Consider the following 57,122-nt stretch of genomic DNA (forward strand, 5'->3'; position numbering starts at 1 on the left):
TGACGGGGAAGGTGCGCCTGGAGCACGCCAAATCGGGCTATTTCCATCGATTGGCGCCCTAAACGGGAAGTAAACGAGCGCGACCGCTGCTGCCAGAAGCAGTGGACGTAATCATCGCGGCGAATTTCAACAGGCTGCTAGATATGTGAATAGCGTTCGCACCATCGTCACCAGTGAGGTACAGGCGCAGCGCGTAGAGCAGATCGGGGGTGCGGTCGCCTGAGGGTTTCTGGATGTTGATTTTCACACGGGAGAAGAGCTTGATGTTGGACAGCCCATAGCCCTCACAGGACTGCGGATCACACATCACAAGTGGATAGCGCAGCACTTCGTCCAATGGAATGCGTTTATGAACCAGCAGAGGGTGCCGTGCCGGCATTACAACCACCAGTGGATCGCTCCATGCCGCTTCGGCCACAATGCCATCTCCAACGTCGGCCGACTGCGCGAAGCCGACATCGTATAGTTCGTCGTTCAACCCCCGGATTTGCTGCGATAGCGGAATCTCGAACAGGCGGATCTCGATATCTGGATCGTCCTGTCGACACTGGGCAAGCAAGGCGCTCAAGCGTGGCGGGGTGATCCCGTCGGACAAGGCAACTCGCAGTTGGTCCTGATAGCCAGCGGCAACAGCTCTGATACTGTTGCTTGCCTGTTCAAGAGCAGAAAATACGCGCGGAACATGCTCCAGAAATACCTGGCCTGCACGGGTCAATCGCGTACTGCGCGTTGTTCGGTCGAAAAGGCGAACACCCAGATCTTCCTCCAGCTCCTTGATGGCGCGTGAAAGCGGGGACTGCTCAATGTGTAGCCGCTCGGCTGCACGAGCGAAGTGAAGCTCCTCAGCAACGGCGATGAAACATCGAAGATGACGCAAGTCCATTTTTTAGCACCAACTCAATCAACACCTCCTTTCTTAACCTTCAGGTTTATATTCACGCTCTTTATAGGCGAGCAACCGAAGTGCGTTGAACACTACTACCAAAGTTGAACCTTCATGGGCTGCGACGGCGGGACCAATTCCCAGACCGAGAATCGTTGCCGGGACCAGAATCGCCACAACGCCAAGACTGATGAAGAGGTTCTGGCGGATGATCTTCCGGGTGCGTCGACTGAGTTCGACCGCAAACGGCAGGTGCGAAAGATCGTCCGCCATCAAGGCAACGTCGGCAGTCTCCAACGCCACGTCCGAGCCGGCCGCCCCCATGGCGATGCCGACTGTCGCATGGGCCATGGCGGGCGCATCATTCACACCATCTCCCACCATCGCGACCTCAGTGGTGTCGCGCAGCTTTTTGATGGCCTCTACCTTGTCCTCCGGCATCAGATCACCCCATGCCTCGTCCAAGCCAACGTGCTTGGCGACGGCATCGGCGACGCGTTGGTTGTCGCCAGAAATCATGATCATGCGATTGATACCGATGGCACGCAGGCGTTCGAGCGCCGGCCGCGCCGTTGCGCGTGGCGTATCCATCAAACCGATGACCCCGAGATCACGACCTGCGCGGCGTACCGCCATGGTGGTGCGCCCCTCGATGCGGAGCCGTTCGACCGCCTCGGCGACCGGCTCCGTCAAGGCGGGTATCCTGTCGCTGCCGAACATTTCCGCCTTGCCGATTTCCACGGCATGTCCCTCGATCTCGGCGATCACCCCTTTGCCGGTGAGGCTACGAAGCCCGGATGCAACGGGAAGCGTCGTGCTGCCAAGGCGCTCCACGCCATCCTGTGCGATGGCCCGCGCCAAGGGATGATCGCTCAGCGCTTCGACGGCAACTGCCGTGGCCAGTAGCTCGGTCTCGTTGACGCCCGGTGCTGGCAGGACATCGGTGATACGTGGCCGTCCTTCGGTCAAGGTGCCGGTCTTGTCGAAGGCCAGGGCATCAAGCGAACCGAGCTTCTCAAGCGGGGCTCCACCTTTTATCAGTACACCGCCACGAGCAGCGCGCGCGACGCCAGACAAGATGGCGCTCGGCGTTGCTATGGCGAGCGCACACGGGCTGGCCGCTACCAGTACGGCCATGGCGCGGTAGAAACTGTCCCGGAACGGCTCGTCTACTACAACCCAGGCGAACAAGAGCAGGAAGGATGTAGCCAGTACGGCCGGCACGAAGACGCGTTCGAAGCGGTCAGTGAGTCGCTGCGTGGGAGATTGCCGCGTCTCGGCTTCGCTGACCATTTTGACCACGCGGGCCAGCGCGCTTTCCGAGGCAAGTTTGGTCACGGCGATGTCTATCGCGCCGGCACCGTTAATGGTGCCGGCAAACACGCGATGCGCCGCGTCCAAAAGATCAGGCCGGATATTGGCCTGCGCCGGGTCGGGAACCGGGCGTTTATCGACGGGCACGCTTTCTCCAGTGACCGGGGCCTGGTTGATGCTGGTTTCGCCGGACACCACGAAACCGTCGGCTGGCAAACGTTCGTTGGGCCGCACGAGCACCAAGTCACCCAGAACCAGTTCCTGCACGCCTATTTCCCTGACCTCGCCGTCGCGGCGGACACGGGCGGTCTCCGGCGCGAGTTCGGCCAGGGCTTCAATCGCCCGCTTGGCCCGGCCCATGGCGTAGTGCTCCAGCGAATGGCCCAGGCTGAACAGGAACAACAGCAGGGCGCCTTCGGCCCAAGCACCGAGCGCTGCCGCACCAGCGGCGGCGACCAGCATCAGCGTGTCGATCTCGAAGCGTTTGAGCTTCAGGTTCTGAACCGCTTCTCTGACGGTATAGAAACCACCAAAGAAGTAGGCACCGAGATAGTTGGCGACGGCGAACCAATCTGTGACGGGCGCCCACTTGTCCAACGCGAAGCCGGTGGCAAGAAGTCCTCCGCACAGCAGGGAGAATATCAGTTCACTGTTTTCGCCAAAGATACCGGCGTGACGGTGAGCATCCCCGTCACCCTCCGGGTGTTGATCGCTGCCCCTTTCATGCGGAAGGGCTTTGGGCTTTCGGTTGACACCAACTTCCGCGAGCGCGTCACGAATGTCATTCTCTGAGATTCTTTCCCTATCTAATTCCACTCGCACCACACCCCCAATACTGACTTCTGCTTCCAATACGCCTGGCATGGAGAGAAGTCGTTTGGTCAAGGTGCGCGCAAGCCGCTGGTGTGTGACACCCTCGACCTGCCAGATCAGATGGCCGTATTGCTGGGTAATGCGTGCACCGGCAGCTTCAACGAGTTCGCGGATACGCGCGAGCGATAGCTCGTCGGAGGCATAATGAATGCATACCTCATGCGTCTGATTGTTGGTGCCGCTGCGGATATGAACGTTTTCCACCCCCTGTTGTGCTCGCAACTCAACGAGAAGACGCTGTACACAGGCGTCAGCATCGTGCGCAATATCTGGCAGCAGAATGGGAAGATCGATCTGTAGTTTTTTTGTCATGGCTTCTCTCCCAATCGCATTTTTCCACTGCCTCCGGGAATTCTGACAAGGACATATTTCTTGCTCTCTATGTTCGCCCTCTGGCTGGAAGACGGTAGTCGGTGCTGTATTTGATCGAATTGTCTTTTGGTAACTGCCATATAGACATCGCCGTTCATGTGCCTCAGTCGAGCACTCACTTGCTCGATGGACACCAGCTCTGCCATCCCCCTTGAGTAGTAGCGTGCGGAAAACGGCCTGCTATCGATGTACCAAAAATTGGCATTCGCGCCGGACGCATCCTGCACGTATCGCACTAATTCTCTTTCGGTATTGATCAGATTCGGCTGCAGCACGGCTGTCAGCGACGCAACCAGCGTCACGGTTGGCACCAGCGAAGCGAGTGTTGCAGTCACATATCGAGGGGGCACTGAAAACGACTTCAGTTGTCCCTCTTGCCAGGCAGACAACGCCCTCCCCATCAGAATCGAAAACGCTGGGATAGCGGGCAATACATAGGTCCATAGCAGATTGCTGGCAAAAGTGAAAAGTAATAATGCGAAAACCGACCATCCCAGCAGGTACGCGGTGAAAGGGTCAGCCAGGGCCCTTCTCAATAACTGACGACCGCCACGGCTGCCTGCTACGAACAACAGAGCTGCGAACGCTAGGATCCCCCATGGAAAGGTCGCCACGAGCCAAAAAGCCCAGATGCTGCCATAGGGCCGTATATGTGCCGTCCCGTAGAGGTCACCCTGCCAACCTGGATCGAGGTAACGCAGAACATGCTCGCCGAGCAGGAAATAGTTAAGGAAGCCCGGTGTTTTTAGCTCAGCCAGCACATACCACGGGAGGACCAGCGCTATAACAAGCGCTATTCCACAGAGCCAGGACTTTCCAGAAATACGAGACCACTGACATTGGCGGCAGATGAGCCAGCCTGTGGCGATCGATCCCACCACAAGCACACCAGCCAATGGCCCTTTGGCGAGAAGACCGATTGCCAAGCCTACGAATCCCAAAGCTCGCCAATACCATTGACCCAACACAAATCCAGCCATGCAGAGTGTGGTACCCAGTGCCAAGAAGGGATCTGTCAGAACTGCAATACCGGCTATGTAGGGCAACGCACAGGATGCGTAAACGATAACCGCCCAAAACGCTGCTCGTAGGCCCGCATACCTGCGAGCCACTGTGTGGATGACTGCAAGGATGGCGAGAAATGCTAGCAATGAGGGAAAGCGTACGGCCCATTCATCCAGACCAAACAATCGAATTGATAGCGCCTGTACCCAGAAAGAGAGAGGCGGCTTTCCCCAGAAAGGCACGCCAGGCTCGAACCAAGGTGTTATCCAGTCGCCACTTTCCGCCATCATTCTGGCAATTTCGGCGTACCGAGGTTCAGATGTTCCCGAAAACGGGATCAACACCATACCGAAAAGTTGTAGCGCAAGTATAAGAAAGAACAACCATATAAAACGGCGTTCGTACCATGGATGGCTCATCATTCCTCTCTCCTCGACAGAGCTGCATCATCATGTGGTAATTCACAGACCTCCTCGACCAAGTAAATCGGACGCTGCTTTGATTCCAGATAAATACGCCCTACATACTCACCAACCAAGCCGATCGAAAGCAGCTGGATACCACCGATAAAAGTCATCACCGCCATAAGCGAGGGATATCCGGAAACGTCCGACCCGATGATCAGTGTTTTGGCGACGATCAACGCACCGTACATGGCGCTTCCCAATGCGGTCAGCAAGCCCAGAAAGGTCACGCAGCGAAGTGGAGACACTGAAAAGGAAGTGAGCCCCTCCATTGCCAGACGCATCAGTCCAACGAAATTCCATTTACTGTCTCCGGCAGCGCGGGGGTCTCGGTCGAACGATATGATCTTCGTTGGCAAACCGATCCAGGCGAATAGTCCTTTCATGTAGCGGTTTCTTTCGCGCAGGCGCCCCAGGGCGTCAATGGCGCGACGACTCATCAGCCTGAAATCGCCAACATCCTCGGGAATGGTCACATCGCTCAATCGACATAGCAGTCGATAGAACATGTAGGCACAGAAGCGTTTCAGGGCACCTTCCCCATTCCTGGAACGACGCCGCATCAGGACGATATCCATCCCGCTGCGCCAAGCCTCAACCATGAGCGGAATGAGTTCAGGTGGATCCTGAAGGTCGGCGTCCATGATGATCACGGCGTGCCCTAGCGCATGGTCCAGGCCGGCTGTTGTCGCGGCCTCCTTGCCAAAATTCCGACTGAGCTTTACCAAACGAACCCACGGATAGGTGTAGGCCAACCCGGCAAGGTACCTATGGCTGTCGTCAGTACTGCCATCATCGACAAAGACGATCTCGTACTGGAAATCCAGTGAGTCGAGGGCCTTATGCAGTCGCTCGTACAAGCGGGGAAGAACGGGCTTCTCATTGAAGACCGGAATGACAACGGATAGGACGGGGCCGTTCGATGGAAGACGAGAAAGGTTCACGAGAAAACCCTCCTCTGAACCTGAAAGTTCATCAGGCAAACCAGCGAGGTCGTCATCAGCTGAGCGTAGGCGATGTTTACTCCGGCCCATTGATACAAAATCCCGAGCAGTATCAGGTTAGCGACCCAAGAACCGACCACGGATGCCAAATAGAGGAGCACGACACGTTCATGCGACTTGACGCAACGAAACACATAGCCTTTCTGCAGCCAGTAGTTCGTTAACGCTCCGGCCGCAGCGCCCACGGAACTTGCCCATAAGGCGGGGATATCCCAGGCCATCAGGCCCGACATCGCGCTCCAATGCACGGCTGTGGAAATTCCGCCCGCCACCAGAAAATGAGGAAATCTGGACCAGAGTCGTTGCCAGCCTTCTCGACATCTTGATGTTTGAGCGGGATAAGAAACCGGATGTAGTTTGCTCGTCATGCTCTGCCGCTCCCCGTTTCTTCCGGCTTCACCGCACGAGCAGCGAAGGTGGGCAGCACCATCAAGGTCAACACGGTGGCGGTGATCAATCCCCCGATAACGACGGTGGCGAGCGGCTTCTGTACTTCGGCCCCGGACCCTGTCGCTATCGCCATGGGGATGAAGCCGACGATGGCCACCAGTGCCGTCGTCAGCACGGCGCGAAGGCGGCTCGACGCGCCAGCGGCAGCGGCCTCCAGAGGCAGGTCACCAGCCGTCAGACGCTCACGAATCGCCTGCATCAGCACCAAGCCATTGAGCGTGGCCACACCCGACACCGCGATGAAGCCCACGGCTGCCGATACGGAGAACGGCATACCACGCAGCAGCAGTGCCAATGCGCCACCCACCAAAGCCAAGGGCACGCAGACAAAGACAAGCGCGGCTTCACGGATGGTGCCCAACGCCATGTACAGCAGACTTCCGATCAGCAGAAACACGACCGGAACCACCATCATCAAGCGCGCCTCGGCACGCTGCAGATTCTCGAACTGGCCGCCCCAGGTCAGATAGACACCTGCGGGAAGCGGCACATCTGCCACGGCGGTCTGAGCCTCCTGCACGAACCCACCCAGATCCCGACCGCGTACATTGGACTGCACCACGATGCGGCGACTGCCATTGTTGCGACTGATCTGGTTGGGCCCTTCGCGTACGTCGATACGCGCCACCGACGACAAAGGCACCACGGTGCCATCAGCTGCAACGATGGGCAGGGCCGCCAGTTGCGCAGGATCATTTCGGGCGACTTCTTCCAGCCGAATCACGACGTCGAAGCGGCGGTCGCCCTCGAAGATCTTGCCAGCGGATGTTCCACCGATACCGGTGGCCACGGCCTCACTGACATCGGCGGCGCTCAATCCATACTGGGCTGCGGCCGCGTGATCGATCTGGACCGTGAGCGTAGGCAGTCCAGAGACCTGCTCCACACGCACGTCCGCAGCCCCCGGGATGCCGCGTAGCTTGAGCGCGATCTGATCCGCCGTTCTCTGCAGGATGTCGAAGTCGTCACCAAAAACCATGACAGCCAGGTCGGTCCTCACGCCTGAAATCAGTTCGTTGAAACGCAGTTCGATGGGTTGACTGAATTCGAATGCGTTACCGATCTGATCACTCACCAGCGATTCGAAGCGCTGGATCAGTGCTTCCTTGTCCAGTGATCCATCCGGCCACTCGGCGCGGGGATGGAGCACGATGACACTGTCCGAAATGTTGGTGGGCATCGGGTCGATGGCCGCTTCGGCGGTGCCCGTGCGCGAGAAGATGGTTTTGACTTCCGGCTCATTCGCCAAAGCCCTCTCCAAGGCAAGCTGCATCGACAGCGATTGCTCCAGGGAAGTCGAAGGCACCCGCAGCGCCTGCATGGCCAGGTTGCCTTCATCGAGCGTCGGCATGAACTCTCGTCCCAATGAAACGAAAGCCGTCAATCCGATCGCCAGCATGAGAACAGCACCGGCGAATACCGCTCGCGGCCGCATCACCACTCGGCGAATGACCGGTTCAACCTTGGCACGCACGAAGCGGATAAGACGGGTTTCGTGCTCGCCATCATCCGAACGGCCATGCTCGTCACCCTGCATTTTGGGCTCACGCACGAACAGGGCGGCCATTGCCGGTACGAAGGTGAACGAAAAAATGAATGCGCCGACCAGCGCCAGCATGAGCGTTGCCGCCATGGGCTGGAAGGTCTTACCTTCCACGCCCTCCAGGGTGAGGATGGGGGCAAATACCAGCAGGATGATGACCTGACCGAATGCGGCTGGGCGAACCATCTTGCGCGCAGCCTGAGCGGCCACGTTCAACCGCTCGACCGGCGACAGGACGCGACCCAGTTCGGCACGTCTCTGACCGAGCATGAGCAAGGTTGCTTCGATCACGATCACGGCACCATCGACAAGAATGCCGAAATCGAGTGCGCCAAGACTCATCAGGTTGCCGCTGATCCCGAAGCGGTTCATGCCGATGACCGCGAACAGAAAGGACAATGGGATGATCAGTGCGGTGATGGCGGCCGCACGTAGGTTGCCCAGCAGCAAGAACAGCACGGCGATGACCAGCAATGCGCCTTCGGTCAAATTCTTCGCCACCGTCTTGATCGTTGCATTGACCAGTTCGCTGCGGTTCAGTACAGGCTCGGCGACAATGTCTGGCGGCAGCGAGCGGTTGACTTCGACAAGGCGCTCCGCTGCTGCCTGTGCGACCGTGCGGCTGTTGCCGCCGGCGATCATCAAGGCTGTGCCGAGTACCGCTTCGTGACCATTGCGCGTCGCCGCGCCCAAGCGCGGTGCGCGGCCCAAACCTACGCTCGCCACATCGGCGACGCGGATGACGAGGCCGTCGCGCCGGGTGATCGGCGCCTGCGCCAGATCGTCAACGGTTAGCGCGAGCGCATCGGCACGGACGATCAAACCTTCACCCGCACGCTGAATGAAACCTGCGCCTGCCTGAATGTTGGAGCGTTCAAGTGCTAGCACGAGATCGCCAAGCCCAAGCCCATAGGCCGCCAGTTGCTCGGCGTTGGGCCTGACCGCGTACTCCTTGACGTAACCTCCGATCGTATCGACGCCGGCAAGCCCTGGTGCTGAGCGCATCAGCGGCGCGATGATCCAGTCCTGGACCGTTCTGAGGTAGGTGGCGCGCTCTTCGGCCGTCGTGAGCCGCTCGCCTTCCGGCGTCAGATAGATTTCGTTCGCCTGCCAGCCTGGCTCGCCGGGGGAAGCGGTTTTATCCGGGTCGAATGGGGTGAAATCCACCGTCCACATCAGGACTTCGCCGAGTCCCGTAGTGACAGGTGACATCATCGGTGTCACCCCTTCCGGCAGATCTTCCTCTACCTCACGCATGCGCTCGCCCACTTGCTGACGCGCGAAGTAAATGTCGGTCTGGTCAGTGAAGATGGCGGTGACCTGTGAAAACCCATTGCGCGATATGGAGCGCGTGCTGGTCAACCCCGGTATCCCGGCGAGTGCGGTTTCGAGCGGATAGGTCACTTGGCGCTCGATTTGCGCGGGCGCCAGCGCAGGTGCGACGGTATTGATCTGCACCTGACGATTGGTAATGTCCGGAACGGCATCGATGGGAAGCCTGCTGAGCTGAAACAACCCGTAGGCCATGACGAGCGTCGCGGCGAACACCACAGCCCAGCGAAACTGAACTGATTTCTCAATAATCATTTTGAACATGGGCTTCGCCTCAGTGACCGTGCTCGGCCTCGCCCTTGGCGAGTTCGGCTTTCAACAGAAAGGCATTGGTGCCAGCAATGCGTTCATTACCGGACAGGCCATTGAGGATTTCAATGAACCCACCCGCACGCCGACCGACAAGCACCGGCGTAGCGCGAAAGCCGCTGTCCTCAACCACGAATACGACGGATTGCCCTTCCACCGTTTGCACGGCATCGGCAGGTACGGTGAGTCCGGCTTCCTGTGTGTCCGTCACGACAATGGCCGTTATCGGTGAACCGGCTGGCGGCAGATCGCCGGCAGTTGATCGCGCTCGGATAACCGTTGCACCACTTTGTTCGCGGGCATTGGCGGCAACGCCGACCACGACAGCGTCAAAGTTGCGGGATGTTCCCGTCACTTGGATGCGGGTTTCCGTGGTGACTGCAGATGCCAGCGCCGGAGGCGCGTTGAACACCAGTTCCACCCGGGCCGGGTCTGCGATTTCCGCCACAGCGCCGCCGGCCGCCACAACCCCACCGGGGGTGATATTCACGGCGCTGACGATGCCGGCAATCGGGCTGTTGATGGTGAGCCGCCCCGAGGTATCAGGTGATCCACTGGCGGCGACTTGCGCCTGCGCTGCCCTCGCCGCTGCGTCGGCGGCAAGAGACCGTGCCCGGGATGCCTCCATCTCCTGGCGGGCGACGATGCCTTGCGCAACGAGATTCAGGTCCCGTTGATAGACAAGTCGCGCTGCCTCCGCCTCTGCCACCGCGGCATCGGCGTTGGCACGCAATGTGGCGGCTTCGCCGCTGACGATGATCGCCAGCGATTGGCCCACCTCTACTGAGGCACCGGTAGCAACGAGAATCTGTTCAACCCGGCCGCTGGTGACCGCGGCGACAATGGCCTTGGCGTCAACCGCCGGTTCAACGCGGCCTGACAGTCGATATTCATTCCCTCCGCCACGGCTGACGTTGACGATACCGATGCCCGACGCCTTGATCTGCTGTTCCGTCAGTGCGACGACACCTTCTTCTGTCGACTCTCCCTCGTGTTCGTCGTGGTCATCGTGTCCTCCATCTTCTTCATGACCCTCGTCATGAAAGGCATGATCACCATCCTCGGCCTGCGCTTCATGCTCCGCATGCGGCACGAATTGGGCGACGCCGAAGCCAAGCCCTAGGGCGATCAGTAAAGCTGCTCCAATGAGGAGCCGGTTTTTGGTTGAGTTCATGAATGCTTCCTCAGAATGGAGCGCGGTCATCAAGGCCTGCGAGTTCAACTTCCGCGCGGACGCGCGCTAACCGCGCATTGACGGCCGTATTACGTGCACTGATCAGAGCCGATCGGATACTGCGCAGCTCCAGTTGCGAGATACGCCCGGCGTCGAACCCCGCACGCGCGAGTTGGTAGGCTTCCTCCGCCGAAGCAACGCCTTTGTCGGCAGCACGTATGCGGGTAATGGACGCATCAAGACGGGCTTGGGCAGCACTGCGATTCGCCTGGGTTTGCAGCTTTGCCGTGGTCAACCTGGCTGCTGCGGCACGTTCCTCTGCACGGGCAGCACTGATCGCGCCCTTGTTTCTGTCGAACAAGGGGAGAGATACATTGATGCCGAAGGTGAATGCCTCCGTGTCGTATTCCTGGAACCTCCGCACACCAAGCGACGCGCTTACCGCAGGACGCGCACGCAACCGCTCGACACTCACCGATTTACTCGCGGCCTCCAGTTCTGCCTCGGCAATCTGAACGGTGAGAGGATTGCCCATGGCCTGAAAGGAGGCATCAGGGGAGCGGTTCAATAGACTGGGTTCGATGGCGGTCACTGGCTGGACCAGCATCGCGGCAGCAGTCAGTCTGGCAAATGCGGCATCGCGGTTTGCCCGCGCTTCGTCCACTGCAGCACGGGCAGATTCAACTTCGCTGTTCGCCTGGATGCCGCGCAGTGAGGGTTCCCGACCTTCTTCGATCAGCAGCATGACTGCGTTCGCGTCCGCTTCCGTCAGTTCCAGCGCCTCGACAGCCAGTTCATATTGCAGGGAAGCCGCTTCCGCTTCGGAATAGATCAGCGCAAGACTGCCAGCGACCGTCCACTGTGTTTGATCACGCCGCAGCGCCGCGACCTTAGCTTCCGCCTGTGCGGCACCGATACGTGCGCCTCGCTGGCCCCACAGCTCCAATGGCTGATTGATGGAGAATGTTGATTCCGCAGCGTCGTAGCCGGAAAAGGGACCGCGACCGTAAACGTTTTCGGTTTCCACGGAGACAGAGGGATTGGGCAAAGCCCGCGCCTGTTGCGCGCGCGCATTGGCAGCGTCGAGCAACGCCTCCGCTTCAACCGTGATGGGGATGCGATCGAGGCTCTCGATCAATGCTTCATAGGGCGGAGCCGGCTCGGCCCGAGAAGGTAATGCGAATAAGACCGCTGTAACAGCCACAGCAAAGCCAACCGCCCACTGCGGTCGACTGAACGACGTGAACATGAGGAAACTCCCAAAGCTGAATGAGTTGACGAAACGGCCGCACGAAGGGTGCAGCCGGGAGTCGTCAGGCTTTGGGTGGGCGCATCAACCCGTCAGGAGTGCGAGACGCAAGGGCATCACTGGCTGGCCACTGATGCGCCGAATTGAGGGACTCGGTTTTGGGGGCCGTGCCCGGGGGAATGTGAGCGTAGATATGGTGACAATGCCCATGGCTACAGGCGTCATGACCACTGTCTGAGTCGGAACCATTGCTCTGGCTATCCACACTCTCATCGTGAGAATCCGCCATGACATAGTGAGCATCTACGCTCTCGGATGCACACAGAAACATGTCAGCCACAGATATGGCAACGAACGTTGCAAGCAGCAACGCCACCACCATGAGCCTATGTCTGATAAAAGTATGCATAATTTCGTCATGTTACCAAGAACCGGGGAAAAGCGGCAACACATTTCAGCGCCCAGCATCGCCACCGTACCGAGGGGACCGACTCGCCTTATGAAACTGTGGGGCCACGTTGCCTCCCGATTTCCCAGGTCACATGTCCCGCACGGACAGTCGCTGCGAGGGTGCTACCTAGCCGTTGCTCAATCACCGCCTTCCAGGGCACCAGGCTGAAACCCTTGCCATCATCGAGCATCGCAAAACGCCCGCTGGCCAGCATCACGCTGCGACGGTAGACGCCGCTGACGCGCTCGCCGTCACTGACTGTATGGGGCTCCAGGCCGGTTTCAGCGGCGATGATCCTGCCGCACGTCAAGATCACCGAACTACTACTGGAGGTGGACGAATGGACGGGCTTCACCCGGCACTTCACGCACCTGAAATCGGGCGACCTGGCCAAGGACAAGAATCTGTTGCTGACCACGATCCTGGCCGACGCGATCAACCTGGGCCTGACCAAGATGGCGGAGTCCTGCCCCGGCACGACCTACGCCAAGCTGGCTTGGCTGCAAGCCTGGCACATCCGCGACGAAACCTACGGGGCAGCGCTGGCCGATCTGGTCAACGCGCAGTTCCGGCATCCCTTCGCCGAGCATTGGGGCGACGGCACCACATCATCGTCGGACGGCCAGAACTTCCGCACGGGCAGCAAGGCCGAGAGCACCGGCCACATCAACCCGAAATACGGGAGCAGCCCAGGGCGGACGTTCTACACCCACATTTCTGACCAGTACGCGCCATTTCACACCAAGGTCGTGAACGTCGGCGTGCGCGATTCGACCTACGTGCTCGACGGCCTGCTGTACCACGAGTCCGACTTGCGGATCGAGGAGCATTACACCGACACGGCGGGCTTCACCGATCACGTCTTCGCCCTGATGCACCTCCTGGGCTTCCGCTTCGCGCCGCGCATCCGCGACCTGGGCGACACCAAGCTCTACATCCCGAAGGGCGACGCCGCCTATGACGCGCTGAAACCCATGATCGGCGGCACGCTCAACATCAAGCACGTCCGCGCCCATTGGGACGAAATCCTGCGGCTGGCCACCTCGATCAAGCAGGGCACGGTGACGGCCTCCCTGATGCTCCGAAAGCTCGGCAGCTACCCACGCCAGAACGGCCTGGCCGTCGCCCTGCGCGAGTTGGGGCGCATCGAGCGCACGCTGTTCATCCTGGACTGGCTGCAAAGCGTCGAGCTGCGCCGCCGCGTGCATGCCGGGCTGAACAAGGGCGAGGCGCGCAACGCACTGGCCCGTGCCGTGTTTTTCAACCGCCTGGGTGAAATCCGCGACCGCAGTTTCGAGCAGCAGCGCTACCGGGCTAGCGGCCTCAATCTGGTAACGGCTGCCGTCGTGTTGTGGAACACGGTCTATCTGGAACGGGCTGCGCACGCGCTGCGTGGCAACGGCCATGCCGTTGATGACGCGCTGTTGCAGTACCTGTCGCCGCTCGGTTGGGAGCACATCAACCTCACCGGCGATTACCTCTGGCGCAGCAGCGCCAAGATCGGCGCGGGCAAGTTCAGGCCGCTACGACCGCTGCAACCGGCTTAGCGTGCTTTATTTTCCGTTTTCTGAGGCGACCCCATCTATCAACCATCTGAGGGTGGTATCAGATTGATGGGGTGAAGGTGCCCCATCAACCATTAAATCCGTATACCCCGATCCGCCTGACGGAAGCAACTTTCGCCGCCACGCACCTGGGTGCTGTACTTGGCGTCGTAGGCGGCCTGCTTGTGGGGCAGCACATAGCGCAGCGGCGCGTAGCTGGCGAGCGTGAGTCGGCGGATTTCCTGATTGATGTCGCGGATGGCACGGAATTCGCCCGCAAGGTCCACGTCGGCCTTGATGTTGATGGGCGGCAGTCGGTCGGGGAAGCGGCCGGTCTCGCTGGTGCCGTAGTACTTCTCCACATGCCGCCTGGAGCGGGCAATGGTGAGATGATCCAACAGGGTGAAGTAGTCAAACCCCAGCATTTCCACCAACTGGCTGGGGGTCTTTTCAGCTTCGTCCAACGCCAGCCAGCGATTGAATTGCGCCTGCGCCTTGCGGGTCGTGGCCTCGATACTGGCGATGCCATGCTCCAGCAGAGCGGCGTCATCGCCTTCGGTGACAAAGGCAATCTGGTTGCGCAGGTCGGCCAGACGGTTGTTGACCGGCGTGGCCGAGAGCATGAGCACGCGGGTCTTGACGCCTTCGCGGATGATGCGTCGCATCAGGCGGTCGTAGCGCGATTCCTTGCCCTTGTGTGTGGCCTTGTTGCGGAAGTTGTGCGACTCGTCGATCACTACCAGGTCGTAGTTGCCCCAGTTCACATGTGACAGGTCGATGTCACCAGACACCCCGCCATCGCGCGACAGGTCGGTGTGGTTGAGCACGTCGTAGTTGAACCGATCAGCCGCAAGGATGTTGCGCTTGTTGTTGGCCTTGTAGAGCGTCCAGTTGTCGCGCAGGCGCTTGGGCGCCAGCACCAGCACGCGGTCGTTGCGCAGTTCGTGATACTTGATGATGGCCAGGGCTCCGAAGGTTTTGCCCAGACCCACGCTGTCGGCGATGATGCAGCCGCCAAAGCGGTTCAGCTTGTCGATGGCACCCACCACACCGTCGCGCTGGAACTTGAAGAGCTTTTTCCACACCACGGTATTGCGGATGCCGGTGGCGGACTTGACGATGCGCTCCTCGTCCATCTCGTCACCGCTGTCCTGAAACAGGCGGTGCAGCATCAAGGTGTAGATGGTGAAGGGATCGCGGTGCTCACCCAGCGCCTGCAGTGCTTCAAGGATGGACTCGCTCTCGTTGCGCTGGCCTTTGGAGTCGGTGGCATCAGCACCATGCAAGCCTGCCCACTGGTGATCAAACCATTGGGCGAGCTGCGCGGCTTCGTCGACCGTTTCTGATGCCTGAATCAGGTTCAGAGGGTTGCCCGGCGTCAGGCCAAGGCCAGACGTGTTGAAGGCAAAAGAACCCAGAATCACTTGCGCAGGAGCCCCGTCCGGCCCGCGCATAACGGCAGCTCCCTGTGGCACCCCTTTTGATGCCCGCCGAAGCGCCACTTTCTCTGTGATCCATTTCGCGCATTGATTGGCCAACCAGCGTGCCTGCAGACGATTGCGTGCAGCGCGGTCGCTCTCCGTACCCAAGAGTTCAAGTGCCTCGTTGTCAGGAGGCACGATCAATTGAACTCGATCCAGAGCAGACAACGCCTCCCGGATTTCTGCAAAGGCGTAGAGAGAGAACGAAGGCGTTACACAGTCGAGTCGGTTCCGTGCTTGAGGTGGGGCTGCATCAAGTCGATGACGCGCTGTGTTCCGGTGTTTTGGATCAGCTTCATGGTCGTTTCCGTTCAGTCAGCAATCGACGTTTCTGCACTCGGCGATGCATACCCCGGCGCCAGCACTGCATTGCGCACGCCGTAGATGGCGAGGTGGTCCTTCAACCAAAGCCGGTACTCAGGGCCGCGCAGGCTATGGTCGGGGGAGCAGTCCACACTCCATTTGCGCAGGATGTATCCGGCGGTGGCGGCACGCAGTTTCATGTGCAACACGCCGCCTCGCATGCCGTAGTCCATTTCAGTGATTTCTGGCCGGGGCTGATCCGGGTGAGGAACCAGCTCAAGTTCGACGATCCGTGTCCATTGAATGTCCTGATCGCTCATCTCGTGGGGCGCCACGAGCTGCCCCTTGCGCACCACGGGACGCTTGATCCGGGTGATGACGAAATCCCGGAATTCCTGCGATTTGCGGTCGAAGGCGCGGACGTGCCAACGCAGGCCGTTGTCGATCAGCGCGAACGGGACGATCTCCCGCACGGTGCGGCCACTGGAGATGGAGTGGTACTCGATCCCCATCGGGCATTCGTAGTGGATGGCACGAGTCACGCTCGCCAGGATGTCCAGGTCAGGGTGGGTGAGCCGGGACGGGCTCTCGCTGGCCACCCAGGCTTTGATGCGCATCGGTTCACCGTCGCCAAAACCCTGCGTCAGCCACGACAACACCCGCTCGGGCGGGAAATCGAAGATCGGCTGGAAGCTCGGGCCGAGGACGTAGAACTTGCCTTTGCCGTCGTAGTCGATGTTGCCGGGGGCGATTTCCTTGTACAGCGCCAGGTCCCTGGACGCAGCAGCGGACTGGATACCAAACCGCGCGACCAAGTCCTGGCGGCGCATCTCCCCAATGAAGCGCACGCGCAACTCCACGAACGCGAGCCGGTCACGCTGTGGCTGGGTTAGATCGGCAAGCTGTTCGTGGGGCATCTTGGTTGGCTCGTTCGGGTTAGCGAATGCTTATGCAGATTTCTGCAGAAAGTATATGAGCTGCTTGAAAAGACGTCTATAAATCCAAGCTGGTTTGCTAGTGCGCTGCATTATGATAACCATTTTTTGAGGCGCAAATGAGTGATCTGACGTGGACGAGTAGGCAATCAGCCCAGCGGAGCGCACCAGGAACGGCGTGGAATGGGGTGCATCCAGCAGGCCATCGCGGACGAAAACTGGTGCGAATAGATCCTTGATATGGAACAGGAGCATGGCCCATGGAACTGCGACACCTTCGCTGCTTTGTGGCTCTCGCAGAGGAGCTGCACTTCACACGGGCCGCCGAGCGCCTTCATATCGAACAGCCACCCTTGTCCCGCGCCATCAAGGAGCTTGAGGGCGATCTGGGCGTGGTGCTCTTCGTGCGCAACCGCCGAGGTACGGTGCTTACCGAGGCGGGCGCAACTTTCCTGCAAGACGTGCGCAGGGTGTTCGCCGCGCTGAAGCAGGCTCAGGAGAACGCTCAGGCGGTCGCGGCGGGCCTGAGCGGAAGCCTTCGCATTGCAGTGTCCGACGGCGCAATCGATCCCCGGCTGTCGGCCCTCCTGGCCCGCTGCCGCGAGGAGGAGCCGGAGATCGAGATTCGCCTGTCCGAAGTGCCGCTGGCCGAGCAGTTGCGCGGGTTGCGCTCGGGCGACTTCTCGATCGGGTTTGCGCACACGTCGGAGGTCGGCGATGACATCCTGACCGAGCCACTCTGGCACGACTCGCTGGTGGTCGCGGTGCCCGCCCGGCACCCCTTGCTTTCACACAAGGCCGTTCCGCTGCATCAGCTTGCGAGCTACCCACTGGTCTTATGCGACCCACAGGTATACGAAGGCTACTACCGTGAACTGGCGCGGCTCCTGCGACCGCTGGAGCGTGATCCCGACATCGCCGAGCACGTGTCCTCGCTGGACATGATGCTCACCCTGGTCGGTGCAGGCTACGGCGTTGGCTTCATCAGGGCAACCAGGATCGCGGCGAGCCTGCGCCCCGATGTGGTGATCCGCCCCCTGGCCATGGATTCCGCAGTCATCACAACCTACTTGCTGCGGCCCGTCAGCGAGGATTTGCCGGTGTCGGCGGAGCGGTTCATTGCGCGCCTGCGCGAGCACTCGGGCGATTGATGCGGCGGCAAGGGCCGTAACTGAAGTTCGCGGCCGCTTATGGCGAGCCTTGCAGCTCACTGCCAGAGTTGAGGTTTTTTTCAGTCGCCGCCATCAACTCGCTGGCGCTGATCCCGAGCGCGGTAGCAATTTTCAGTATCAGGGGAAGCGTAGGCACATGCTCCCCGCGCTCGATCTTGCCCATGTGCGAACGCGATATTCCAGCCTGAAATGCAAAGTCGTCTTGAGCGACGCCTTGCGCGACGCGAGCGGCACGCACGGCCCGCCCGAAAGCTAATGCTGGTTCGGATTCATAGGTGGGTGTGCCAGGTGGACGACCTGGCTGAATAGTAAGCTTCTGCATCGACAGAAGCGTCAAACAAACCTCTTAAATTAACCACGTTAAACATATAGACGTTAAAGTTCTCTCTTTACTATGATGCTGGTTTTCCCTTGACCCGCTTCGTCTCTTCTGTGGGTTCTCCATGGACAACCTCACCAGCCAACCCGCCCACCTCAGGCTTGCGATAGCGCCAGGCGTATCGTCATCGCAGCTTTCGGTGCTACTCGCGCTGCAACGTGCCGAAGAACCCGAGGTCAGCATCGCGTTCTTTGAGGTTGCTGGTGACGAGTTGCTTGATGGACTCCGTGAAGGCCGCTATGACGTAGGGCTGTCGCTTCAAGGGTCGAGCGATCCGGCCATCCAAACCCAGCCCTTGTGGATTGAGCACATGGCCGTTGCGATGCCGCTGCGGTTTCCCTTGCTGGATCAGGCATCGCTCACCATCGCCGATCTACAGGACTACCCGATCTTTCGCTGGCGGGCTGAGACGTGTTCACTGCTGGATCATCGGCTGCTCTCGCACCTGCCTGCTGACCAGCAAAATCTTCAGTACGTGACTTCCTTCGAGCTGATGGCGCTATGGGTTTCTGCCGGCTACGGTGTCGGGCTATCCGCGCAATCGCGCATCAAGCACGCCCATGGATGGGGAATCAGCATGCGAGCGCTGGACGACGGCCCCTACGAGATCGTGACGCACCTGCATAGACCCCAGGGACAAGCGAACTCTGTTTCCGAGCGATTCGAGCGAAGGGCACTGCAGATCGCAAAATCGGTCACTTCCTGATCGCAGTGGCTGTCGGTAGCCGCCAGCAGACGGCGGTGGATGTACGCCTTTCATCAAGAGGGCCGAGGTGGTAAGCTTAGAGGCCATTTCTGGCTTGGGTAACCAGAAAAAATCTTTATTAATCAATTGGTTGGTTGCCGTGGGTGATTCCCTTCACCCGCTCCAATTTCGCTCCCTTCTGCTTTACTTTCCATTGTCACAAGCCGGTCAGGCGAGAAAAGTTCGCGTACGCAAATGCCTCTGCTTATGCTTTTCTCTACGACCAACATACCAATAACCCCTTGTAATGATTGGTTTTTTTTGCACAAACGGATGACAAGAGCGGTCCGCTTGGGCACAATGTCCAGTCAAACGTTAATGTCAGTGGAGTACCCGCCATGAAAGGCCATCCGGACGTCGTCTGCTGTCTTATCGATCTGTTGCGAGGTGAGCTTGGCGCACGGGATCAGTATTTCCTGCATTCGCGACTGTACGAAGACATGGGCTATGCCAAGCTGTACGAGCGCATCAACCATGAGATGGAAGAAGAAACCCAGCACGCCGACGCTATCCTCAAGCGCCTGCTGTTTCTTGAAGGCAAGCCGGACATGCGGCCCTCGCCCATCACCCCCGGCAGCACCGTGCAGGAAATGCTCGAGTCAGACCTGAAGCTGGAATATGAGGTACGCGAGAACCTGGCTAACGCCATTGCCCTGTGCGAGCGTGTCGGCGACTACCAGACGCGGGAAATACTTGAAGTCCAGTTGGCAGATACCGAAGAGGATCACGCCTACTGGCTGGAGCAGCAACTGCGCCTGATCAAGATGGTTGGTGAACAGAACTACCTGCAATCGCAAATGTAATCTGACGCCGCGCCACAGCCTTGCCAGTTGACGCTGGCAGGCGTCATGCGGCCATTCGCCCCCCTAGCACCGCACTGCATCTGCTTCCCCGGCGGTGCCTTTCATTTCCAGACCACAAGGTCAGCATTTTCGGAATTCGAACTAATATTCGTTAGTGCACCAGCCTGGTGAAGCCGAATACCCCCTCTGCACCGGCATCGTCCAGTGCGGACCACGGATCAGAAGCCTCTCTTTCAACCCAAGCCTCAAAACTGACCGTTCAGACAGGAATTTGCAGCAACAGCCAGCCGATGCAGCCGGCATGGCACCTTTTCTGCATTGCCAGCAGCTCCAGTCAATTGGAGTACTCTAGTGACCTCAGGTACCTGCCCAGATCGTCGTCAGACACGGATACTGATGCCCGCCAGCGCCAAAGAAGCCTGTGCACTCGCCAGATACCACAGCGCGCCCTATATGGCCGGAGCCAGCGCGCTGCAACTCGGCTGGAACAAAACCGGCAGGTGGCCAGAGCATGTGGTCAGCCTGAATGCGATAAACACACTGCACGGCTGCCATCGGGCCGCAGACCATTGGTCCCTTGGTGCCTTGAGCCGGCTATCGGAGCTGACGCGCAATCCGGATCTGTGTGCAGAGCTGCCCGTGCTTGAAACGGCGCTGCTCGGGATTGGCGCACCCGGCATTCGGCATATCGCCACCCTCGCGGGCAATATCGGCTTTGCCGGCGACCTGCTGCCTACCCTGCTGGTACTCGACGCCCGACTTGACTGGCTGGACGAAAACGGCGCGGATCAACAAACACTGCTGGCCGATTGGCTGACCGCCCCGCCAGCGCATGCCCTGATAGCCCGGGTTCGCCTGCCACTGCCGCAACCGCAGCAACATCTGCACATGGAAAAGCTGGCCAGCCGCAGCGCATTCAACCCGCCACTGCTGAATATCGCCAGCAGCTGGCAATGGCAGCCACAACCGGATCTGCGCTTGGCTGCCGGCGGCGCAAGCTTGCGACCCCGTCGTCTGCGAGCCTGCGAACAAGCCCTTGCGGCAACCGCCGACCAGCCGCTGACGACCCGCACGCTGCTGCCCCTGCTGGCCGCAGACCTTCCCGAATTGGCCGAGCAACCGCTTTTGCAGATAGCGGCCAATCTTGTCCAGGCACAATGGCACGGGAGCCACGCATGAACACAACCGCATTCACGCCACGCCCTCTTACCGCCGACACCTTCGCCGAGCGCTGGCAGCCGCGCCCTGACGCCACCCAGAAGGTGCGTGGCGAACTGCGCTACCCCACCGACGAACTTGACTGGCCTGGCCTGCTGCATGGCCGCATTCTGCGCAGCGCTTTGCCACACGCCCGTCTGCTTGGCATCGACGTCGAGCGCGCGCGAACGCTGCCCGGCGTACACGCGGTGGTGACCGCAGCCGATATTCCCGGCACCAATAACTACGGCATCGTATTTCGCGATCAGCCGGTATTCTGCACGGATCACGTGCGCTTCCTCGGCGATGCGCTGGCGGCGGTCGCGGCGGATACGCCCGAGATCGCTGCACACGCGCTCAGCCTCATCGAGGTGCGCTACGCCGAGCTACCGGTGGTCAATGACCCGAGCGCGGCACTGGCCGATGGCGCGCCGGCGCTGCACCCCAATGGCAATCTGCTGGACAGCTCCCTGATCGAACACGGTGACGTCGAGGCAGCCTTCGCCGCCTGTGCATTCGTGGTGGAAGGTCACTACCGCACCCCGCGGCAGATGCATGTCTTCATGGAGACCGAGGGTGGCGTGGTGGTGCCCGATGAGATCGGTGGGCTGACCTTCCGGGTGGGCTGCCAAAGCGCCCACCGAGACCGCGAACAACTGGCCAGCATTCTCGGCCTGCCGCCGGATAAGGTACGCGTAATCGGCCTGGCGACCGGTGGCGGTTTCGGCGGCAAGGACGAGCTGACCATGCAGCCGTCCGCCGGACTGCTCGCACTGCGCACCGGACGCCCGATACGCATTCACTTCGATCGCCGCGAATCGACCATCGCCGGCATCAAGCGCCATCCGGTTGAACTCGTTGCCCACACCGGCTGTGACGCGCAGGGTCGCATCCTCGCCCACCAGCTGCACGCGGTACTCGACACCGGTGCCTATGCCACCCTGGGTCCTGCGGTCCTCACCAACCTGACCGATCACGCCGCGGCGCCGCTGTACCGTATCCCCAATATCCGCGTGAGCGGTCAACTGGTGCATACCAACAATGGTGTTGCCGGCGCCTTCCGCGGCTTCGGCGGCAACCAGGCGACCTTTGCGGTAGAAAGCCAGCTGGACAGGCTGGCCCACGCCGCCGGTTTACACCCGGCCGAACTGCGCCGGCGCAACCTGCGTACACCGCAGGACCCCGGCGTCGAGGGCCAGACCCAGCAGCAGCCCTGCGATCCCCGACTGCTGCTAGATGCGGCGCTGCAATCCCCCCTGTGGGCCAGCGCCAGCAGTACCGACGACAGCCGCTGGGTGACCGGCGTCGGCATGGCGATGGGTGCACAGGGCAATGGCCTGGGTAACGGGTTACCCGACGCCGGCGGCGCGCGCCTGACCCTGACTGACGATGGCCGCATCGAACTGGCATTCGGCTTCATCGAGTACGGTCAGGGCGTAATTGCAGCAATCCGGAATCTGGCCTGCGACTACCTGCACTGCGCACCGGAGGATCTGGATATCCGTCTGGGCGACTCCAGCGGCCCCGACTCCGGCCCGACCAGCGCCTCACGCAGCAGCATCATCGCGGTGGAGGCCCTGCGCCGCCTGCAGCCGCAATGGCGCGCATTGCTGACCAGTCTGGCACCACCGGCAACACCGGGGCTGCAACCCGGCCCCGGCGGACTGCGGGATCAGTCAGGAGAGCTCGTCATCAGCTACCCGCAACTGGCTGGCGCAGGCACGCCTGTCACGTTGAATGTACATTTCGACTTCCCGACCGGCCCGGATGCCACCCCGCGCGGACGCTATCTGCAACTGCTCATCGCCACCGTTGCGCACGTGGCTGTCGACCGGCTGACGGGGCGGATTCGTGTCGAGCGACTGCACCATATCACCGCCGGCGGCAGGGTTATCCACCCGCCCAGCTACCGCGGCCAGATCGAAGGGGCCGCCATCATGGGCATGGGCATGACGCTGCTTGAGGACGTGCCCATGCAGGACGGTCAGTACCTGCTGGACAACCTCGACGCCTATCTCATCCCGACACTGGCCGACGCTCCCGAGCAACAGGTCGACGTCATAGAAGGCATTCTCGGCGGAGAAAGCTACCCGGTACGCGGTATCGGCGAACTGGGCATCGAGGCGATAAGCCCGGCCATCACCGCCGCCATCGAGAACGCCATCGGCGTACGCCCGGAGCGCCTGCCGGTAGAACCAACCACACTGCTTGCAGCCATGCAGGAGCTACATCCGTGAACGACGTCTTCTTTACCCTGCACTTCACCGTCAATGGCCAGGAGCAGACGCTCGAAGTACCGGCCGCCCGTCGCCTGCTCGACATACTGCGCCTGGATCTGGGGCTGACCGGACCGAAGGAAGGTTGCAGCATAGGTCGCTGCGGTGCCTGCAGCGTCGTGGTTGATGGAGACTCCGTACCCGCCTGCCTGCTGCTTGCCTGTCAGGTGCAGGGGCGCACGGTAAAGACCATTGAAGGGCTGCGCGAGGACCCGCTGTGCGAGCACATCAGCGCCGCACTGGTCAATGCCGGCGCGCTGCAGTGCGGTTACTGCACCCCCGGCATTGTCAGCAGCTTGACCGCCGCTCTTCGCCACAACCCCGCTGCGGATGTCGCTGAGCTCGAACAGGCCCTGCACGGCAATCTCTGCCGCTGCACCGGTTACAACGGGCTGCGGCAGGCGATTGCCGAGCTGGCAACCTAGATACGGAAACTGCCCACCAACTGCCTCAACCGGGTGACCTGATCCTCGAGTGAGGCACAGGCACGCAGGGTCGCCTGCAGGTTATCAACTCCCTCCTGGTTGAGGGTGTTGATCTCGGTGATGTCGACGTTGAGACTTTCAATTACCGAGGTCTGTTCCTCGGTTGCGGCAGCAACCGACTGGTTCATGTTGTCGATATCGCCAATACCGTGGGTGATCTCGCTGAGCCGGGTGCCGGCTTGCCCCGCTACCTCGACGCTGTGCTGACTGTACTGCTGACTGTCGGTCATGATGCTGACCGCTGCACCGGCGTCGGTGCGCAGATTCTCGATCATGTCGTGAATTTCCTGGGCGGAGCTTTGGGTGCGGTGTGCGAGGTTGCGCACCTCATCGGCAACCACCGCAAACCCGCGCCCTGCCTCACCGGCACGGGCCGCCTCGATGGCCGCGTTCAGCGCCAGCAGGTTGGTCTGCTCGGAGATACTTTGAATCACCTCCAGAATGCGACCTATGTCCTCGGTCTTGTGGCTGAGTGACTGAATCGTTCTGCTCGATTCACTGATCTTGGCCGACAGTTCCTGCATTGCAGCAATCGACTGGCTGACTACTGCCGATCCCTGCTCCGCTCCCTGGCGCGCCTGACTGGCCTGCGCGGATGCATCCGCCGCATTGCGGGCTATTTCCTGCGCCGCCGCACCCAGCTCATTGATAGCCGCCGCCACGCTGTTGGTCCGGCTGGACTGCTCGTCAGAGCTGGCCATGTTGGCATTGGAGGCATCAACCACCTGCCGCGCAACGTCGTGCAGCGTACTGCTGGTACTGGCCACCTGGCTGATTGACTCGTGGATACGCTGCACGAATTGGTTAAAGGCGTTGGCCAACCGACCAAACTCGTCCTGGCTGGTGACAGGCAGGCGACGGGTCAGGTCACCCTCGCCCTCGGCGATATTCTCCAGCGCCGCTCCCAGCGAAACCAGCGGACGCAGGAGGTAGCGCATCAGCACGCCAAGAAGCAGCACAATAATCACCACCGATACGATAACCGCAAGCAGCGCTGAATAGCGAAACTGGGCAAGGCTGGCGAAAGCCTTGTCACGGTCAATCGACAGGCCGACGTACCAGTCGGCACCGGGTAATCCGACGACCGGCAAAAACGTCAGTAAGCGCGGCTGACCATCCAGCTCGGCTTCACTGAGGCTGCGCTCGATGCGCGGTGTGTTCCGCGGGTAGATCTCGCTCAGGGTCTTCATCTGCAGGTCGGCATTGGGATGCACCAGAATGGTTCCATCACTGCTGACCATGAACGCATACCCCATGCCATTGAAATCCAGAGCGTTAATAATCCGGGAAATGGTCTGAAGGTTAAGGTCGCCGCCAACCACGCCCGCCCCTGCCGGTGTGGCAATAGTCATGATCAGTGCGCCGGTAGCCGCATCGACGTAAGGGCTGGTCAGGATGGTCCTGCCGGCCTCACGCGCGCCCTTGAACCAAGGCCGCGAGCGCGGGTCGTAGTCCGCCGGCATTTCGGAATCAGGCCGCATGGTAAAGGCGCCATCGGCGGCACCGAGGTAGCTGAAATCGAAGGTTTCAGCCAGCGTGCGCTGCTCGAGCAACGGCACCAGCCGGTCCGGACTCTCGCTCTGGATATTCTGTGCCAGATTCTCCAGCAACAAAATACGACCGGACAACCAGTTGCTGATATTGTCCGTCGTCAGCGTCCCGGCGTCGGTCAGATACGTCTGCAGATTGGCCTGCAGAGTCTTGCGTTGCAGGTAATCGTTATAGACAGAGAAGGCCGAAAAGGCCGCAATCACGACCAGGGAAGCGGCCAGCAGGATCTTCTGATTGAAGCTGAGTCTGGTAGGCATCGGTTTTGCTTCGAAAAGGGGGTCTGAAACTGTATGTCGTCCCGCCAGACGGAAACTTGATTTCCGGCGATACAGACCGTCTTTTCAAGGTTAGATGACGAAATGCCATTTTGCTGCAAGCAGACTGCCATCTCATCGCCGATACACGCCAGCCAGAGCGCCTCGACAGCACAGCCGGTGACGCTGTCGAAAACGCTCGCCCTGCTGACGTCGCAGGGCGCCGTGTGTTGAGCTAGATAATGCGCGAGAAGCGCTGTTGGCTGGTGTCACTCTGATAGGCGTCGAACAGCATGCAAATCGAGCGCACCAGCAGCCGGCCGGCGGCCATAACCCGAATCCCGCCAGGTGTGAGGATGATCAGCCCATCACGGGCCATCTGCTCAAGCATCGGCAGGCAGGAGGCAAAGTACTCGGGAAAGTCGATCCCGAAGCGCGCCTCAATATCGCTGAACTGCAGCTGGAAATGGCAGATCAGCTGGCTGATAACCGCCCGCCGAATGATGTCGTCGGAATGGCAGACGAGACCACGCTGGGTCGCCAGCTCATCCGCCTGCAAACGCTCCTGATAGACCTTGAGGTCGCTGCTGTTCTGACAGTACAAATCACCGACCTGACTGATTGAGGAGACGCCCAGACCAATCAGATCGCAATGCCCGTGCGTGGTGTAACCCTGAAAGTTGCGCTGCAGCTCGCCGTTCTCCTGGGCGATGCTGAGGCTGTCGTCCGGCAGGGCAAAGTGATCCATACCAATGTAGCGATACCCCGCTGCCAGCAGCTGACGCACGCTGTTCTCGAACATTTCCAGCTTTTGCGCGGGGCTAGGCAGATCGGCACTGTTGATCCGGCGCTGGGGCATGAAGCGTTCCGGCAGATGCGCGTAGTTGAACACCGACAGCCGGTCAGGCTTGAGTGCGATGATCGCCTCAACGGTGCGGGCGAAGCTCTCCGGCGTCTGCTTGGGCAAACCGTAAATGAGGTCGATGTTGATCGAGCGATAGGCAAGCGTGCGCGCGGCGTCCATCACGGCCTGGGTCTGCTCCAGCGTCTGCAGACGGTTGACCGCACGCTGCACTTCCGGGTCCAGATCCTGAACGCCAAAACTCACACGATTGAAGCCCAGCTCGCGCAGCAGCCCCATGGTCGCCCAGTCGGCCTCACGGGGGTCGATCTCGATACTGTAGTCACCGATATCGTCGTCACGCAGGCTGAACCGACTGCGCAACCCGGCCATCAACTCGCGCAGTTCCTGATGGCTGAGAAAGGTGGGCGTCCCGCCGCCAAAATGCAGCTGCTCAACGACCTGATCCGGGCCCAGATGAGCGCTGATCAGCTCCATCTCGCGCTGCAGGCTGGCGAGATACTCGCGCGACCGGCTGCGGTCTTTGGTAATCACCTTGTTGCAGGCGCAGTAGTAGCAGATGTTGGCGCAAAACGGCACATGTACGTAAAGCGAAAGTTGCCGACCGGCCTCACGGGAGGCGTCGATGGCGTGCAGAAAGTCTGCCGGTTTGACACCGTCGTGAAACTGCACGGCGGTGGGATAGGAGGTATAACGCGGACCAGCATGGTCGTAGCGTCGAATCAGATCGGCATCCCAACGAATAGTGGGCAGCATGGGGAAACTCCGGCTTTGCTCTGGCATGGAACAAAGCCTACGCCGGCCAGGCAAACCAGGTTTTGACCAGCGTCAATAGACCCGTGGCCGCATCCTAGCCGCCGGTCGCGTTCATGAAACGCAACACCTGAACCTCACCACCCACGCTAAATTCATGCCGCGCCGGCTTGTGTTGCAGGGCACGTTCCAGAGCCTCGCTGACCGGCTCGTCATGCTCCGGATGACGCCTGACCAGGGCGCGCATATCCAGCGAATTCTCGTGTCCAAGACAAAGCAGCAGGCGCCCTTCGGTGGTCAGACGTACCCGATTACAGGTGTCACAAAAATTGTGCGAATGCGGTGAAATGAATCCGATGCGACTGTCCGGGTAGCCATCGACTCGCAGGTAGCGCGCCGGGCCGCCGGAGTTTTCAGCACTGTCGATCAAGCGGTAGCGTTCCGCCAGCAGGCTGCGCACTTCGTCGCTTGAGCAGTAGGCTTCGCCCCGCTCACGCCCGACCTCACCGAGCGGCATCTCTTCAATAAAGGTGATGTCCAAACCCCGCTCCAGCGCGTAGGCCGCCAGCGCCTGCACCTCATCGTGGTTGCGGCCCTTGAGCACCACCGTGTTGAGCTTGACCCGCTCAAAACCGGCGTCACGCGCAGCCTCGATACCATCGAGCACCTGCTGCAGGTCACCCGTGCGGGTAATACTCCTGAAGCGTTCGTGATTGAGGCTGTCGAGGCTGATATTCAGCCGCTTAACGCCGGCCTCGGCCAGCGGCCGGGCCAGCCTGGTCAACTGCGAGCCATTGGTGGTCATCACCAGTTCGCGCAGCCCCGGCAGGGCACTGATGCGGGCACAAAGGTCAACCACGCCACGCCTCACCAGCGGCTCGCCTCCGGTCAGCCGGATCTTGCGAACGCCCCGGGCGACAAACAACCGCGCCAAACGCTCAATCTCCTCAAGACTGAGAATCTGCTGGCGGGGAAGAAAGGTCATATCTTCGGCCATACAGTAAACACAGCGGAAATCGCAGCGATCTGTCACCGAAATACGGAGATATTCTATCTTTCTCCCCAGACCGTCCTGCAATATCGACTGTGTCATCCAAGGCTCCGACTAATCTGTTTTCCAGCGCGAAAGCGCAACTTCGTCGCTATCGCGTGCATCAACCCAGCGCTCGCCATCCGGCGTCGCTTCGCGCTTCCAGAACGGCGCGCGGGTCTTGAGGTAGTCCATGATAAAGGCGTTAGCCTCAAAGGCTGCCTGGCGGTGGGCGCTGGCAACACCAACAAACACAATCGGCTCACCTGGTTCAAGCTGGCCAACGCGGTGCAACACCTGCACGTCCAGCAGCGGCCAGCGGGTCTGCGCCTGCTCGACGATACCGGTCAGTGCCTTTTCCGTCATGCCCGGATAGTGCTCAAGCCACATGCCGGACACCGGATCACCCTCGTTATAGTCGCGCACATAACCCACAAAGCCGACCACGGCGCCCACGCCCAGATGGTCCGCATGCAGACGATTGAGCCGTTCGCCCGGATCAAAGTGGGCCTGCTGCACCTCGATCAACACATCAACCACCCGTCACTGGCGGAAAGAAGGCAATCTCATCACCGTCAGCCAGTGGCTCGTCAAGGGTGCACAACTCCTGGTTACGCGCACACATCAGGCGGGGTTCGGCAAGTACCTGCCATGCCTCACCACGGGCCAGCAGGAGCTGCCGAAGGTCTTCAAGGGTGCCCAGCTCCGGGGTCCACATCAGTTGCTCCCCGCTGCTGCCGAGCACATCCCGGTAACGGGCAAAAAACTGCAGCTCTATCACGCGCTACCCGCCTCCGCCTGAAACTCACCGCTCTTTCCACCGCTCTTGCTCAGCAGCCGGGTGCTCTCGATCACCATACCCTTGTCGACTGCCTTGCACATGTCGTACAGCGTCAGTGCGGCGACACTGACCGCTGTCAGCGCCTCCATTTCGACACCAGTCTGACCGGCCAGCTTGCAGCGCGCCTGAATGCGCACCGCGTCAGGCGCTTCGATGCCGAGTTCTACCTTGACGCTGGTAAGCATCAGTGGATGGCACAGGGGGATGAGGTCGGACGTACGCTTGGCCGCCTGAATGCCGGCGATGCGGGCAACGGCCATGACGTCACCTTTAGGGTGACCACCACTCTGAATCAATTCCAGCGTCTGCGGGCGCATGCGTACCAGCGACTCGGCGACCGCCTCGCGATGGGTAACGGCCTTGTCGGTGACATCGACCATGCTGGCGCGGCCTTGTGCGTCCAGGTGAGTAAGCATAAAGTAGGTCCGGTTGCGTATTCGCTGGCTACTTTACTGCAATCCTCTGCCGCTGACAGCCCGAAGAACCAACTGCACCTGCAACGGTCACACATCCCGACGCACAATTCAGGCCGTGAACGCTGATCGCTTGAAATTGTTCATAGCGCACCTATATAGCGAAAAGCTATTCACGGTTTAGTTGAAATTTATTTTAAGTATTTAACACAGGCGCATACCATAGCTCCTGTCTTCTCAACCATCGACGAAAACGACTCAAGAAGGAGTTCTACATGTCTGTTATCAACACCGAAATCAAACCGTTCAAAGCCTCTGCATTCAAGAATGGCGAGTTCTTCGATCTGACTGAAGCCGACGTCAAAGGCAAGTGGGCCGTCTTCTTCTTCTACCCGGCTGACTTCACCTTCGTTTGCCCGACCGAGCTGGGCGACGTTGCTGATCACTATGCCGAGCTGCAGAAAATGGGCGTTGAAGTGTACGCGGTTTCCACCGACACCCACTTTACCCACAAGGCATGGCACGACAGCTCCGAAACCATCGGCAAGATCCAGTACGCCATGATCGGCGACCCGACCATGCAGATCAGCCGCAACTTCGAAATCCTGCGTGAAGATCAGGGCCTGGCCAACCGCGGCACCTTCATCATCGACCCGCAGGGTATCATTCAGGCTGTTGAAATCACTGCCGAAGGCATTGGCCGCAACGCCGAAGACATGGTTCGCAAGATCAAAGCTGCCCAGTACGTTGCAGCTCACCCGGGCGAAGTTTGCCCGGCCAAGTGGAAAGAAGGCGAAGCCACTCTGGCTCCCTCTCTCGACCTGGTAGGCAAGATCTAAGATCGGCCTGATGACCCGGCCCGCTGCGCAGCCACAGGCTCGCAGTCGGCGGGCCGGGTTTTTTATGCCCGAAATTTGACCCCATTTTCAAAGGACACGCATATGTTGGACGCCAACCTGAAGAAACAACTGGACACGTACCTGCAGCACATCGTTAACCCGATCGAAATCAGCGTGTCCGTAGATGAAAGCCCCAAGGGCAAAGAATTACATGAACTCGCGGTCGAAATCGCGGAGATGTCCGGTAAGATCGGCCTGGTCTCGGCTGATGACAAGCGTACCCCGAGCATGGCGGTAGGCGCCGCCGGTGAAACACCGCGCATCCGCTTCGCCGGCATCCCGATGGGCCACGAGTTCACCTCACTGGTGCTGGCACTGCTGCAGTCCGGCGGTCACCCATCCAAGGCCGACCCTGCCCTGCTGGAGCAGATCCGCAACCTGGACGGCGAGTTTCACTTCGAGACCTACATCTCGCTGTCCTGCCAGAACTGCCCGGACGTGGTCCAGGCGCTGAACCTGATGGCCGTGCTGAACCCCAACATCACCCACGTGATGATTGATGGCGCCCTGTTCCAGGACGAAGTCGAGCAGCGCCAGATCATGGCCGTGCCGTCGGTTTACCTGAACGGCGAACCCTTTGGTCAGGGCCGTATGACACTGGCAGAGATCGTCAACAAGATCGACACCGGTGCGACCAAGCGCAAGGCTGCCGAGCTGAACGAGAAAGCGCCGTACGATGTACTGATCGTAGGTGGCGGCCCGGCTGGTGCCTCAGCTGCCATTTACGCGGCCCGCAAAGGCATTCGTACCGGTATCGTTGCCGAGCGCTTCGGCGGCCAGGTGATGGACACCGTCGGCATCGAAAACTTTATCTCCGTGCCCTACACCGAAGGCCCCAAGCTGGTTGCCAGCCTGGAGCAGCACGTCAAGGAGTACGAGGTGGATGTCATCACCGAGCAGAAAGCTGCCAGCCTGGAAACCGGTGACTACGTAGAGATCGGCCTGGAAAGCGGAGCCACCCTGCGCAGCCGCACGGTCATTCTTGCTACCGGCGCGCGCTGGAGGGAGATGAACGTACCGGGCGAGCAGGAATACCGCGGCAAGGGCGTGGCGTACTGCCCGCACTGCGACGGTCCGCTGTTCAAGGGCAAGCGCGTTGCCGTCATCGGCGGCGGTAACTCGGGGATCGAAGCAGCGATTGACCTGGCCGGCATCGTGGAGCACGTAACTGTGCTGGAGTTCGCCGACACCCTGCGCGCCGATGAAGTATTGCAGCGCAAGGCGCGTTCCATGCCCAATATCGAGATCATCAAGAACGCCCAGACCACCGAAGTGCGTGGCGATGGCAGCAAGGTTGTCGGTCTGACCTACAAGGATCGCACCACGGACGAGCTCAAGCAGGTCGACGTTGCCGGTATCTTCGTCCAGATCGGTCTGGTACCGAACACCGAATGGCTCAAGGGCGGCGATCTGAACCTGACCCGCTTCGGCGAGATCGAGATCGACAGCCGCGGCTCGACCAACCTGGAAGGCGTATTTGCTGCCGGCGACGTCACAACCGTGCCGTTCAAGCAGATCATCATTGCCATGGGTGCCGGATCCACCGCAGCCCTGGCAGCCTTCGACCACCTGATCCGCACCCCGGATCCGGCGGCTGCGAAGAAGGAAGAAGCTGAACTGGCCTGATGTCTGAGCCGCACAAAAAGCCGCCCCTATGGGCGGTTTTTTGTGCGCGCAATTCGCTCAGTCGGGCAGCCACAAGCGATCCAGGTGCTTGAACGGCCAGTCTTCCGGGCTCTCTCGTCCGATGATTCGATCCGTTTCATGGGCGTCGGCCAGATCAATCAGGGTAACCGGTAATCCCTGCTTCAAACGCACCGAATAGAATACGCTGACCTTGGGCGTGAGCAGGGAACTGGTACCCTGCTCTACAACCACTCCCAGACGCTCGGACTCAAGCCGCACAAGGGAGCCGACCGGATAAATACCCAACATACGAACAAACAGCTTGAACAGCACCGGGTCAAAATGGCCTTTCCAACTGGCCATCCGGCTCAAGGACTCGGCCGGATCCCAGCCCGCCTTGTAGGGGCGGTTTGAGGTAATCGCGTCATAGACATCGCAGATCGCACCCATGCGCGCCAACAGGGAAATATTTTCCCCGGCCAGCCGCTCGGGATAGCCGGTACCATCCACTTTCTCATGGTGATGCAGGCATACATCCAGCACCGCATCCGGTACCCCGTCCCAGTCGAGCAGCAATTTGTGCCCTTCGGCCGGGTGAGAACGCATGATGGCAAATTCCTCATCGGTCAATTTGCCCGGTTTGTTCAACACCGCTTCAGGCATGACGGCCTTGCCCATGTCATGCAGCAAGCCCGCCATACCCGCTTCCATCACCTGGTCTTCCGGCATTTTCAACAACCGAGCCATACCCACCATCAGAGCAGCTACGGCAACGGAGTGCAGATAGGTGTACTCATCCTTGGACTTGATTCGGGCAACGCTGATCAAGGCATGGGGGTTTCGGCTGAGCGACAGACTCATCTCGCTGACCAGATCGTGCAACCCGTCAGTCGTGATGGCGTTGCCCAGACGTACGTCCTTGAACAGGTCCTGGATTGCCTGTTTACCGTTGCGAAATATCTGCTGGGCACGCCGCACTTCATCGGCCATCGGGGTCCTGGCTACCCTGTCGCTCGGCGCTGAACCTGACGCACTTGCAGCCTCAACCTCGGCCACAGCGATCTCCACTTCGGAGGGAGCATCGGCAGACGTCGGAATATCAGGCGATGAAGCCACTTCGACATCCAGACCTCTGCTGACGTCGATAATCACTTCAGTAATCGAGCTTTGCAAAATAGTGTTGAGCGTGCGTACATCCTCAATCAGAAGCTTCTTGCTCCAAAACGGATGCTGCAGCCAGGAACCGCAGAACTTGTCGACATACATGCCAACACGCAGGGATTGGGTAGGAATCTTTTTCAGCATCGACAACTGTAGTCTCCGGGCGTCAGGACTCTCGCGCTCCCTGCTGAACAAACACGAAAGTCGGGAGCTGAACCAGAACTCCACGACCAGCGCCAGCATTATGCCAGTTGCACCTATACGCGGCAAAACAAACACGGGTTGACGGCAGTCAGGCCTCCAGCTCGCAGGCAGCGCCAAAATCCGTTCCCATGTTCTCGTTCAGCCGATCGGGGTCGAAGCGGGTCAGGCAGCCCTCGCCCAGCGTTGGCGGCAGCACTGCCGAACCCGCCTCCAGGGGATCGAACCCCTCATCGTCATCCTCAATCACTTTGGCGCACCATGCTGGTTATAGGTCTGCATTGCCCTGAGAATATCGCGCCGGCTAATCTGACCAACCAGTTGCCCCTCATCGACAACCGGCAAACGTCTGCGTCGCTGGGAAATAAAGTGCTCAGCTGCCTTTACGATATCCGCATCGGCATCAATGGTCTCGACAACTGTGGTCATCACAGAGGCAACCGACCCTCCAGCCTCCTCAAAATAGCTGCCGGCCAGAATGCCTTTGAGGCAATCCCCTTCCGACAGCAACCCGATCAGATAGCCATTCTCATCCAGCACCGGCGCCCCGGAAATACGATGCATCAACAACTTGTCGATCGCACGAAACAAGTCCATGTCTGGCGTGAAGGTAACCAGATCCGTGGTCATATAATCGCGCACTTTTACGGATTTCAGCATACAGCCTCCTGCTCGGGTTTCTCCTTTACCAGCTTAGCAGGCCACAGAACAATGCATACAGTGATGCCAATCAAAGGTTGTGGCCCCAATACGCGTCGGGAGAGGACTAGCTGAATACAACCGTCTTGTTGTCATGCACCAGCACTCGGTCCTCGAGGTGATAGCGCAGCCCCCGCGACAGCACCATTTTCTCGACGTCCTTGCCCAGGCGAACCATATCTTCGGCGTTATTTCGGTGAGTGATGCGAACCACGTCCTGCTCAATAATCGGGCCAGCATCCAGCTCTTCGGTCACGTAATGGCAGGTCGCTCCGATCAACTTGACCCCGCGCTGGGCGGCCTGATGATATGGACGAGCGCCAACGAACGATGGCAGAAAACTGTGATGAATATTGATGATCTTGTGCGCGTAACGCTCGCACAATTGCGGCGGCAAAATCTGCATGTAACGCGCCAGCACAATACATTCGGCCTGCTGCTCTTCTACCAGACGAGTAACTTCGGCAAAAGCCGGCTCCTTGTCTTTAGGGTCGACCGGCACATGGTGGAATGGAATACCATGCCACTCAACCATACTGCGCAAGTCATCGTGATTGGAAATCACGCTGGTAATATCACAATCCAGCTCGCCACTGTGCCAGCGGTGCAACAAGTCGGCCAGACAATGGGACTCGCGACTTGCCATCAAAACCACTTTCTTGCGCACTGCAGAATCACTGACCCGCCAGTCCATCTGAAACTCTTCACCGATGGGTGCAAAGGCAGTGCGTAGACCTTCAAGATCAAACGGCAGGGAATCAGCACGAATTTCATGGCGCATGAAGAACCAGCCAGAAAGATTATCGGAGTGGTGATTCGCCTCGGTAATCCAGCCGTTATAGGTCGCCAGAACATTACTGACCTTGGCAACAATCCCGACACGATCGGGGCACGCGATTACCAGCCTGAAAGTACGCATTTTCTCTCCTGTGTATTAGCCAACCGCCCGCAACGGCAACACGCCAGCGATGAAGACCGGGCCGCGGCATTTTACCCGCTGCGCAGAGCGCATGCAGCCACAAACAGATGAAGAGTGCGAAGGATTATGTCCTTAAGGCGTCACTCATCATTCGATCTGCCGACAAACCTCCGCCGGCATCGATTCCGGGACCGACTGAGGAGCCTTGTTTATAGCTAACTCACAACTATGTGATTAATTCATTAGTTGGCCCGGATAACTTGTTGTAGGTTTTTTGTCATTAACCTATTATTCAAACATCCTGATTACATCAACTCCCTGCAAGGACACTATCCATGTCAATGCTGCAAGAATACCGTCATATTGAAGAACAGATTCGCGAACTCAAAGAACGCCTCAATTCACTGTCCAACGACGACAAGCTGAAAAAGGAAATCGAGTTCGAGGAAAAACTGCGGAGTCTGATGGGCCAGTACAACAAATCGCTGAAAGACATCACTGCCATCCTCGACCCGGACAACAAGCTGGGTGCAGCAAAAGGCAAGGCAGCTAGCACTGGCGGCAAGCGCACCCGCAAGGTCAAGCAATACAAAAATCCGCATACCGGTGAAGTAATTGAAACCAAAGGTGGCAACCACAAGACCCTGAAGGCCTGGAAAGAACAATACGGCGGCGACACCGTCGAGTCCTGGGTAACTATCCTGGGCTAAGTTGCTCCCGCGTAAAAAAACCGATGCTCGCATCGGTTTTTTTACGCCTGGTAATTACATATCAAGCTGCACAGCCAAGCGGGCCCCGTAGTCGCGCCAGCTCAACAACAGTTGCTGCTGTTCCACAGAGAGCCCCGGCAGCAAGCTGTCGATACCGGTGAGAAACTCGCCCAACGATAGAACCCTCGCCTGCTCGCCACTAAGCCGCGCTCGGCAATACGCGAACCAGTGCTGTTGTTCGGATGCGGACAGGCTGTCGGGAAAATTACGCGCCCGATAGCGGAACAGCATATCGACCAGCCGCTGATCGCGCAGCGGCCAGCGCATGCTGCCGAGCACTGAACCATCGGCTTCACGAATTGCCGGGAGCAGACGGCGGTCAGCGTCAGACAGAAAACCATCGTACAACTGAACCTCGGCTTCCTGCTCTGCATCGTCCTGCCTGCCCTGCTCGGCATAAATCTCGGCGAGTACCGCCTGCCCTGTGTCGCGCCAGTCCGCCAACTGTTGCGCACGCGCCAGCAGCATCGGCATATCCAGCTGAAGCCGCTCGATATCCGCTGGCTGCAGCACCTTGGTGTCGGCCAGCACCGGACACTTGTTCAAATGGACCAGCTTGAGACCTGGCCGTGCCTGGCCCTCGACCAGATCCTCGGACCGGGTATACAGGCTTTGACGCACCTGCTCCGGCGACTGATCCATCAACACCGCCGGATCAACTGCCAGGTCGTAGACAATCACTGCATTGCGATTGACCGGATGCCATCCCAATGGCAGGACCAGAGCAAGCCCCTGTCGTTCGCGCCCGAACCGGCCGGACACGTGCACCAGCGGACGTACCCGCTGCAAGTCGATAAACTCCGCTGCGCGCCGCTTGTCACGCAAGCCAAGCAAATAGTCGTAGAGCTTTGGCTGCGCCTGCCTGAACAGACGGGCCATGGCGATGGTTGCCCGCACATCCGCCAGCGCATCGTGCGCCTGTCCATGATCAATGCCATTGGCAGCGGTCAGCAATTCAAGTCTCAGACTGGTAAATCCGTCAACCTGCGGCCACTCAATCCCCTGCGGGCGCAACGCATGCGCAGCGCGAAGGCCATCCAACAGGTCCCAGCGACTGTTGCCACCCTGCCATTCGCGCGCATAGGGATCGAAGAAGTTGCGATACAACGAAAACCGGGTCATCTCGTCGTCGAATCGCAGGCTGTTGTACCCTACCGAGCAGGTCCCTGGCTGGATCATCTGCTCGTGCAACTGACGCATGAACTCGGCTTCGTTCAGGCCATGCTTCAGCCGTTGCGGAGAGATACCCGTCACCAGGCATGCCTGCGGGTGCGGCAGAACATCAGGCGTCAGGCGGGCGTCAATACACAGCGGCTCGCCGATTTCCTCCAGTGCTTCATTGGTACGCACACCGGCAACCTGAACCGGCCGATCGTATCGGGGATCGATCCCGGTCGATTCAAAGTCGTACCAGAAAAAGCTCTTGCTCATGCGCCCCTCTTCACGGTCAAAGGGGGCAGATTACCGTAACGACGGGTATCAGGCATCCGCCAATTGATCAAAGCGGAAATAGCGCTGCAGAGCCAGCGCCAAACCGGCGAAGGCCTCTTGATGGGTAACCACACTGAAACCGCAGTCGAAATATCCCGGAGTTACATCGGCACGACACCAGTGACTGCGTGCATGGAATACCAGCCGCTGAGCGCTCAGCGGATCATCCAGATCAGGGAGTTTCAGCTCCAGTTCATATTGCTGATCGAGCATCACCGGCAACGCGCAGATCAGCATGATCCCGTCACGCGAGATATTGCCAATATAGCCGATGGGTCGCCCGGTTCGGCTGTTGTAGACACACAGATAAGCGCTCAACTGATGCCGCGGGATGCGGCGCTGCTCGATGGAGGGGTCCTGGCTGGAATCCGGAATGACATGCATGTCAGCATTGCTCCGCAATCTGTTGCCGCAGCGATGCTTCAGCCTCGGCAACGCGGGCATTGGACACTTCAACACGCTTGCCGTCTGCGTTCTCTTCGTACCAGTAGACTCGCTGTTCGAATCTGGCCAGCCGATCGCGCATGTCTGCACAACGCGCCCGACGCTGACGTTGTTGCTGCGCCAGCAGGTTGCGCTGCTGTTGCCGCTCCTCAGCCCTGATATCCGTAAGCCGCTCCATTGCGGCCTCACTGTCGCGCACATGCCTTTCGCGCTCGACCACCTGCGGACGTATCTCTACCACCTCGGCACCAGCCCTGGGCTGCTGATCAAAATGCACCTGCCCGTCAGCGTCCACCCAGCGGTAGATCTGTGCCTGAGTATTGAAGCTGCACAGCATAAGCGCAGCCAGCAGTGGTGGTGGTAGTTTGCGGTGACTCATCGCGATTCCCTGCGCGGTCCGATCAAGGCAGGATAGCGGACCGCCGGCACCGCGCCAAGCGAATCGGGGTCCGGCCTGCTCAATCGGCTACCGGAGGCACAGGACGCGCCGGGTCGTAATGCCCCAGCTGACGCAGCGTCTCCAGACGCGCAGCGGCACGATAGCTGTATTCGCTGGCAGGATAGGTGTCGAGCATAAACCGATATATCTGAATGGCATCCAGGTAAAAACCCTGACGCTCCAGACACTGCCCACGCAGAAGCGAAACCTCCGGCTGCAGGTGCGGACGCGAACGAATCAGACGCTCGGTCCTGGACAACTCGGCAACCACCCGATCGCAGTTGCCGGCCGCATAGGCGTCGTAGGCCCGGTCCAGATGTTTCTTGTAGCCGCTCATGCCACAGCCGGCAAGCAGCACGATAACAGCGGAAAGCCACCAGCACTTGTTCATATCAACCTCCGGACAATGGCTCTGTATCGGCACGTCACGCCGATTCTTCAGTCCATGAGGGTTTGATGCATATCAGTGTAAAACCACACGATTTGCATTAGGCTGGTCCAATACCGTGTCAAACCGACAACAGGAGTCAGCCGCATGGATATCAAACACCTTCTGGTAGTGATCGACCCTACCCGCGAACAGCAACAACCTGCGCTGGATCGCGCGGCTTCGCTGCTTGAACACTTTCCCGCTGCCCGTCTGACGCTGATGCTCTGCGACTACATCCCGGCCCTGGATGGAGGGATGCTGTTTGATACCGCGGGGCTGGAAAAGGCCCGAGCGTCACTGCTCCAACACCACCATGAATATCTCGAAAAACTGGCGGCGCCGCTGCGTGCCAAAGGCACCGAGGTGGCAGTGACTGCCGTTTGGGGCAAGCGTTCGGATCGCCATATCCTGCGCGAAGTAAGCACGTGCAAACCCGATCTCGTACTCAAGGCGACACGCCATCACAACGTACTCAAGCGCCTGCTGCTGACCACGGCCGACTGGCAACTGATCCGCCACTGCGAGATCCCGCTTTGGCTGGTCAAGCACGGCGACAAGCCGATCAACCGCCTGTGCGCCAGCGTTGATCCGCTGCACAGCGCCGACAAGCCGGCGGCGCTGGACCACAAGCTCATCGCCATTGCGACCAGTCTCGGCAAGACCATGGACGCGACGCTGGATCTGGTGCACTGCTATACACCTCTGCCGCGGACCATGGTGTTCGACGCCAGCGTCATTGCCGATTATGAAGGCTACGCGCGGGACGTGAAGCAGCACCACGCTACGGCGTTCAGCCAGCTGCTTGCCCGTTCGGCCTCCGAGAGCGCGCAATCCCACCTGCTTGAAGGCGACCCGGAAGAAGCCCTGCCCGACTTTCTGGAGAAGGAAAAGGTCGATCTGCTGATCATGGGTGCGGTATCGCGCTCACGATTGGACAGCGCCCTCATCGGTCACACCGCGGAACGCTTGCTGGACTCGGTGTCGTGCGACGTACTGGTAATCAAGCCGGACGGCTTCGTCGATCCAAGCAAGCCCTGAAACCGAGCCTCGGCAGCCGCCTCAGGCGCTGCCGACCTGCCCCGCAGCGCGGGCGAGAGCGGTAATCTCGCCCCAGCGCTGCTGCGCGACCAGCTCGGCCGGCGCAACCCAGCTGCCACCGACCGCCATCACATTTGGCAGTGCCAGATACTCGGCCAGATTGGCCTGCGAGACGCCCCCCGTCGGACAGAAGCGAACATCCCTGAACGGCCCGGCAAATGCCCTGAGCAAGCCAACCCCGCCGAGAATCTGGGCGGGAAAAAGCTTGAAGCGGCGATAGCCGAGCCGATAGCCACTCATCAACTCGGAGGCGGTGGCAATGCCCGGCAACAGCGGTACTGCTGCTTCCAGCCCGCATTGCAGCAGCTCGTCAGTACAACCGGGCGTCACCACAAACTGCGCGCCGGCCGCCAGCACTGCCTCAAACTGCGCTGCGGCCAGCACCGTCCCCGCGCCGACCGTCAAGGCAGGACGCTGCGAACGCAGCAGCGCAATGGCGTCAATACCCAAGGCGGTCCGCAGGGTAATTTCCAGCGTGGTGATCCCCCCTTCCGCCAGGGCGTCGGCCAGCGGCAGCACATCCTCCAGCCGCTCGATATTCAGCAGCGGCAGCAGCGGTGAGCGACTGAACAAGGAGTCCAGCATTTGCGTTTTTTCAGACAGGTGCGTCATCGGGCTGACCATCTTCCGGGCAGTAGTAAATATCCATGGGTGCCTGCACAAAGGCACTGATTGGCCAGCGCGCTGGCTGATCGGCTTCAATAGCCGTGCACAGCGTCCGCAACTTGGTATCGCCACTGATCGCCAGCAATCGAAATCGCGCGGAGTGTAACGCACGCCCGGTGAGGGTCAACCTCGGCGTACCATCGGCAGCCCGGCTTGCCACGCAACCAGCGTCGCAGTTGCCATCCAACCAGCCTGTCAGCCCCTCGGCATGCGGGAACAGCGAGGCCGTATGGCCGTCAACGCCCATGCCCAGAACCACCAGGTCCAGTGGCAACCAGTCAGCGAGCTGCCTGGCTACCTGAGCCGCATCCGCGGCCGGTGTCACGCCCCGATACAGCGGCAGCCACTGCAGCCGGGGGAAGATGGCAGCCAACCTTGAGCGCAGCAGCGCTGTATTACTTTGTGCATCGCTCTCGGGCACCCAGCGTTCATCAACCAGCGTCAGCCGAACACGCGACCAGTCAATCGCCTGACGCGCCAGCGCGTCGAGAAAGCGCACCGGACTGCGCCCACCGGACAACGCCAGCGAGGCCTGACCGCGCTCGGCCATGGTCGTGCTCAAGCGATCGGCAACGGCCACCGCAAGGTGTTCAGCCGCTTGCAAGGGCGAATCGAAGCGTTTCAGCCTCACGCCGCGCTGCTTGAGCCGGCTCTCGATGACGTCCATTACCCATCCGTCTCCCGCAGACTGGCGGTAAACACGCTGGCACCCTGATCCGCCGGGCTGGCTTCGGCCCGCATAAAGGCAAACAGCTCACGGCCCCAGCCACCACGGACACCATCCGGCGCAGTTGCGGCAGGACGAGCCTGCCAATCGGCAGCAGGCTCAATAAGCTCCAGCGTACCGGCATCGGCATCCAGGCACAGCACGTCGCCCTCGCGCAGGTGCCCGATCGGCCCACCATGCAACGCTTCGGGGCACAGGTGAATTGCCGCCGGCACCTTGCCGGAGGCACCGGACAGTCGCCCGTCGGTTACCAGCGCGACCCGCTGCCCGCGATCCTGCAAGACGCCCAGATACGGCATAAGACGGTGCAGCTCCGGCATGCCGTTGGCGGCCGGGCCCTGAAAGCGCACAACAACAACCACATCGCCGACCAGCTCACCGGCCTCGAAGGCACGAACAAACTCCGTCTGACTGTCAAACACCCTGCACGCGGCCGTGACCCGACGGTGTTCGGCTGCCACCGCCGACACCTTGACCACGCCACGGCCAAGCCCGCCAGCGATCACCCTCAGGCCGCCATCGGGCGCAAAGGGCTGCTCCGTACCGCGCAGTACCTGATCATCAAGACTTGCGCCGATGCCATCGCGCCAGCTCAGCTCGCCGTCATCGAGCACCGGCTCAAGGGCATAACGCTCAAGGCCCGGACCCGCGACCGTCTGCACATCCGCATGCAGCAGGCCGGCGTCCAGCAGCTGGCGAAACACGAAGGCGGTACCGCCGGCAGCCTGAAACTGGTTGATATCGGCCTTGCCACTCGGGTAGATATGCGCCAGCGTCGGCACTGCCCGGGACAGCTCGGCCATGTCATCCCAGTCAAGCTGCAGCCCTGCTGCCTGACCGATGGCAACCAGATGCAGCGTCAGGTTGGTCGAGCCCCCCGTTGCCAGCAACATCACCACGGCATTGATCAAGGCCCGCTCATCAAGCACATCGGCCAGCCGTACCCGACCATCCCGCGCCAGCCGCACCGCAGCAGCGGCCGCTTCACTGGTCAGAGCGTCACGCAGCGCACTGTCCGGCGCGACGAAGGAAGCCCCCGGCAACTGCAGCCCCATCGCCTCCAGCAGCATCTGATTGGTATTTGCAGTGCCGTAGAAGGTGCAGGTGCCCGGGCTGTGGTAGGAAGCGCTCTCGGCCGCAAGCAGGGCCTGCCTGTCAACCTTGCCCTCGGCATAGAGCTGGCGCACCCGGGCCTTCTCGCTGTTCGGCAGGCCGCTGGGCATGGGACCGGAGGGAACGAACACCGTCGGCAAGTGGCCAAACCGCAGTGCGCCCATCAACAGGCCGGGCACGATCTTGTCGCAAATACCGAGGCACAGTGTGGCATTGAACATGTTGTGGGACAGGGCAATGGCGGTCGACATGGCAATCACATCACGACTGGCCAACGACAGCTCCATGCCCGGCTCGCCCTGGGTCACCCCGTCACACATTGCCGGCACACCGCCGGCGACCTGCCCGGTGGCGCCCAGACGGCGCAGATACTGGCGCAGCAACGCGGGATAACGCTCGTATGGCTGGTGCGCCGAGAGCATGTCGTTATAGGCCGTGACGATACCGACATTGACCTCGTCCGGCAGCGCCAGCCGCTGCTTGTCCTGAGCGCTGCAGGCAGCCATGCCATGCGCCAGATTGCCACAGGAAAGACCCTGCCGCGGAGCCGGCGCAGCGTTTATCAACGACAGATAAGCCGCTCTGGAACGGGCACTGCGTTCGCGCAATCGTTCGGTTACCTCGCCCAGCACTGGGTGCATTCCACCTCTCCCGACCCGATGGTCACAAACCTACCCGCCAGCCGACATTATGGTCTATTGTAGGGCCTCCCCCAACCCTCCCGTACAAGGACCCCTGCATGACGCTGCGTCGCACCAAAATCGTCGCCACGCTCGGACCGGCAAGCAACAGTCCGGAAAAGATTGCCGAGCTGATCAAGGCCGGAATGAACGTCGCCCGCCTGAACTTCTCCCATGGCAGTGCTGATGAACACCGAGAGCGTGCAAGACTGGTGCGCGAAATCGCCGAACAGCAAGGCAAGCACGTCGCCCTGCTGGGTGACCTGCAGGGTCCGAAGATCCGCATCGGGCGATTCGCCGACGGCCCGATCAAACTGGAGGTGGGCGATCATTTTCGGCTGTCGACCAACCACCCTCTCGACGGTGGAACTCAGGATATCGTGGGCCTGGATTACCCGGATCTGGTCAAGGATTGCCGCGCTGGCGACGAGTTGCTGCTGGACGATGGTCGCGTAGTACTGCTGGTCGAAAGCGTCGGTCGCGACGAGGTACGCTGCAAGGTAACCACCGGCGGTCCGCTGTCGAACAACAAGGGTATCAACCGCCGTGGTGGCGGCCTGTCTGCCCCGGCCCTGACCGACAAGGACCGCGCCGACATCAACCTCGCCGCCGAGCTGCAGATGGAATATGTAGCCGTCTCCTTTCCGCGCGACGCCGCCGACATGGATCTGGCCCGCAAACTGCTGCGCGACGCCGAATCGGACGCCTGGCTGGTGGCCAAGATCGAGCGCGCCGAAGCGGTTGCCGACGATGTAGCGCTCGACGGGCTGATCCAGGCCAGCGACGCCGTCATGGTAGCCCGGGGTGATCTGGGCGTAGAGATCGGCGATGCTGAACTGGTCGGCATCCAGAAGCACATCATCAGCCGTGCCCGCAAACAGAACAAAACGGTGATCACCGCGACCCAGATGATGGAGTCGATGATTTCCAGCCCGCTGCCAACCCGTGCCGAGGTGTCGGATGTTGCCAACGCCGCGCTGGATTACACCGACGCCGTGATGCTGTCAGCCGAAACCGCCGCCGGCAGCTACCCGGTTGAAGCCGTTGAAGCCATGGACCGCGTATGCCGCGGTGCAGAGAAACAGCCGGTCAGCAAGCGCTCCGGCCATCGTCTGTACCAGGAGTTCGAGCGCTGCGATGAAACCATCGCACTGGCCGCCATGTACGCGGGTAACCACTTCCCCGGCGTCACGGCGATCATCACCCTGACCGAAAGCGGCTACACCCCGCTGATCATGTCGCGTATCCGCTCTCACCTGCCGATCTTCGCGCTGTCGCCGAACAGCCAGACACTGGGCCGGGTATCCCTGATGCGCGGGGTGCAGGCGATCCGCTTCAACCCGGCTGAAATGGCGCCCAGCGATATCAATCAGACCGCGGTGACCCGCCTGCTGGAGGCCGGCCACGTAAAACCGGGCGACTGGGTGATCCTGACCAAAGGCGATGTCTACAACTCCCGCGGCGGTACCAACTCGATGAAGCTGCTGCATGTCGGCGAGCGGCTGGTTTGACAACCGGAGCGTAGCCACAAAGAGGGCTGCCTGAACTGACGGGACGAGCGGAGCTTTCCCTCGCGACTCATCACTGCATACTGCGCTGTTGTTGTGCCAGTCTTTCGCCTTTACGGCGAGCCAAAGGGGGCCGCTTGCCCGCCCCCCTTGGCGATCCCCCCGGGCACCCGGCTACGCGGCCCTTCGGGTTCGCTGCGTTGCTCGGTTTGGCAGGGGCCGGCAGAACTCGGCTCTTCGAGCCTCAAACAGGCTGCCGTCCTTTTTCCTGCCAATCCTGTGCTAATCGCCCGCGTAAACGGGACGAACCCCGGTGCACACTCGATCATTGGAGCATTAGGTAACTGCGTTGCCAAAGCCCTTGTCGCGGAGCGTAAAACTGCCGCCAAGACCCACAAAAAAGGCCTCGCAAGCCAGGCCTTTTCGACTACCACCGGATCTTACTTGATCTCGACCGCCAGACTTTCGGCAATCTTCTTCTGCCAGATCTGCGGGCCGGTGATGTGCGCGGATTCGCCGGTGCTGTCGACCGCAACGGTAACCGGCATATCCTGCACCTCGAACTCGTAGATCGCTTCCATACCCAGTTCGGGGAAGGCGATCACATCGGCTTTCTTGATCGCCTGGGCGACCAGATACGCCGCGCCACCGACCGCCATCAGATAGACCGCCTTGTGATCCTTGATCGCTTCAATGGCAATCGGGCCGCGTTCGGACTTGCCGATCATGCCCAGCAGGCCGGTCGCCTCGAGGATCTGACGGGTGAACTTGTCCATGCGCGTGGCGGTGGTCGGGCCAGCCGGTCCAACCACCTCGTCACGCACCGGATCAACCGGGCCAACGTAGTAGATAAAGCGGCCTTTCAGATCAACCGGCAGCTCTTCGCCCTTGTTCAGCATGTCGACCATGCGCTTGTGCGCAGCGTCGCGGCCGGTCAGCATCTTGCCGGACAGCAGCACGGTTTCACCGCTCTTCCAGCTCAGCACGTCTTCCGGGGTCACGGTGTCGAGGTTGACGCGGCGCACGCCGTCGCCCACTTCCCAGGTGATTTCCGGGTAGGCATCCATCGGCGGCGCTTTCAGCTCGGCCGGGCCACTGCCGTCGAGCACGAAGTGCGCGTGACGGGTTGCGGCGCAGTTGGGGATCATGCAGACCGGCAAGCTGGCCGCATGGGTCGGATAATCCTTGATCTTGATGTCCAGCACGGTGGTCAGACCGCCCAGACCCTGCGCACCGATACCCAGCGCATTGACCTTGTCCATGATTTCCAGACGCAGCTCTTCGGCGCGATTCTGCGGGCCACGGGCACGCAGCTCATGGATGTCGATCGGGTCCATCAGGGCTTCCTTGGCCATCACGGCAGCCTTCTCGGCGGTACCGCCGATACCAATACCGAGCATGCCCGGCGGGCACCAGCCAGCGCCCATGGTCGGGACAGTCTTGATCACCCAGTCAACGATCGAGTCGGACGGGTTGAGCATGACCATCTTGGACTTGTTCTCGGAGCCGCCTCCCTTGGCCGCGACATCCACTTCAACCTTGTCGCCGGGGACGATCTGGTAGTGGATGACCGCCGGGGTGTTGTCCTTGGTGTTGGTGCGCTTACCGGCCGGATCGGCCAGGATGGAGGCACGCAGAACGTTGTCCGGGTTGTTGTAGGCGCGGCGCACGCCCTCGTTGATCATGTCGTCCAGGCTCATGGTAGCGCCGTCCCAGCTGACGTTCATGCCAACCTTGACGAACACGGTAACGATACCGGTGTCCTGACAGATCGGGCGATGGCCGGTGGCACACATGCGCGAGTTGATCAGAATCTGGGCCATGGCGTCCTTGGCCGCCTTGGACTCTTCACGCTCGTAGGCTTCGTGTACCGCCTGAATGAAGTCGACGGGATGATAATAGGAAATATACTGCAGAGCGTCGGCTACGCTCTGGATCAGATCGTCTTGCTTGATAACGGCCATGCTCGGACAGGCTCCTCTGTTTGACCGCCGGACCTCGGACGGCGCCGGGTCGGGCTCACGGAATCAGGCAGGCACCGACAGGGAGGCCGGCAGGCCTGAAAAAATGCGCTGGCAAGTATACCTGAGCTTGGGAAGCGCGGAACAACCTCTTGCGCCACCCCTGACAACCGGGGCGACAGGAACGGCGAGCCCAGCGAGTGGAAAGCCGTCACAGTTAAGGCAGGAAATAGCGAAAAGAACTTGCAAAACAGCCGTCAATCGATAAATTGACGTCATAATGCCATCATACAAAAACGGGGCACCGGACGTGGTCGATCTGCAGGATGCACAGAACGCCAAGTTCCAGACGCTGAGACTGCAGCGCTTTTACCTGGCTCAACTCAATTACCTGATTACCTACGTGGTGATCTGCGTGGCTTGGGTATCGGGACAATATCAGGGATCGGTCTGGCTGATGCTCAGCCACATCGGGCTCGGCGTAAGCACACAGCTGGTCTTTCTCGCCCTGTTTCGCAGCAACTGGAATCTGCGCCTGCAGGATCCAAGCATGACCAACGCGCAAATAGCAGTGGCAATTCTGCTGATCACTTATCTGCTTGCCTTTGCCGGACCACTGCGCGGCAGCCTGATCATGATTTACGCCAACATCATGGTATTTGGCATATTCCAGCTGTCGCGCCGGGACTTCCTGATCCACTCGGGGCTGGCGCTGGCCTGCTTCGGCGCGCTGATCACCATCGAACACTACTATCAGACCGATACCCGGCAGTTCACCCTCAATCTGGTGGAGTGGTTCATCCTCGCCTGCTTTCTGGTCGGCCTGAGCATGACAGCCAGCTACATTCGCGAGCTGCGCGAGCGCCTGCAGCAACGCCACAACACCCTGCAGGCCCACCAGGAAACCCTGCGCGGCATGATGGGGCAACTGCAGAATCTGGCCACAACGGACCCGCTTACCGGGCTGGCCAACCGCCGGCACTTCATCCAGGAAGCACGGCGGCGTATGACGCTGATGCGTCCGACCCAGCAGATGGGCATTGCGCTGATCGACCTGGATCACTTCAAGCGCATCAACGACCTGTACGGACACGCGGCGGGTGATCAGGTACTGCAGGGCTTTGCCGAACTGGCCCGCACCACCCTGCGAGACGACGACCTGATTGCCCGCTTTGGCGGCGAGGAATTTGTTTTGCTGCTCGGCAACACCAGCATTGAAACACTGCACCAGTGCGTGGAGCGCCTGCGTCAGCGCTTTGCCGAAAAGACGTTTGATGTCCTGCCAGAGGGCGTGCACTGCACCTTCTCCGCCGGTCTCAGCCTGCTGCAACCCGAGGACGATCTGGAAGTCTGCCTGAACGACGCCGATCAGGCGCTGTATCTGGCGAAAAATAGCGGACGTAACCGCAGCGAATGGCACGACCCCAGTTATGCCTGAGATCCGAATCAGAGGCCGCTGTCTGAATGCTGCTGCGGGCAGCAATCTGCTCGATGTTTTGCGCCAGGCCGATCTGCCGGTCAACTGGTCATGTCGGGCCGGTCAATGCCACAGTTGCCTGATACAGAATCTCAACCGGGCTGACGTCAGCCCGGCCCAGCAGGGCCTCTCACCAGAGCAGCAGGCCAATGGCTGGCTGCTGGCCTGCCAGTGCCGGGTTGAGCAGGACCTTGATCTGCACCTGCATGACCCTGCCAGTGATAGTCTGCCGGCGACCATTGAACACCTGGAAACGCTACCGGGCCAGGTCATCCGGTTGCAATTGAAGCCGGCCCGGGCCATACGCTATCAGGCTGGCCAGCACCTGGTGATCTGGCTGAGTGCGGATCTGGCGCGAACCTTTTCACTTGCCAGCCTGCCCGGCGAGCCGCTGCTGGAGTTTCATCTGCAGGAGCGCGAGGGCAGCGCTTTCTGCCAAGCCCTGCGAACACTGCCGACAGGCGCCACCTGCTATCTCGGCGCTCCGAGCGGGCATCTCGGCTACGACCCGGAATGGCATAACCAGCCGCTGCTCCTGCTGGCATCCGGCACCGGTCTGGCTCCGCTGCAGGCGATTGCGCGCAACGCGCTTGCCGCTGGCCACAATGCACCGATACAGCTGAGGCACTGGCAACGCGCCGGAGCGCCCTGCTATCTGCAGGCCGAGCTTGAACACCTGGCCGCTCAGCACCCTCACTTGCACCTGCAACTGCGCTCACACAGCGAGCTGGAGGCGGATCTGCGCCAACTGAAGCCACCAGGACGCGGCACCCGGGCGCTGATCTGCGGGTCTCCCGCATTTGTCGAGCGGCTGCGCAAGCCGCTGTTCATGGCCGGGCTGTCAGGCCGCCAGGTTCTCGATGAGGCGTTTCTCAGCCGCAGCCGCTAAACAAAACCGTCGGCGTTTATAAGCCTGCATTCGTCAGACGCAGGGTTGTGGGTTGCCCGGGCAAAGCATGCGAACATGCCAGCCACCCCAAATACCCGAACGACATGTGGAGTAGACCGTGAGCGAACACCTGCTGATCGACCGCAGCGAGGGCGTATTAACCCTGACGCTGAACCGCGCCAACAAAAAAAATGCCCTGACCCGTGACATGTATGGCGTCATGGGCGAGGCCATCAACGCCGCGCAAGACGATGCCAGCATCCGCGCCGTCGTGATCCAGGGCAGTACCGAGTGTTTCACCAGCGGTAACGACGTTGCCGATTTCATCAAGAACGAACGCAGCGGCACCGACAGCCCGGTATACGTCTTCCTCAAGGCCATCTGCCACGCCAGCAAGCCGCTGATTGCTGCGGTCAATGGCCCGGCGGTCGGCATCGGCACCACCATGCTGCTCCACTGCGACCTGATCTACGCCGCCGAGAACGCGCGCCTGAAAATGCCATTCGTCAATCTAGGCCTGTGCCCGGAAGCTGGCTCGAGCTTCCTGCTGCCGCGCCTACTGGGTCACCCGCGTGCCGCCGAGTTGCTGCTGCTCGGTGAAGAAATCAGCGGCAGCCGCGCCGCCGAGATCGGACTGGTCAATCAGGCATTACCGGCCGGTGAAGCGGTTCTGCAGGCCGCCCGCAAGGCTGCACTGCGCATCGCCGAGCAACCGCCGGGATCGGTTCGCCTGACCAAACAACTGATCCGTGCCGGCATCAGCCGCACCGCCGATGAGGTCATGGAAACCGAAGGCCAGCACTTCGCCCAGTTGCTCGGTGGCGCCGAAGCGCGCGAAGCACTGACTGCCTTCATGGAGAAGCGCAAGCCGGTCTTCGCCTGACCCGCCCCGCCGCCGGCCCCCGCCGCGGGGCCGGTGCAGGCGGTTCAGCTAACGCGGGATGCCGAACAGCCACATCACCAATCGATTGATTTGCCCCCAGAAGCGAATCTTGAATCGGTGCCACAACGTCAACCGGCGCCAGCCGGCCAATGTCCAGAGATCGCTCTCGACAAAATCCTGCTCGAAACTCTCGGCAACCGCGTGTGCCAGATCAGGATCAACCGCCTGCTGATTGGCCTCGAGATTCCAGTGCAACGTCCAGTGATCGAAGTTGCATGAGCCGAGTGACACCCAGTCGTCCACCAGCGCTGTCTTGAGATGGGTAAAGCGCGGCTGGTATTCGTAGATACGCACACCGGCCTTGAGCAACCTCGTGTAGAAACGCTGACCGGCGTAGCGCACGGGCGGGTGGTCAATGGTCATACCGCACAGCAGCAAACGCACATCAACGCCGCGTTTGGCCGCCCGTGCCAGCGCTCTGCGAATCCGCCAGGAGGGCAGGAAATACGGTGTAGCCAGCCAAACCCGCTGCTCGGCTCGACGCAGCGCCGCCAACAGTGATACGACCACCTCCTTCTGCTCGCGCGCACCGATATAGGAGACACGGCCATGCCCGGTCCCGCCAGCGGGCACCGGCGGAATATGTACCCGACGCACGGCAGACAGCCCGCGCTTTTCACGTCGACCGCCCTGCTCCCAGATACGCTCGAACAGGTCGACCCAGTCCTCGACTACCGGCCCCTGCACTTCCAGCATTTGCTCGTGCCAGGGTGTTCTGCCTGTTTCCGGGTCAAGCTGACAAAAGGTATCGGTGATACCGGTGCCGCCGACAAAGGCTATGCGCCGGTCAATAATGAAGAGTTTTCGATGGTCACGATGGAACAGCCGATGGCCACTGAACAGACTGGGAGGATTATAAAACTGCAGCTCCACTCCCATCTGCTCCAGCTCAAGCCGCTCACGGCGGCTCAAACCGTCGGTGCCGATGGCATCGAGCAGGCAACGAACCTGCACGCCACGTCGACGCGCATGCTGCAGCGCCTCCAGCCATTGCCGGGTGCTGCGGCCAGAGTCCACCAGATACAGCTCAATGTCGATACGCTCGACCGCCTGATCGAGCGCAGAAAGAATGCGCGGGAAGAAGTTGTCGCCATCAATCAGCAATTCGAACCGATTGCCGGTTCGCCACTGGTACACCCGCGCAGTCATTTCACTCCCTGTCTTATGAGGGAATGCGGTAGTCCTCCTGCGTCAACAGATCGAGGCCGCATTCCAGGTTACTGATCCAGTCGAGGAACGCCGAAATGGTATCCGGGTCGGCAAACGGACGTCCATGCTGCGGCACGATCATCTTCGGCTTCAGTTGCCTGACCATGTTGGCCCACAGACGGCAGGCCTTGTTGCCCGCCATGTAACGCCGATGAAACCCCTCCATCGTGCTCTTGTGAGTCGCAAAGTCGGTCACAGGTTCCGCGTCATCGACCATCGATGCCCCCATATCACCGGAAAACAGAATGCCGCTGATCGGGTCATAAAAGTGCAAATTGCCGACCGAGTGCAGAAAATGCGCCGGCAACACCTTGAGCACCGTTTGCCCCAGCGGGACATCCATCCCGCGATCGGGCACGGCGATCATGCGTTCGGTGGTGGTCATGCCCGTGTGCTTGGTCAAAAAACCCGCACTCAGGTGCGGCAGAAAACGCGCCCACAGTTTCGAGCAGACCACCCGGCAGTTGGTATGCAGGAACCACTTGTCCAGCGATGCAATGATGTCCGGGTCCTGGTGCGAGGCAAACACATAGGTCAGCTCGCGCAACGGGATATAGCGGCTGACCGCCATCGACAACGGTGTGTAGGTGAGGTCACCGCCCGGATCGAGCAGTGCATGCTGATCATGATCAATGATCAGGAACTGGTTCGACTGCACGCCATCACCCGTCACCAGCTGATCGAAGCAGAGCACCTGGTGCGAACCATTGTCGAACAATACTCGGGGCGGACTCGCCATAGACAATCACCTTAACCTGCAGTGGAAAGAGAGTCTCAGGAGTGTATACGGCCAGAACCTGAGCGCCAGTGACCTGCATCAAGGGATAAAGACGTCACAGTAACGTCATCGCACCGTCACCAGCCTGACACTGCCACGCCATAGCCTCAGCCTGAACATCACTGAAGATGCCCGGACGGAGGTGTCCATGACAGATGCAGCCCTTGCCTTTGAAGAATCAGCCAACCGCTGTCTGACGGTCGAACTGGCCGCCACCCCGGACAGTCTGCGCGCCGCCCAAGCCCTGCGCTACCGCGTCTTCGGCGAAGAATGCGGAGCCCGTCTGCACGGCGCCGAGCAGGGACTCGATCAGGATCGTTACGATCTGCACTGCGAACACCTGATCGTCCGCGATCAGCGTACCGGAGAGGTAGTCGCGACTACCCGTATCCTCGACAGCGAGCGCGCCCGCAGTGCCGGCGGTTTCTACAGCGAAAGCGAGTTTCAGCTGGTTGGCCTGGGCGATTTGCGCGGCGACGTCATGGAAATCGGTCGTACCTGCGTGCACGCCGACTACCGCAACGGTGCAACCATTTCGGTTCTCTGGTCTGGCCTTGCCCAACTGATGAATGAGCGACGCTACAGCTATCTGATGGGGTGCGCCAGCATCGAAATGCATGACGGGGGCGTGCAGGCTCACGCGATCATGCAACGCCTGCGCAACCGCTACCTGTGCCGCGAGCATCTGAACGCGATTCCGCGCTTGCCGCTACCGGAGCGCAGCCTGCCCGATAACGTCACCGCCCAGCTGCCGCCGCTGCTGAAGGCCTACATGCGTCTGGGTGCCAAAATCTGCGGTGAACCCTGCTGGGATCCGGAGTTCAACTGCGCCGACGTCTTTATTCTGCTGCGCCGCGAACAGCTCTGCCCGCGCTACGCGCGCCACTTCAAGGCGAGCTGAGCATGCCTGGCCGCTCGGTAAGCACGCCCCGCCGGGTCATCCGCCTGATGGCAGTGATTGGCTGGATTGCCTGTGGGCTGCTGCTGGTCTGCTGGGTTCAGCTCATGCAACAGCTGCAACCCGCCAGGGTGGACCGTCAGCGCCAGAAGCTCACCCGCTGGTGGATGCGCAACCTGATCCGCATTCTGCCGTTGCAGATTCGCGTTACCGGCGCACCGGCTTCAGGCACCACCCTGTGGGTCAGCAATCATGTGTCATGGCTGGATATCGTGGTGCTCGGCGCACAGGCGCCGGTGCACTTTCTGTCCAAGGCGGAAGTACGCGACTGGCCGGTGATAGGCTGGCTGGCGGGCGCCGCCGGCACCTGTTTTATCCAGCGTGGTCAGGGTACGTCCAGCACCGTTCAGGAACAGTTGACCAGTGTGTTGGCAGCTCAGCGCAGCCTGGTGATTTTTGCAGAAGGCACCACTACCGCTGGCGACAGGGTGCGCACCTTCCATAGCCGCCTGCTGTCAGCCGCCATCGAGGCGCAGGTGCCGACCCAGCCGGTGGCTCTTGCCTACCGCTACGCGGGTGAACGCGACTCAATTGCTCCTTTCATCAACGACGATGAATTCTCGCAGCACCTGTGGCGCCTGCTTGGGTCGAAGGATATAGAGGTCGAAGTTCGGTTCTTGCCGATACTCGACAGCAGCCGACTGAACCGTAACCAGCTGGCGCGCAGTGCACACGCCTCGGTCTGTCAGGCGTTGGGGCTGGAGGACGGCAGGGTCGAGGACGAAACAGCCGAGGTCAAGGCGGCAGCCTGACCCTCGGCGTAGCGCTGCAGCTCGGGCATGAATGCGAGAAAGTCGGCCTCAAAGGCCTCATAGGCCGTTTCCAGCTCAGCCACCCCGCCCGGCAACGGGTTCTCGCGCCGTAGCCGCCGCGCCATGTTGTCTACCGCCCGGTGCAGGTGGGTCAGCTCGGCATAGCTGCTCAACCAGTCCTGCTCGCTCATGTAGTGCACCACCGTCCAGGCCCGCTCAGGCATCCATTCGCGCTGCGCCAGAAGCTGCCGATAGACATCCCGGGTGAAGTCGTCGAGCTGCCGGTCCGCAAAGCGCGACCAGTGCCGCGCCAGCAAATGATCGTAGAACATGTCGACCAGAATCCCGGCGAAACGTCGACGCCGGCTGCTGACTCTGGCCTTGCTTTGCAGCACCAGCGGATGGGCGTCGGTAAAGCTGTCGATCCGCCGGTGCAGAACAATACCCTCGCGCACCGGTTCCGGCAGTTCGAGCCGGTGGACCGGTCCTTTTACAAAGTCGCCCAGCATGCTGCCCAGCGCCTGTTCCGGCGACTGCGAGCCCAGCAGCAAGTGCGCGAGGAAATTCATCAGTTGCCTTCCACCTGCGCGTGCAGTGCGGCGACCTGCGTCTGCAACGTCGTCAGACTGCGATTGGTCTGCAGCCTGAAACTGTCGATTGCCTGCAGCGCCTGATCATTGGCGGCCAGGCGTCGATCCAGCTCCGCTCGCATCGCCAGCACCGCCTGTTCCACCGCCTCGTCGTTGCCCTTGTTCTGCAGTGCGGTCAACCCTTGCTTGAGTTCATCCAGCTGCTCGGCCTGCTGACCCAGTTGCAGTTGAACCACCGATAAGGTCCCGAGCTGGGTTTGCATCTGTTCCAGCGCCTGGTTAGCCTCGGCAAAGCGCTGTTGCAGTAGTGCCAGACTGTCGGACCGCTCCTTGCCCTGCTCCTGCAACGCCGCGGAGCTGGCCTGCAGCGCCGTAATCGCCGCCTGCTGGGTCGTGGCCCGCTCTGAGCTGCGCTGGTCGGCCTGCTGCAGTGATGCCAATTGCTGCCTGTGCTCACCCTGCTCCTTGCGTACCGCCTGCAGCATGTCCTCAATACGAACCAGCTGCGCCTTGCGATCCTGCTCGGCAGCACCGAGGGAGTCCTCGGTCGCCGACACCTTGCCGGTGATGTCCTGAATGCGCCCTGAGGCTTCTTCACTGATGCGGGCAAAACTGTTCTGGGTTGCAACCAGTTGCTGACTCAGCTGGCTTTGCTGCTGATGGGTCCAGTAGCCCAAGCCCAGCAATGCGAGAAAGAGCGCGCCACACAATGCCCAGAGCGGCCCGCTGCCAGCCGCCGCGACCGGTGCCGACGGCTCTGCTCGCAACCCGTCCACATGCGGCGGCAGTCCTCCCCGGCCATCCGACCGACTGTCACGAGTAGCACTGATGCTCGGCAGTTCACCCAACTCCGGTTCCTTCATCTCAACCTCTCAGCAATCAAACTCTCGGCAATCAAACCCTGAAACCCCTGCGCCAGAGCAGTGCAAGGATGCACCAGCAGGCCGCACCACAGACCGCAAAACAGAGCCGATCGCTGCCGTGGCGATGCTTTGACCTGCGTCAAACGGCTGCTATCCGCGACCCAACGCATATTGGTACGTATTCTGCTTGCGGAAATTCGACTTGGCTATAACACCTTTTATCGCCAATCACCTAAGGGGGTATGAGCATGATTGCCGAAGCACAGTTCAACCGCGCCACCCTGGATTGCATGACAGCACTGCGCCGACAGCTCAAACGCACTCTGGGCGTAACCATCCGCCTGGGCGATCCGGACGCCGTCGAGAGCATGATCGGATTAAGCCGGGACAGCAGCTCGGCCGAGATTCGCGAACTCGGCACCCGCCTGGCGGACATGATCAGGCCGGGACAGGATGATCAGGCGCAATCGCCACTGGCACAGGGCGCAATTGCGTCCCGTCAATTCCAGCATCGACAGGAAAACAGAGCCCGCCTGGAGGCCGAGTCGGAGCACGCTGAGGCGCCGAGCGGCAGCGTTCGTATTTATCGCGGGCAGGTCATTCGCAGCTGACGCCAACCGGGCCCGCGCTGGCGCGCGCCGACTCAAGTCATTACTCTGAGAGCTCCTTTTCAGACAGGAGCACGCGCATGCAGCAATGGATGATCTACGGCGCCAACGGCTACACCGGCCAACTGCTGGCCAGAGCCGCTGCGCAACGTGGCCTGCGCCCCATACTGGCCGGACGCAATCGCCAGACCATCAGTGCGTTGGCAAATGAACTGAATCTGCCCTTCCGCTGCTTCGATCTCAATCGTCCGCAGCAGATCTGTGAAGGCCTGCAGGACATTCAGGTCGTACTGCATTGTGCCGGCCCGTTTTCCGCTACCAGTGGCCCGATGATCGACGCTTGTCTGGCGGCTGGCTGTCATTACCTCGACATTACCGGCGAAATCGATGTGTTCGTCGCCGCCCAGCAGCGCCAGGCCGACGCAGAGCAGGCGGGCATTGTCCTCTGCCCCGGCGTCGGGTTCGATGTCATCCCGACCGACTGCATCGCCGCCAGGCTGAAACTCGCACTGCATGATGCAGACCGCCTGGCTCTGGGTTTTGACACCCACAGCTCGCTGTCGCCCGGCACTGCCAGAACCTCGGTGGAAGGGCTGAAATACGGCGGCCGGGTCCGCAAGGATGATCGCATTCAAACCGTTCCGTTGGCGTATCAAAGCCGTGAAATCGATTTTGGCAACGGGACAAAACATGCGGTCACCATTCCCTGGGGTGATATTGCCACCGCCTGGTTCACCACCGGCATAGACGATATCGAAGTGTTTATCCCGATGGCGCCGAGCGCCGCCGCCCGTCTGCGCCGCCTGGACCGGTTCCGTGCGCTGCTTGGCCTGGCACCGGTACAGGCACTGCTGAAATATCTGGTTGGTCGTCGCATCCAGGGGCCCGATCATCAGCAGCGCGAAGCCGCTCGCTGTTATGTCTGGGGCGAAGCGCAAAACCGCGCCGGTAAAAAGGTAGTTGCCCGCATCGAAACGGCCAACGCCTATGATGTGACAGTCGAGGGAGCCCTTTACGCAGTTGGTTTTCTGCTGGAAAACCAGCCGGCTCCGGGCTACTACACACCGTCCCGGCTGCTGGGTCCGGAGTGTATCGAGAACCTGCCTGGTTCCGGCCCAATGCACATCGAGTAGCCCGGCTAGGGTGATACGCCGGGCGCCAGCAAGGCCGGCGCCCGGCGGGCCAACTCTGCGGTCAGCCCTTCAAGCAGCTGCCCGCCGCTTCGCCAGTAATGCCAGTAGAGCGGCACAGGCTGCGACCAGCCCGGCGATAGCTCCTGCAACCGCCCCGCACGCAGCGCATCGCCAATCTGCAGTGCAGGCACCATACCCCAACCAATACCCGCCTCAAGCATACGGACAAAGCCCTCGGACGAAGGACACAGGTGATACTCAAACTCACCATCAACACCCAACTGCCTGACAAACCGATGTTGCAACTGATCATCCGGGCCGAACACCACAGCGGGAACACTGCGCACGTCGGTCTGTGAGAGCCCATCGGGGAAGTGGCGCCGAATAAAACCTGGGCTCGCTACCGCCAGATAATGCATCTCGCCCAACAGCAAGCTGCGGGCACCGGCAACCGGCTGCTCAACCGCGCACAGACAGGCAGCCACCTCGCCACTGCGCATTCGTCTTAGCCCTACGTCCTGATCCTCCAGCTGCTGGTCCAGCAGCACCCTCTCGCGCTCGCACCAGGGTGCAACCGCGCCAGCCCACCAGGTCGCGAGGCTGTCCGCATTCAGGGCCACTCTCAGCCGGGTGCGGCCGGCGT

General features: G+C 60.5%; 52 protein-coding genes and 2 pseudogenes (1 of these 54 running past the window's edge). 19 read left to right on the forward strand and 35 right to left on the reverse strand.

What is annotated here, in order from left to right:
* Positions 1 to 58: 58 nt before the first annotated feature.
* From AC13EY_RS10600 to AC13EY_RS10640, 9 genes and pseudogenes are all read right to left on the reverse strand, one after another.
* On the reverse strand, positions 59 to 883 hold the full coding sequence (locus AC13EY_RS10600; RefSeq protein ID WP_233048229.1) for a LysR family transcriptional regulator: 825 nt from the start codon (positions 881 to 883) through the stop codon (positions 59 to 61).
* 33 nt (positions 884 to 916) lie between these two features.
* On the reverse strand, positions 917 to 3,382 hold the full coding sequence (locus AC13EY_RS10605; protein WP_482876479.1) for a heavy metal translocating P-type ATPase: 2,466 nt from the start codon (positions 3,380 to 3,382) through the stop codon (positions 917 to 919).
* Positions 3,379 to 4,869: an ArnT family glycosyltransferase gene (locus AC13EY_RS10610; protein WP_240787210.1), complete on the reverse strand. Its 1,491-nt coding sequence runs from the start codon at positions 4,867 to 4,869 to the stop codon at positions 3,379 to 3,381. Before AC13EY_RS10610 ends, AC13EY_RS10605 begins: the two co-directional genes overlap by 4 nt.
* Positions 4,866 to 5,855 (reverse strand): glycosyltransferase family 2 protein, encoded by a 990-nt coding sequence (locus AC13EY_RS10615; protein WP_482876477.1) that lies wholly within the window; start codon positions 5,853 to 5,855, stop codon positions 4,866 to 4,868. Before AC13EY_RS10615 ends, AC13EY_RS10610 begins: the two co-directional genes overlap by 4 nt.
* Entirely contained in the window at positions 5,852 to 6,283 is a 432-nt protein-coding gene (locus AC13EY_RS10620) for a GtrA family protein (RefSeq protein ID WP_080558857.1), read from the reverse strand. The genes AC13EY_RS10615 and AC13EY_RS10620 overlap by 4 nt, the downstream gene beginning before the upstream one ends.
* Positions 6,280 to 9,504, reverse strand: a complete 3,225-nt coding sequence (locus AC13EY_RS10625) for an efflux RND transporter permease subunit (protein ID WP_228247316.1) — start codon at positions 9,502 to 9,504, stop codon at positions 6,280 to 6,282. The genes AC13EY_RS10620 and AC13EY_RS10625 overlap by 4 nt, the downstream gene beginning before the upstream one ends.
* Positions 9,505 to 9,514: 10 nt before the next feature.
* The gene (locus AC13EY_RS10630; RefSeq protein ID WP_040113352.1) at positions 9,515 to 10,723 is read right to left on the reverse strand and encodes an efflux RND transporter periplasmic adaptor subunit; all 1,209 of its coding nucleotides are present in this window, start codon (positions 10,721 to 10,723) and stop codon (positions 9,515 to 9,517) included.
* A gap of 10 nt (positions 10,724 to 10,733) precedes the next feature.
* Positions 10,734 to 11,972 carry a TolC family protein gene (locus AC13EY_RS10635; protein WP_228247314.1) on the reverse strand — a complete coding sequence of 413 codons (1,239 nt, stop codon included), beginning with the start codon at positions 11,970 to 11,972 and terminating at the stop codon, positions 10,734 to 10,736.
* A 497-nt stretch (positions 11,973 to 12,469) separates the two neighbouring features.
* A pseudogene (locus AC13EY_RS10640) lies at positions 12,470 to 12,715 on the reverse strand (DUF3363 domain-containing protein); the annotation flags it as partial.
* Between AC13EY_RS10640 and AC13EY_RS10645 the strand changes: the two are divergent.
* A pseudogene (locus AC13EY_RS10645) lies at positions 12,711 to 13,970 on the forward strand (Tn3 family transposase); the annotation flags it as partial. The pseudogenes AC13EY_RS10640 and AC13EY_RS10645 overlap by 5 nt on opposite strands.
* A gap of 92 nt (positions 13,971 to 14,062) precedes the next feature.
* On the opposite strand, the gene AC13EY_RS10650 reads toward AC13EY_RS10645, so the two are convergent.
* On the reverse strand, positions 14,063 to 15,421 hold the full coding sequence (locus tag AC13EY_RS10650; RefSeq protein ID WP_014596074.1) for a DEAD/DEAH box helicase: 1,359 nt from the start codon (positions 15,419 to 15,421) through the stop codon (positions 14,063 to 14,065).
* 338 nt (positions 15,422 to 15,759) lie between these two features.
* A complete protein-coding gene (locus AC13EY_RS10655) occupies positions 15,760 to 16,668 on the reverse strand; it encodes a WYL domain-containing transcriptional regulator (protein ID WP_014596073.1) in 909 nt (302 codons plus the stop codon).
* A gap of 278 nt (positions 16,669 to 16,946) precedes the next feature.
* Between AC13EY_RS10655 and AC13EY_RS10660 the strand changes: the two genes are divergently transcribed.
* Positions 16,947 to 17,837: a LysR family transcriptional regulator gene (locus AC13EY_RS10660; RefSeq protein WP_482876476.1), complete on the forward strand. Its 891-nt coding sequence runs from the start codon at positions 16,947 to 16,949 to the stop codon at positions 17,835 to 17,837.
* A 37-nt stretch (positions 17,838 to 17,874) separates the two neighbouring features.
* On the opposite strand, the gene AC13EY_RS10665 is transcribed toward AC13EY_RS10660, so the two are convergent.
* A complete protein-coding gene (locus tag AC13EY_RS10665) occupies positions 17,875 to 18,195 on the reverse strand; it encodes a helix-turn-helix domain-containing protein (RefSeq protein ID WP_012206013.1) in 321 nt (106 codons plus the stop codon).
* A gap of 106 nt (positions 18,196 to 18,301) precedes the next feature.
* Between AC13EY_RS10665 and AC13EY_RS10670 the strand changes: the two genes are divergently transcribed.
* The 5 genes from AC13EY_RS10670 (at position 18,302) to AC13EY_RS10690 (ending at position 23,683) form a co-directional block, all read left to right on the forward strand.
* A complete protein-coding gene (locus tag AC13EY_RS10670) occupies positions 18,302 to 18,943 on the forward strand; it encodes a substrate-binding domain-containing protein (RefSeq protein WP_034079873.1) in 642 nt (213 codons plus the stop codon).
* A 377-nt stretch (positions 18,944 to 19,320) separates the two neighbouring features.
* On the forward strand, positions 19,321 to 19,785 hold the full coding sequence (gene bfr, locus AC13EY_RS10675) for a bacterioferritin (protein WP_482876474.1): 465 nt from the start codon (positions 19,321 to 19,323) through the stop codon (positions 19,783 to 19,785).
* 396 nt (positions 19,786 to 20,181) lie between these two features.
* Positions 20,182 to 20,964 carry an FAD binding domain-containing protein gene (locus tag AC13EY_RS10680; RefSeq protein WP_482890414.1) on the forward strand — a complete coding sequence of 261 codons (783 nt, stop codon included), beginning with the start codon at positions 20,182 to 20,184 and terminating at the stop codon, positions 20,962 to 20,964.
* Positions 20,961 to 23,219, forward strand: coding sequence for a xanthine dehydrogenase family protein molybdopterin-binding subunit (locus tag AC13EY_RS10685; protein WP_482876470.1), 2,259 nt, complete (start codon positions 20,961 to 20,963; stop codon positions 23,217 to 23,219). Before AC13EY_RS10680 ends, AC13EY_RS10685 begins: the two co-directional genes overlap by 4 nt.
* Entirely contained in the window at positions 23,216 to 23,683 is a 468-nt protein-coding gene (locus AC13EY_RS10690; RefSeq protein WP_228247311.1) for a (2Fe-2S)-binding protein, read from the forward strand. The genes AC13EY_RS10685 and AC13EY_RS10690 overlap by 4 nt, the downstream gene beginning before the upstream one ends.
* On the opposite strand, the gene AC13EY_RS10695 is transcribed toward AC13EY_RS10690, so the two are convergent.
* The 6 genes from AC13EY_RS10695 to moaC all read right to left on the reverse strand — a co-directional run bounded on the left by AC13EY_RS10695 (position 23,680) and on the right by moaC (position 29,450).
* Positions 23,680 to 25,551, reverse strand: a complete 1,872-nt coding sequence (locus AC13EY_RS10695; RefSeq protein ID WP_482876468.1) for a methyl-accepting chemotaxis protein — start codon at positions 25,549 to 25,551, stop codon at positions 23,680 to 23,682. The genes AC13EY_RS10690 and AC13EY_RS10695 overlap by 4 nt on opposite strands.
* 232 nt (positions 25,552 to 25,783) lie before the next feature.
* On the reverse strand, positions 25,784 to 27,166 hold the full coding sequence (gene hemN, locus AC13EY_RS10700; protein ID WP_088273645.1) for an oxygen-independent coproporphyrinogen III oxidase: 1,383 nt from the start codon (positions 27,164 to 27,166) through the stop codon (positions 25,784 to 25,786).
* Positions 27,167 to 27,260: 94 nt separating this feature from the next.
* The gene (moaA, locus tag AC13EY_RS10705) at positions 27,261 to 28,256 is read right to left on the reverse strand and encodes a GTP 3',8-cyclase MoaA (RefSeq protein WP_338212762.1); all 996 of its coding nucleotides are present in this window, start codon (positions 28,254 to 28,256) and stop codon (positions 27,261 to 27,263) included.
* A 12-nt stretch (positions 28,257 to 28,268) separates the two neighbouring features.
* A complete protein-coding gene (gene moaE, locus AC13EY_RS10710) occupies positions 28,269 to 28,724 on the reverse strand; it encodes a molybdopterin synthase catalytic subunit MoaE (protein WP_228247307.1) in 456 nt (151 codons plus the stop codon).
* A gap of 1 nt (position 28,725) precedes the next feature.
* Positions 28,726 to 28,974, reverse strand: a complete 249-nt coding sequence (locus AC13EY_RS10715) for a MoaD/ThiS family protein (protein WP_228247306.1) — start codon at positions 28,972 to 28,974, stop codon at positions 28,726 to 28,728.
* On the reverse strand, positions 28,971 to 29,450 hold the full coding sequence (gene moaC / locus AC13EY_RS10720) for a cyclic pyranopterin monophosphate synthase MoaC (protein ID WP_088273642.1): 480 nt from the start codon (positions 29,448 to 29,450) through the stop codon (positions 28,971 to 28,973). Before moaC ends, AC13EY_RS10715 begins: the two co-directional genes overlap by 4 nt.
* A gap of 272 nt (positions 29,451 to 29,722) precedes the next feature.
* Here moaC and ahpC point away from each other — a divergent pair, with 272 nt between their 5' ends.
* Complete coding sequence (gene ahpC / locus AC13EY_RS10725; RefSeq protein ID WP_228247305.1) at positions 29,723 to 30,286, forward strand: alkyl hydroperoxide reductase subunit C; 564 nt, start codon at positions 29,723 to 29,725, stop codon at positions 30,284 to 30,286.
* A gap of 102 nt (positions 30,287 to 30,388) precedes the next feature.
* A complete protein-coding gene (ahpF, locus tag AC13EY_RS10730) occupies positions 30,389 to 31,972 on the forward strand; it encodes an alkyl hydroperoxide reductase subunit F (RefSeq protein ID WP_482876465.1) in 1,584 nt (527 codons plus the stop codon).
* A gap of 57 nt (positions 31,973 to 32,029) precedes the next feature.
* On the opposite strand, the gene AC13EY_RS10735 is transcribed toward ahpF, so the two are convergent.
* From AC13EY_RS10735 to purU, 4 genes are all read right to left on the reverse strand, one after another.
* Positions 32,030 to 33,277 (reverse strand): cyclic di-GMP phosphodiesterase, encoded by a 1,248-nt coding sequence (locus AC13EY_RS10735; protein ID WP_482876480.1) that lies wholly within the window; start codon positions 33,275 to 33,277, stop codon positions 32,030 to 32,032.
* Between the two features lie 148 nt (positions 33,278 to 33,425).
* Positions 33,426 to 33,584, reverse strand: coding sequence for a hypothetical protein (locus AC13EY_RS10740; protein ID WP_228247322.1), 159 nt, complete (start codon positions 33,582 to 33,584; stop codon positions 33,426 to 33,428).
* Entirely contained in the window at positions 33,581 to 33,994 is a 414-nt protein-coding gene (locus AC13EY_RS10745) for a CBS domain-containing protein (RefSeq protein WP_088273638.1), read from the reverse strand. The genes AC13EY_RS10740 and AC13EY_RS10745 overlap by 4 nt, the downstream gene beginning before the upstream one ends.
* A gap of 106 nt (positions 33,995 to 34,100) precedes the next feature.
* Entirely contained in the window at positions 34,101 to 34,952 is an 852-nt protein-coding gene (purU, locus tag AC13EY_RS10750) for a formyltetrahydrofolate deformylase (RefSeq protein ID WP_088273637.1), read from the reverse strand.
* A 335-nt stretch (positions 34,953 to 35,287) separates the two neighbouring features.
* Here purU and mvaT point away from each other — a divergent pair, with 335 nt between their 5' ends.
* A complete protein-coding gene (gene mvaT / locus AC13EY_RS10755) occupies positions 35,288 to 35,662 on the forward strand; it encodes a histone-like nucleoid-structuring protein MvaT (RefSeq protein ID WP_088273636.1) in 375 nt (124 codons plus the stop codon).
* A gap of 54 nt (positions 35,663 to 35,716) precedes the next feature.
* Here mvaT and sbcB read toward each other — a convergent pair whose 3' ends face one another.
* The 4 genes from sbcB to AC13EY_RS10775 form a co-directional block, all read right to left on the reverse strand.
* Positions 35,717 to 37,153 carry an exodeoxyribonuclease I gene (sbcB, locus tag AC13EY_RS10760; protein ID WP_228247302.1) on the reverse strand — a complete coding sequence of 479 codons (1,437 nt, stop codon included), beginning with the start codon at positions 37,151 to 37,153 and terminating at the stop codon, positions 35,717 to 35,719.
* 48 nt (positions 37,154 to 37,201) lie between these two features.
* Positions 37,202 to 37,597: a PilZ domain-containing protein gene (locus AC13EY_RS10765; RefSeq protein ID WP_228247301.1), complete on the reverse strand. Its 396-nt coding sequence runs from the start codon at positions 37,595 to 37,597 to the stop codon at positions 37,202 to 37,204.
* Between the two features lies 1 nt (position 37,598).
* Complete coding sequence (locus tag AC13EY_RS10770; protein WP_228247300.1) at positions 37,599 to 38,036, reverse strand: DUF4124 domain-containing protein; 438 nt, start codon at positions 38,034 to 38,036, stop codon at positions 37,599 to 37,601.
* Positions 38,037 to 38,115: 79 nt separating this feature from the next.
* A complete protein-coding gene (locus AC13EY_RS10775) occupies positions 38,116 to 38,487 on the reverse strand; it encodes a tetratricopeptide repeat protein (RefSeq protein ID WP_373314990.1) in 372 nt (123 codons plus the stop codon).
* 144 nt (positions 38,488 to 38,631) lie between these two features.
* On the opposite strand from AC13EY_RS10775, the gene AC13EY_RS10780 reads away from it, so the two are divergent.
* Positions 38,632 to 39,564 (forward strand): universal stress protein, encoded by a 933-nt coding sequence (locus AC13EY_RS10780; RefSeq protein WP_482876459.1) that lies wholly within the window; start codon positions 38,632 to 38,634, stop codon positions 39,562 to 39,564.
* A 21-nt stretch (positions 39,565 to 39,585) separates the two neighbouring features.
* Here the strand turns inward: AC13EY_RS10780 and AC13EY_RS10785 are convergent, their stop codons facing one another.
* The 3 genes from AC13EY_RS10785 to edd are packed head-to-tail and all read right to left on the reverse strand — an operon-like array spanning position 39,586 to position 42,771.
* Positions 39,586 to 40,236 carry a bifunctional 4-hydroxy-2-oxoglutarate aldolase/2-dehydro-3-deoxy-phosphogluconate aldolase gene (locus AC13EY_RS10785; RefSeq protein ID WP_228247298.1) on the reverse strand — a complete coding sequence of 217 codons (651 nt, stop codon included), beginning with the start codon at positions 40,234 to 40,236 and terminating at the stop codon, positions 39,586 to 39,588.
* Entirely contained in the window at positions 40,220 to 40,957 is a 738-nt protein-coding gene (gene pgl, locus AC13EY_RS10790) for a 6-phosphogluconolactonase (RefSeq protein ID WP_228247297.1), read from the reverse strand. Before pgl ends, AC13EY_RS10785 begins: the two co-directional genes overlap by 17 nt.
* Complete coding sequence (edd, locus tag AC13EY_RS10795; protein ID WP_228247296.1) at positions 40,957 to 42,771, reverse strand: phosphogluconate dehydratase; 1,815 nt, start codon at positions 42,769 to 42,771, stop codon at positions 40,957 to 40,959. Before edd ends, pgl begins: the two co-directional genes overlap by 1 nt.
* 98 nt (positions 42,772 to 42,869) lie before the next feature.
* On the opposite strand from edd, the gene pyk reads away from it, so the two are divergent.
* Positions 42,870 to 44,321 (forward strand): pyruvate kinase, encoded by a 1,452-nt coding sequence (gene pyk, locus AC13EY_RS10800; protein ID WP_088273628.1) that lies wholly within the window; start codon positions 42,870 to 42,872, stop codon positions 44,319 to 44,321.
* Positions 44,322 to 44,758: 437 nt separating this feature from the next.
* Here the strand turns inward: pyk and AC13EY_RS10805 are convergent, their stop codons facing one another.
* A complete protein-coding gene (locus AC13EY_RS10805) occupies positions 44,759 to 46,282 on the reverse strand; it encodes a fumarate hydratase (protein WP_338212769.1) in 1,524 nt (507 codons plus the stop codon).
* Between the two features lie 277 nt (positions 46,283 to 46,559).
* Between AC13EY_RS10805 and AC13EY_RS10810 the strand changes: the two genes are divergently transcribed.
* The 3 genes from AC13EY_RS10810 (at position 46,560) to AC13EY_RS10820 (ending at position 49,528) form a co-directional block, all read left to right on the forward strand.
* Positions 46,560 to 47,717, forward strand: a complete 1,158-nt coding sequence (locus AC13EY_RS10810; RefSeq protein WP_482876455.1) for a GGDEF domain-containing protein — start codon at positions 46,560 to 46,562, stop codon at positions 47,715 to 47,717.
* The gene (locus AC13EY_RS10815) at positions 47,710 to 48,645 is read left to right on the forward strand and encodes a 2Fe-2S iron-sulfur cluster-binding protein (RefSeq protein ID WP_482876453.1); all 936 of its coding nucleotides are present in this window, start codon (positions 47,710 to 47,712) and stop codon (positions 48,643 to 48,645) included. The genes AC13EY_RS10810 and AC13EY_RS10815 overlap by 8 nt, the downstream gene beginning before the upstream one ends.
* A gap of 118 nt (positions 48,646 to 48,763) precedes the next feature.
* The gene (locus AC13EY_RS10820; RefSeq protein WP_482876452.1) at positions 48,764 to 49,528 is read left to right on the forward strand and encodes an enoyl-CoA hydratase; all 765 of its coding nucleotides are present in this window, start codon (positions 48,764 to 48,766) and stop codon (positions 49,526 to 49,528) included.
* 48 nt (positions 49,529 to 49,576) lie between these two features.
* Here AC13EY_RS10820 and AC13EY_RS10825 read toward each other — a convergent pair whose 3' ends face one another.
* Both AC13EY_RS10825 and AC13EY_RS10830 read right to left on the reverse strand, forming a co-directional pair.
* Positions 49,577 to 50,737, reverse strand: a complete 1,161-nt coding sequence (locus AC13EY_RS10825; RefSeq protein WP_482876450.1) for a phospholipase D-like domain-containing protein — start codon at positions 50,735 to 50,737, stop codon at positions 49,577 to 49,579.
* A gap of 13 nt (positions 50,738 to 50,750) precedes the next feature.
* Entirely contained in the window at positions 50,751 to 51,536 is a 786-nt protein-coding gene (locus AC13EY_RS10830; protein WP_088273621.1) for an oxygen-binding di-iron domain-containing protein, read from the reverse strand.
* Positions 51,537 to 51,723: 187 nt separating this feature from the next.
* Here AC13EY_RS10830 and AC13EY_RS10835 point away from each other — a divergent pair, with 187 nt between their 5' ends.
* Together AC13EY_RS10835 and AC13EY_RS10840 are read left to right on the forward strand one after the other, a co-directional pair.
* Positions 51,724 to 52,476 carry a GNAT family N-acetyltransferase gene (locus AC13EY_RS10835; RefSeq protein WP_233048235.1) on the forward strand — a complete coding sequence of 251 codons (753 nt, stop codon included), beginning with the start codon at positions 51,724 to 51,726 and terminating at the stop codon, positions 52,474 to 52,476.
* A gap of 2 nt (positions 52,477 to 52,478) precedes the next feature.
* Positions 52,479 to 53,285, forward strand: coding sequence for a lysophospholipid acyltransferase family protein (locus AC13EY_RS10840; protein WP_482876448.1), 807 nt, complete (start codon positions 52,479 to 52,481; stop codon positions 53,283 to 53,285).
* Here AC13EY_RS10840 and AC13EY_RS10845 read toward each other — a convergent pair.
* Positions 53,219 to 53,854 carry an acyl carrier protein phosphodiesterase gene (locus tag AC13EY_RS10845; RefSeq protein WP_482876446.1) on the reverse strand — a complete coding sequence of 212 codons (636 nt, stop codon included), beginning with the start codon at positions 53,852 to 53,854 and terminating at the stop codon, positions 53,219 to 53,221. The two genes, AC13EY_RS10840 and AC13EY_RS10845, sit on opposite strands and share 67 nt — an antisense overlap.
* Positions 53,854 to 54,738, reverse strand: coding sequence for a hypothetical protein (locus tag AC13EY_RS10850; protein WP_482876444.1), 885 nt, complete (start codon positions 54,736 to 54,738; stop codon positions 53,854 to 53,856). The genes AC13EY_RS10845 and AC13EY_RS10850 overlap by 1 nt, the downstream gene beginning before the upstream one ends.
* Positions 54,739 to 54,986: 248 nt before the next feature.
* Between AC13EY_RS10850 and AC13EY_RS10855 the strand changes: the two genes are divergently transcribed.
* The gene (locus tag AC13EY_RS10855; protein WP_233048238.1) at positions 54,987 to 55,349 is read left to right on the forward strand and encodes a hypothetical protein; all 363 of its coding nucleotides are present in this window, start codon (positions 54,987 to 54,989) and stop codon (positions 55,347 to 55,349) included.
* A 77-nt stretch (positions 55,350 to 55,426) separates the two neighbouring features.
* Positions 55,427 to 56,479, forward strand: a complete 1,053-nt coding sequence (locus AC13EY_RS10860; protein WP_233048239.1) for a saccharopine dehydrogenase family protein — start codon at positions 55,427 to 55,429, stop codon at positions 56,477 to 56,479.
* A 5-nt stretch (positions 56,480 to 56,484) separates the two neighbouring features.
* Here the strand turns inward: AC13EY_RS10860 and AC13EY_RS10865 are convergent, their stop codons facing one another.
* Positions 56,485 to 57,122, reverse strand: partial view of a LysR family transcriptional regulator ArgP gene (locus tag AC13EY_RS10865; RefSeq protein WP_233048240.1) — the 3' portion only. Its footprint extends 262 nt past the window's final position; 638 of the gene's 900 nt are visible here — the last part of the coding sequence; its start codon lies beyond the right edge, outside the window; it ends in the stop codon at positions 56,485 to 56,487.

The organism is Halopseudomonas sp. L-58, from assembly GCF_056859475.1.

Bases quoted from the DNA above. Each gene is read 5' to 3' on its own strand.
- AC13EY_RS10600 (WP_233048229.1), bottom strand. From the start codon at position 883: ATGGACTTGCGTCATCTTCGATGTTTCATCGCCGTTGCTGAGGAGCTT.
- AC13EY_RS10605 (WP_482876479.1), bottom strand. From the start codon at position 3,382: ATGACAAAAAAACTACAGATCGATCTTCCCATTCTGCTGCCAGATATT.
- AC13EY_RS10610 (WP_240787210.1), bottom strand. From the start codon at position 4,869: ATGATGAGCCATCCATGGTACGAACGCCGTTTTATATGGTTGTTCTTT.
- AC13EY_RS10620 (WP_080558857.1), bottom strand. From the start codon at position 6,283: ATGACGAGCAAACTACATCCGGTTTCTTATCCCGCTCAAACATCAAGA.
- AC13EY_RS10625 (WP_228247316.1), bottom strand. From the start codon at position 9,504: ATGTTCAAAATGATTATTGAGAAATCAGTTCAGTTTCGCTGGGCTGTG.
- AC13EY_RS10630 (WP_040113352.1), bottom strand. From the start codon at position 10,723: ATGAACTCAACCAAAAACCGGCTCCTCATTGGAGCAGCTTTACTGATC.
- AC13EY_RS10635 (WP_228247314.1), bottom strand. From the start codon at position 11,972: ATGTTCACGTCGTTCAGTCGACCGCAGTGGGCGGTTGGCTTTGCTGTG.
- AC13EY_RS10650 (WP_014596074.1), bottom strand. From the start codon at position 15,421: ATGCGCGGGCCGGACGGGGCTCCTGCGCAAGTGATTCTGGGTTCTTTT.
- AC13EY_RS10655 (WP_014596073.1), bottom strand. From the start codon at position 16,668: ATGCCCCACGAACAGCTTGCCGATCTAACCCAGCCACAGCGTGACCGG.
- AC13EY_RS10660 (WP_482876476.1), top strand. From the start codon at position 16,947: ATGGAACTGCGACACCTTCGCTGCTTTGTGGCTCTCGCAGAGGAGCTG.
- AC13EY_RS10670 (WP_034079873.1), top strand. From the start codon at position 18,302: ATGGACAACCTCACCAGCCAACCCGCCCACCTCAGGCTTGCGATAGCG.
- bfr (WP_482876474.1), top strand. From the start codon at position 19,321: ATGAAAGGCCATCCGGACGTCGTCTGCTGTCTTATCGATCTGTTGCGA.
- AC13EY_RS10680 (WP_482890414.1), top strand. From the start codon at position 20,182: ATGCCCGCCAGCGCCAAAGAAGCCTGTGCACTCGCCAGATACCACAGC.
- AC13EY_RS10685 (WP_482876470.1), top strand. From the start codon at position 20,961: ATGAACACAACCGCATTCACGCCACGCCCTCTTACCGCCGACACCTTC.
- AC13EY_RS10695 (WP_482876468.1), bottom strand. From the start codon at position 25,551: ATGCCTACCAGACTCAGCTTCAATCAGAAGATCCTGCTGGCCGCTTCC.
- hemN (WP_088273645.1), bottom strand. From the start codon at position 27,166: ATGCTGCCCACTATTCGTTGGGATGCCGATCTGATTCGACGCTACGAC.
- moaA (WP_338212762.1), bottom strand. From the start codon at position 28,256: ATGACACAGTCGATATTGCAGGACGGTCTGGGGAGAAAGATAGAATAT.
- moaC (WP_088273642.1), bottom strand. From the start codon at position 29,450: ATGCTTACTCACCTGGACGCACAAGGCCGCGCCAGCATGGTCGATGTC.
- ahpC (WP_228247305.1), top strand. From the start codon at position 29,723: ATGTCTGTTATCAACACCGAAATCAAACCGTTCAAAGCCTCTGCATTC.
- ahpF (WP_482876465.1), top strand. From the start codon at position 30,389: ATGTTGGACGCCAACCTGAAGAAACAACTGGACACGTACCTGCAGCAC.
- AC13EY_RS10735 (WP_482876480.1), bottom strand. From the start codon at position 33,277: ATGCTGAAAAAGATTCCTACCCAATCCCTGCGTGTTGGCATGTATGTC.
- AC13EY_RS10745 (WP_088273638.1), bottom strand. From the start codon at position 33,994: ATGCTGAAATCCGTAAAAGTGCGCGATTATATGACCACGGATCTGGTT.
- purU (WP_088273637.1), bottom strand. From the start codon at position 34,952: ATGCGTACTTTCAGGCTGGTAATCGCGTGCCCCGATCGTGTCGGGATT.
- mvaT (WP_088273636.1), top strand. From the start codon at position 35,288: ATGTCAATGCTGCAAGAATACCGTCATATTGAAGAACAGATTCGCGAA.
- sbcB (WP_228247302.1), bottom strand. From the start codon at position 37,153: ATGAGCAAGAGCTTTTTCTGGTACGACTTTGAATCGACCGGGATCGAT.
- AC13EY_RS10765 (WP_228247301.1), bottom strand. From the start codon at position 37,597: ATGCATGTCATTCCGGATTCCAGCCAGGACCCCTCCATCGAGCAGCGC.
- AC13EY_RS10770 (WP_228247300.1), bottom strand. From the start codon at position 38,036: ATGAGTCACCGCAAACTACCACCACCACTGCTGGCTGCGCTTATGCTG.
- AC13EY_RS10775 (WP_373314990.1), bottom strand. From the start codon at position 38,487: ATGAACAAGTGCTGGTGGCTTTCCGCTGTTATCGTGCTGCTTGCCGGC.
- AC13EY_RS10780 (WP_482876459.1), top strand. From the start codon at position 38,632: ATGGATATCAAACACCTTCTGGTAGTGATCGACCCTACCCGCGAACAG.
- AC13EY_RS10785 (WP_228247298.1), bottom strand. From the start codon at position 40,236: ATGACGCACCTGTCTGAAAAAACGCAAATGCTGGACTCCTTGTTCAGT.
- pgl (WP_228247297.1), bottom strand. From the start codon at position 40,957: ATGGACGTCATCGAGAGCCGGCTCAAGCAGCGCGGCGTGAGGCTGAAA.
- edd (WP_228247296.1), bottom strand. From the start codon at position 42,771: ATGCACCCAGTGCTGGGCGAGGTAACCGAACGATTGCGCGAACGCAGT.
- pyk (WP_088273628.1), top strand. From the start codon at position 42,870: ATGACGCTGCGTCGCACCAAAATCGTCGCCACGCTCGGACCGGCAAGC.
- AC13EY_RS10805 (WP_338212769.1), bottom strand. From the start codon at position 46,282: ATGGCCGTTATCAAGCAAGACGATCTGATCCAGAGCGTAGCCGACGCT.
- AC13EY_RS10810 (WP_482876455.1), top strand. From the start codon at position 46,560: ATGCCATCATACAAAAACGGGGCACCGGACGTGGTCGATCTGCAGGAT.
- AC13EY_RS10815 (WP_482876453.1), top strand. From the start codon at position 47,710: ATGCCTGAGATCCGAATCAGAGGCCGCTGTCTGAATGCTGCTGCGGGC.
- AC13EY_RS10825 (WP_482876450.1), bottom strand. From the start codon at position 50,737: ATGACTGCGCGGGTGTACCAGTGGCGAACCGGCAATCGGTTCGAATTG.
- AC13EY_RS10830 (WP_088273621.1), bottom strand. From the start codon at position 51,536: ATGGCGAGTCCGCCCCGAGTATTGTTCGACAATGGTTCGCACCAGGTG.
- AC13EY_RS10835 (WP_233048235.1), top strand. From the start codon at position 51,724: ATGACAGATGCAGCCCTTGCCTTTGAAGAATCAGCCAACCGCTGTCTG.
- AC13EY_RS10840 (WP_482876448.1), top strand. From the start codon at position 52,479: ATGCCTGGCCGCTCGGTAAGCACGCCCCGCCGGGTCATCCGCCTGATG.
- AC13EY_RS10845 (WP_482876446.1), bottom strand. From the start codon at position 53,854: ATGAATTTCCTCGCGCACTTGCTGCTGGGCTCGCAGTCGCCGGAACAG.
- AC13EY_RS10850 (WP_482876444.1), bottom strand. From the start codon at position 54,738: ATGAAGGAACCGGAGTTGGGTGAACTGCCGAGCATCAGTGCTACTCGT.
- AC13EY_RS10855 (WP_233048238.1), top strand. From the start codon at position 54,987: ATGATTGCCGAAGCACAGTTCAACCGCGCCACCCTGGATTGCATGACA.
- AC13EY_RS10860 (WP_233048239.1), top strand. From the start codon at position 55,427: ATGCAGCAATGGATGATCTACGGCGCCAACGGCTACACCGGCCAACTG.